Raw genomic sequence first — 57671 nt, 5'->3', positions numbered from 1 at the left:
ATACCCATCTCAAAGATGAAGCCTGCAGCGAGATCATCTGCGGCGCCTACACCGACGGTTGCAGCAAGGCCAAGGTGAAAGAGTATGACAGCCAGTCGCTCCAGCTACAGCTGGGTCAGTCGCCGCAGCTTAAGTTACTGGATATTCGCGAGCCCCACGAATACGCCCTGCAGCATGAGCTGGGCACCCTGGGTGAGCAGACAATCAACGTGCCTATGACCAGGCTGGTGCAGTTCGTGCAGGAACATAAGCAGGAGAGTGACGCCGAGTGGGTACTGGTCTGTCGCAGCGGCAGCCGCTCGCTGGTGGCGGCCCAAGCACTTCACAGACTCGGCTTTAACAAGATAGCCCACCTCAAAGGCGGCTACGCGCTGAGCGACAGTTAAGGTTTGCTATTACCGCTTAGCTGACCGATACAAAAAAACCGCATCAAATGATGCGGTTTTTTATTGGCTTACACTAGACCACTAGAAGTAGTAGCCGAAGTTGATGTTAAAGCGCTTGTTGGTACCGCCATCGCCCACCATAGAGCCGCCGATGAAGGGCTGGTTCTCGGCCACCACGAAGTCGAAATAGGTATAGAGGCCACCTGCGGTGACCGCCACCCCAGTCACATTCATGAAGGTATCTTTCTGCCCGCCAGGCTTGTCGGTAACAAGCGAGTAGTCGTTATAGAAGGTCAGATTTGACACAGGCCCCCAGGCCACCGGCAGGCTATAGGCTATGTCGGCCACATAACTGGTCGCCTCGGCGGGGATCGAGTCATAGAAGGCATAGGCGGCAACCACCATGCGCTCCACATCCATGCCATCGACATCATATTTGTAGTCGGTGAGCTGCAACTTGAGGTTCCAGCGATCGTAATTGACCACGCCGTGCAGCGCCGCCGCGACCTGGTCGCCATCCGTGCCGTTCTCGATCTCCAGCTGACCCAACTGGCCCGATACACCCAGCTCCAGACTCACCTCATCAAACACGAAATTATGACTGTAGCGGGCATTGAAGGTGTTCTTCTCACCGGCGGCATAGCCAGCCGTAGGCGCATCATAGATCCCCTCACCAGGCAGACGAACGCCGACCACGTCATAAGCGTATCTGTGGGTGCGGTCCGACACGTAGCCGTCCAGGCCACCCTGCTCGTCATTCTTGTAGAAGGCCAGATCCAGTCGGTTAGCGTCACTCTTATAGGTGTAGTTCAGACCCAAGTCGTAGTCGTCTTCCAGGCCTAGATAGAAGTTTGAGCTAAAGAAGTAGTTGTTCGAGGCGTATGTCAGGATACCGAAAGGCACCTGGGTTACCCCTATCTTACCCTGCTGCTCATCGTCGAAGTTGTAACCCACCCAGGCGTGATGGATCACATTCATATACTCGAACCAACGGTACTGGGCAGAGAAGATAACGTCATCCAGATTACCGTTCACATCGATACGAAATAGGTCGAAGTCGAAGTCGCCACCGCGATCGGCGTTGGCATCGGAATAGTCCTCATAGGAATACTGGAAACGGGCCGCGCCGCCAAACTTGATCGACTTGTCCATCTCCTTTGCTTCGGGTGCCTGCTCCTTTTCGGCCTCCAGCTGCTCGATGCGCGCCTTGAGCGCCTTAAGCTCCTCATCTACCGTGGTGGCACCTGCGTTAGCGCTCAGGGCCAGCGCAATACAACTGGCTGCAAGTGTATAGCGAATCATCATTCATCCTCTTTGATTGACTTAATTTTATGCTTTCACACTGCCATCTGCCTTATAGATAGCAAGGGACTTGTGCCACTAGCGGTTAATCACGCCTAAACTTGAACAACCCCAATAAAAATCGAGTTGTAATAATTTAAACTCAAACAATAAAAACCATCAACGCTGCCATAACCAACATAAAGATAGAATTAAATCCGACAAAACAGGGCAAAAGTGAAAACTTATCTGCGAAAATGTAACACAAATCGCCCATTAATTACATATAAGAACAAATACCAACACCCTAAGTCGGTGAAACTTAGCCTCACAAATAGTAACAGCTCAAATCAACACAAGAGTAATTAGGCAAACAATGACTAATATGAAGATCAGTTTAAACGACTGCATGACCCAGTTGGAAAGCCACAAATGAGGTTACAGAGAAAACAAACAAGAAAACGTCAGATAATTAGAGAGAAGAAATACAGCTTCGACATTCGATAGCTCTGAAGACTAGCTATCGCAACGGACAGCTTGTCGTCGATAGCAGGCAGATTTCTTTAGGAAATTTGTGAGCGCCTGACCAAGAACTAAAGTGAAATGAAACAGATTTTAAATCGACTAGACAGGAGGAGAACTGCTGAGCCCCCTGAACCTATGGGGTATAAAGCGTGCGCTGACAGAAGCACAGCTTCTGTCAGCTTCAGATTAAATCGAAGTGAAAAACTTTAGCACCTTACGACTCTTCTGGCAGGCCGACATGCATATGGCCACTCTTATAATCTATGGTTAACACGAAATGTTTAAGCACGTCGTAACCCACTAGACCTTTAATATTCTTGCCTCTGATGTGAGAGAAGCTGGTACTCGCCTGGCCAGATATTTGCTCAACCTCTCCCTCACCGGGTACGCTTACCATTACATTTTCCAGCGTGAAGGGGCCAAACTCCACCTCGGGCATGCGAAAGTTATCTGTACTCGCCATGCCATTAACCCCAACACCCATACCGGATTCCTTGCCAAACTTGTCTAACCAATCATTTTCCGTGGCCATCAGTCGCTTTAGAAACAAGCCGCCGCTGTTGCCAGTGTCTAAGATAAGCCAGGCTTTCTTCTCGCCGTTCAGGCCGACCTGCACAACTGGCTGACCCGTACCACGATCCATCTCCATGCGAATATTTTCCAGCTTTGCCAGATCCACCGAATCTCGCTCAAATAACCTCATTCTCTGGTTAGGATAATCAATCTGAAAGATAAATTTCTCAAGCAGTCCAGCCCCGAGTAGCAGCTGTACCTCATGATGACCGATCCTCAGGCCCGCCAGCTGATCGAGCTCGATATCGGCGCCAAACAAGTTAGCGTTAACATTGTTAAACAGCTGACGCGTCTCGGTACCATAAACCCCTTTGATATTGATTTTGCCTCCCTTGGCAAACTCAAAACCATGGCGATTGATAAAACTCAAATTGATGGCATTGACCTGGGAGCCACTATCTAAGATGGCGCGCCCCTCTATGCCATTAATGGTCACAGGAAGGTTTATGTGGCCGTCGATAATCTTGAAATCGACCCAGTTAGTGACCGCAAGAGACGGGAAAGCGCTCAATAGAGCAAGTAGAGGGAGCAATAATTTACGGGTGATGGCAAACATCTATCATCCTTAATTTGACGAGAATTCCTTGGCGGTCAATCTAAAGTGGGAGCCCAAAATTGTCAATAAAATGTAACAAAACCTCTGCTACAGGAGATAGGAGATAATAGGAAAAAGCGCGGCGTCCTGCCGCGCGTGCTCGCTAAAGGGCACTCCTTGTTTTCGCCTCTCCCTACAGGTTAGGAATAAGGAGAGACAGAAAAGAAGGTTTCTTGTGCCCTAGAGCGTCACCAAGGAGACGCAACTGCGATGGCAAACTGAAAACATCGCGGCCTCCGGCCATCCCTGGCCCCATCGAATCACTTGGTCTTGGTGCAACAAACTAGTCTAGGGCTTCTAACTCCTTGCTCCCCTTAAGCACCTTGGCCTCATAGAGCCAGCAATACAGGGTCGGCAACACCAGCAACGTCAGCGCGGTAGAGCTAAACAGGCCGCCTATGATCACCACCGCCAGCGGCTTTTGGATCTCGCTGCCCACACCGCTAGACAGGAGTATTGGGATCAACCCCAGCGCCGAGGTCAGCGCCGTCATCAGCACGGGGCGAAGGCGTCCCACTGTGCCTTCATACACGCTGGTGTAGAGGGCTTCTCCCGACGCGCGCCTCTGGTTGATCGAGTCCACCAGCACCACGCCGTTAAGCACCGCTACCCCAAACAGGGTGATGAAGCCGATGGAGCTAGGCACAGACAGATAGGTGCCGCTGACATAGAGGGCCACCACACCTCCGATCAGCGCCAGCGGCACGTTGGCCATGATCAGCCCCACCTGCTTGATGGAGCCAAAGGAGAAGTAGAGCAGCAGGGCGATCAAGGCGATGGAGATGGGCACCACCAACATCAGCTTCTGCTGAGCCCGCTGCTGGTTCTCATACTGACCACCAACCACGACCGTATAGCCCGGCGGCAGATCCGCCTGGGGTACCATGGCGTAGATATCCTTGACCACAGAGCCCATGTCGCGTCCCGACACGTTGGCCTGCACCACCACCCGGCGCTGCACATCGTCACGACGAATATTGGGCGGCGCCATCTCGACCACTACGTCGGCCACCTCACCCAGGCGCACGGTGGCACCATTTACGCCACTGAGCAGCAGATCCTCCAGCGCATCGGGCGCGCTGCGATATTGGCTGGCCAGACGCACATTAATGTCGTATCTGGCGTTACCGTCGATCACCTGCCCAGCGCTGACACCACCAATGCCCTGGCTTACCAGGCTCATCACCTCATCGACGCTAATACCATAGCGAGCCAGTAGATCGCGCTTGGGACGCACCACCAGCTGGGCCTCGCCAGACACCTGTTCCAGGGAGACGTCGACCGCCCCCTCGATACCCGACACCAGCTCGCTGAGTTCCTGCCCCTTGCTGGAGAGCACCTCGAGATCCGGGCCAAACAACTTGATCGCCAGCTGGGCCTTCACCCCTGAAAGCAGCTCATCGACGCGGGTGGCGATGGGCTGAGAGAAGGTAAACAGCAGGCCGGGGAAGACGCTCAGCTTCTCTTCCATCTTGCGCTGTAGCTCGAGACGGCTCTCGGCGTGTTCCCACTGCTCGATCGGCTTGAGGCCGATATAGATCTCTATGTTGCTCACAGGCTCAGGGTCGCCCCCCAGTTCCGGGGCGCCGATACGGCTCAGGGCATAGTCGACCTCGGGGAAGGTCATCAACATGGCCTCGAGTTTAGGCGCCACATCCAGCGAGGTAGTCAAACTGGCCGTTGGGGCCAGGGTCACCCTTAGGTTGATGGTGCCCTCCTCGAGCTCGGGCACAAACTCTGTACCTAACCTTGGCAGCAGCGCCATGCTAATAGCAAACAGGGTCACAGCCGTCAGCAGCACCAACTTGGGCCTGCCCATGGTGGCACTAAGCAGGTGACGATACAGGGCCTCAACCGGCTTGAGCACCGGGCTCTCCCTCAGTGTCACGCCACGCTTAAATAGATAGACGGCAAGGGCCGGCACGCCGATCAGGGCCACAAACAGCGCCGCCACCATGGCCAGGATGATGCTCATCGCCATGGGCTGAAACAGCTTGCCCTCTACCCCTTCCAGGGCAAAAAGCGGCGCAAACACCACTATGATGATGGCGGTGGCGAAGAAGATGGGACTACACACCTCCTTGGCGGCCAGCATCACCCTCAGGGCGATGCCGCTGCGCTCTCCTTCCTCCCGACCATCTTCCTCGCCGTGGTAGGGGTCACACTCACCCGAGGCTCGCGCCTTGGCTTGATCGAAATGGCGCCTGTCTGGCTGGGTCAGGTGCTTGAAGATGTTCTCCACCATCACCACTGAGCCATCCACCAGCATGCCGATGGCCACCGCCAGCCCGCCGAGGGACATCAGGTTGGCCGACATGCCAAAGTAGGCCATCACCATCAAGGCCAGGCCGATGGAGACGGGGATAGAGAGCAGCACCAACAAAGTCGCGCGCAGGTTCACCAGGAAGAGCGCCAGGATAACCACGATAAACACGAAAGCCATCAAGAGGGCATCGCGCACCGTCTCTACCGCCTTGTTCACCAGATCCGCCTGATCGTAGAACACCTCGAAGGAGACGCCCTTGGGCAGGGCCTGTTCTATCATGGCGGTGCGGGCCGAGATATCGTCAATGGTCGCCTTGGTGTTGGCCCCCATACGCTTGAGCACCACGCCGGCAACCACTTCCCCCAGCGCCTGCGGCGTTCCGGCATCGTCGCGGCGGGTCATGGTCACCGCGCCCACACGGATCTCGGCGCCAAAGTCCACCTTGGCTATGTCGGCCACCCGCACCGGCGTGCCGCCTGCCTCGGTGAGCGGGATCTGGGCGATGGCCTCCAGGCCCGCCTCGCCTGCGGGTAGCAGGCCGTAGCCACGCACCACCAGCTGCTCCTGTCCCTGGTCCATAAACCAACCACCGGCGTTGCGGTTATTGCTCTCCAGCGCCTGGGTCACCTGGGCCATGGAGAGGCCATAGCTGCGCAGCTTGTTGGGCTCTATCTGCACCTGATACTGACGCACCTCGCCCCCGAAGGAGAGCACGTCGGTCACGCCGCCTACCGGCATCATGATGAGTTTCACCAGATAGTCGTTGAGGCTCCTTAGCTCGGCGGCATCTATACCGGACTCAGGCGTGGCTCGCAAAATGTACTGATAGATCTGTCCCAAGCCTGAGGTGTTGGGGCCTATCTCGGGCACACCCACCCCGTCAGGGATCATCTCCCTGGCGGCCTGCAGCTGCTCAAACACCTGTTGGCGGGCAAAGTAGATATCTGTGCCCTCGGCAAACACTACTGTCACTATGGAGAGGCCGGTGCGCGACAAGGAGCGCACCTCGGTCACCGATGGCAGGGCGTACATAGCCGATTCCACCGGGTAGCTGATCAGCTTTTCCACCTCCTCGGCCGCCAGCCCCTCGGCGGCGGTGTTGACCGTCACCTGCACATTGGTGACATCGGGAAAGGCATCGAGATTGAGCTTAGGTAACATGGCGACACTGGCTACCACACCACACAGCAGCGCCAGGGCCACCAGAAGCCGATTGCGTATCGCGCTATCGATAAGTTTCTGAAGCATAAGGGCTACCTCTTAGTGGTTGTGAATATCGAAGCCTGACTTGGCCTGCTCTGACGCCAGGAAGAAGGCGCCCGAGACCACCACCCGCATCTTGGGGCTCAGCCCCTGCACCAGGTTCATGCCACGTTGGCGCTCACTCACCTCGACCTCGACGGCCTCGAAGCCATCCCCCTCTTCGACAAACACCTGCCAGTCGCCGTCACCGCCGCGGGTCAGCGCCGCATCGGGCAAGATCACCCCATCCTGGCTGTTGTCGGCCAGATAGATCTCGGCAAACTGACCCGCGTGCAGCACATGGCCTGGGTTGGCGAAGGCCACCAGGATCTGCTCGGTGCGGGTGACGGCGTCGATCTCATGGGAGCGGCCAATCACTTCGGCCTCCAGGCTAAAGTCGCCCACTTTCACCAGCGCCTTGCTGCCCACCTTGATCTGTTGAGACTGGCTCGGCGTCACCTGAGCTTCGACCCAGAGGTGAGACTCGTCGGTGAGCTGCATCAGGGCGGTACCACCGCTGAACACCTGGCCTTTCATGGCCACATCCTGCTGTACCCGGCCGTCGAGCGGCGCCAGCAGCTGATAACTGCCGATCGTCTCTGGATCCGACTCCAGCGCCTTGATCTGCGCCGGCGTCATCTTGAGGGCGCCGAGTATGGCGCGCTTGAGTTCGGCATCCACCTGCGCCTGCAGACGGCGGCTGGCACTCACCGCGCTCTGGCTCATGCGTTTAACACGGCCCCACTCGGCCGCGGCATTGATGTAATCCGCCTGGGCCTGAGCCACGGCTGCGCCCCCCAGAGTCAACAGGGGCTGGCCCTTGGTGACCTCCTGTCCCGGCACCACATGACGCGCCAACACCCGCACATCCAGCTGGGGCGCCAGGGTCACGGTGCGCTCCCTGTCCACCACCAGGGTGGCAGTTGCGACTGCGGCCAGACTGAAGCCCTGACTGCTTACCTGCTCCACACGGATCCCCGCCAGCTGACGCTGCTCTTCGCTGAGCACTAGCTCGCCGCCATGAGCTTCTTCGTCGCCATGACTTTGTTCTTTCATCAGCTCTTGAGACATTTGCCCCTTAGCAGTCTCCGCAGCGTGATCATGCCCCTCGGCGCCGAGAGCAACCCCGCCTACGGCCGTCATGCTCATCAAGACGCCAAAGCCCATGGCCCGCATCAGTGGGCTTAGCTGTAGAAAATGTGTTCTATTTAATTGATTATTCATACTTCTCACCTAAATTCTTTATCCGTTTTGCTAAAATCCGCTCGCTAAAGCGTGCTCGCTAGCTTTAGCGCCTTAGCGCGACTAAACGCCTTCGCGGCCGAGTTGACGCTGCAGATAGTTCTCGAGCTGACCGCTCTGCCCCATCCAGTCGAGCCAGCTGCGGTAGAGGGCGCTCTCGAGGGAGAGACCCGCCAGATAGCTGTTAGCCAGCTGCCTCTGCCCCTGCAGGTAGTCGCTGGTGCTGATGTCGCCCGCACGCCATTGCTGTGACAGGGCATCCTGCACACCGGCGCCAGAGGTGAGCACCAACTCACGCCACTCGCGGTAACGCTGCTGCAGCCTGGGCAGGCTTAGGTGAAAGAGTTTGGCGGCCTGAGTGAGGCTACGCTCACGGGCCAGATAGTCTTGCTCGGCGATGGCGACCTGGGTTCCTGCCGCGGCCTTGGCCTCGCGATAATCGTTGCGGATCTGAATCGGGATCGACAGCCCCACTCCCAGCTTGTTCTCCTCGCCTTCACGCTCGGCGCTCAGGCTGATACTGGGGTCGGCGCTGGTGTCTGCCGCCACCTGCTGGCTGGCCAGCTTGGCCATCATCACCTGCTGGTAGGCGCCGGCCAGCGCGGGCAGATCTGGGCCGACCTCCTGACTGGTGTCGACACTGAGGGCGCCGATAAACTCGGCGAAGGGCAACTCCAGCTCGCCAAAGCGGCTGAGCACGCTGGCATCGGCGGCCAGTGAGGCCTGCTCGGCACTGGCGTGATCCGCGGCCTTACTGGCGAGATCCAGCTGCATCAACTGCAGCTCGGCTTGTGACAGGGCCCCCGCCTCCAGCTGTTGCTTGGCGATGGCGACCTGCTGTTTAGCGCTCTCTAGCAAACGTCCCTGAAAGGCGAGTAATTTCGCCTGCTGCGCCTGCTCCACCAGCGCCATCAGGAGTTCGCCATAGAGCTGGCTGCGGGCCAGACGATTGTCGGCCAGCAAGATCTCGGCCTCGAGCTGGGCAACACGTGTCGCCACTCCGCGCTTGTCGCCCCAGTCCAGGGTCTGACTCACCTCCAGGGTATAGGTATCTTCGCTGGCATTTTGGTAACTCACCCCCAGCTCAGGGTTATAGACGGGCCTGTCGGCGGCCTCCACCAACAACTGGGCCTGACGCACCTTGGCTTGCTGCGCCTGGATCTCTGGCAGTTGATTCACCTTACTCATCAAGGGAGCGAGCCAGCCCTGAAAACCTGTCTGCTCTATCTGTGCCAGCAAGGGGGCCGGCGCAATTTCTCCCGCTTCTGAGTAAAGGGTTTCGGCGAACAGGGGCGTGCCCCATATGGCGCCCAGTAATGCGGTGGCGATTAAGTTCTTTCTCATCGCAATTCCTAATCTTAAGGATCAGGCTTCTCTGCGGCCTGCCAAGGCAGGCTTAACCTTAGCCAGGCAGGCCATGCACAGCATCGACCCGCGGCAAGATAATTCACCACGGCCCAAGGCTGACAATTAACAGAAAACGCCCGATAAAAAACGGTAACCCAACAGCGCCCGCGCCATGCACAGGGCCTGAAAAGGCATTATTTTCAGAAGATTAAGAAAGTAAGATAGGTGGGCGATAAGCCGCTTGTTGCTCTGGTGGCAGGTAGTGCAATCTGGCGCTCGCAGGTTCATCGCTCACGGGCACAGAAGGGGTCAGGGCCAGCTGAGACACTAAGGTCACGTGACCGCCATGACACTGGCAGTCGAGGCATAGATCGAAGGTTTGAGTCTCTGTCTTGCTGATCTGGTGTTGATGTGGCGTCTCTAGCTCGGGCTCATCGAAGGCGCATTGGCAATCGACACACTGAGCTAGGCTCACCACTTCGGCAGTAAACTGCAGATGGGGATGGGTTTCGCTCTCCTCTTCATGGCTGCCAAGATGCAACTGATGCGCGCCAAGATTCGCCCCTGCAAACTGCAGTGCGACCACGGCGATCATCATCAAGGCAATCTTGTGAACCAGTTGTCGAAAGAAGAGGCTCAAGCAAACTCCAAAGGAGAAAAAGCGTAAAAAGGTCGAGTAATCAGACTCAAGGGGTGGCAAATAGTTCCACGGCTATCGCTAAATTAACAGGAGATTCCTCCCGTCATGCCAGCCAGATCACACTTGCCACCCGCTACGCCATTACTTGAATACGCAGTGCTTGGTGTAGTCGGCGGCTTCGTTGGCCGTCCAGTCACCCTTAGGCTTATCTTCCATCTGCTTACACCACTTTTCGCTACCTACCTCGGGAGCACAGCCAGAAAGTGACGCCATCAGAGCCAGGGCCAGTGCAGCAGACGTCAGAGAGAGTGAAGATTTTAACATGAGGATATTCCTTTAAGAGGTCAGATAATGTTGTTCCCAGTCACCGAGCCTAAGACTCGCGCACCAGTGGACAACTCAACTTAGCGGTGATCCACTCGATAGCCTGGGGCTTATCCTCGAGAGCATACCACGCCACCTCCCCTTGCATAAAGGGGCCCATGAGACGCACGGCGTTACCAAACCAATCGGGCCCGCCCACCAACACCAAGGCATCGAACCTGGGCAGTTGCAGTTCACCCACGCCCGAGAGTGACTGGCTCTCCCAGCCTTCCAGCAGCACGTCGGCCTCGATATAGAGACACACCTTGCCCGAGGCCTGCTGATATTCCTCAATGATGGGGACTATCTTGTTACAATAGTCCTGGGTCGACAATCGCCCGCTGGCAAATAAACTGATCACCCCATTGGTGATATCGGCGATTTGACATAACATACTCACACTCCGAGAAGGCGCCTAATTTGGCGACCATTTTGCATCATTTTGACTAGCCAATGATACAGGTCTAGATCAAATAAGCCGAACATGCCGACAAGCGAGCCCCCAGTTGATAAAGATCTCTCAGCGCGTCCAAATAGCCGATAACGAACTGGAATGGCAATTCATCCGCTCCAGCGGCGCCGGTGGCCAGCACCTCAACAAGGTCTCCACCGCGGCTCAGCTGATCTTCGACATTCGCCAATCCTCGCTGCCGGAGTTTTACCAGCAACGCCTGCTCGCCATGGCCGACCACCGCATCACCAAGAGCGGCAAGATCATCATCAAGTGTCAGGCCAGCCGCAGCCAGGATGCCAACCGTCAGACGGCATTGGAGCAGTTTATCGCCCTGGTGGCCAGCGTCGGCCACACCGCCAAGAAACGGGTCGCGACTAAACCTACCAAGACCAGCCAGCGCAGGCGGGTCGATAGCAAGAAACAGCGCGGCGCCACCAAGGCCCTCAGGCAGAAGCAGTTCTAATCCGTCCTCAATCTTTGCCTCATCTTGATTTTTGCTAACGAGACGCCAAAATCGCCGATAAGTGTGCTAAGTTGCAGGTATCTGACTTAAAAGACTGAATCCATAAGGTGTTGTGCATGAGTAAAGCGGTGAAAATTCTCCTGGTAAACGGCCCCAACCTCAACCTGCTGGGTCGACGCGAGCCCGGCCACTATGGTCATCACACCCTGGCGCAGATCGTCGAGCAGCTTAAGCTACTCGCTGCCGAGCATGGCGCCAGCCTGGATCATATTCAGTCCAACGCCGAACATGAGCTGATCGACGCCATACATCAGAGCGACGCCGACTTCATCATCATTAATCCGGCGGCCTTCACCCACACTAGCGTGGCCCTGAGAGACGCCCTGCTCGGCGTCGCCATCCCCTTCATCGAGGTGCACCTCTCTAACGTGCACGCCAGAGAGGCCTTCAGGCATCACTCCTACTTCTCAGACAAGGCGGTCGGCGTCATCTGCGGCCTGGGAGAACAAGGCTATCGCTACGCGCTGGACTCGGCCATCGCCCGCGTCAGAGCCGCTCAGGAGAAGTAGCCTGCCATGGATATTCGCAAGATAAAGAAACTGATCGAGCTGGTGCAGGCATCGGACATCACAGAGCTGGAGATCAAGGAGGGCGAGGAGTCGATTCGCCTCTGCCGCCAACCAGCCGTGCCCAGCGAGCAAAAGGCTGGCGTCACTCAAGCTAGCTCCTCCGGCGCAGGAGAACCGTCCGAGCAGGAAGATTATGATGAGGAGACGCTGCTGCGCTCCCCCATGGTGGGCACCTTCTATCTCGCCCCCGCGGTCGATGCCGCGCCGCTGGTCAAGTTGGGTCAGCGGGTCGAACAGGGCGAGCCTGTCTGCATCATAGAGGCGATGAAGATGATGAACCAAATTCAGGCACCTCACGCTGGCGTGGTGACTGCGATACTCTGCCAGAGCGGCGATGGCGTCGAGTTCGATCAGCCTCTAATGGTAATCGAATAATGATGATCAAATAGAGGCAGATCTAAATTCCAGGAGGCTAAGGTGACAGCTTTGATGCGTCGATTCGACAAGGTCCTGGTCGCCAATCGCGGCGAAATTGCCCTGCGCATCATACGCGCCTGTCGCCAGCTGGGCATAAAGACGGTCGCCGTCTACTCCAGAGCCGACAAAGATAGCGGCCACCAGAGGCTCGCCGACCAGCAGATCTGCATCGGCCCCGCCCCCGCCAAAGAGAGCTATCTCAACATCGCCGCCATCTTAAGCGCCGCCGATCTCGCCAGGGTCGATGCTATCCATCCGGGTTACGGCTTCCTGGCCGAAAACGCCGACTTCGCCCAGCAGGTAGTAGATAGCGGCTTTCACTTCATCGGCCCCAAGGCCGACACCATACGCCTGATGGGCGACAAAGTGAGCGCCATCGCCGCCATGAAGGCCGCAGGCGTGCCGACCGTGCCCGGCTCAGACGGCCTACTGGGCGATAATGAGGCCCAGAGCCTAGAGGTCGCGGCCCAAATCGGTTACCCGCTTATCATCAAGGCCACCGCAGGAGGTGGCGGTAAGGGGATGCGGGTCGTCGAGAATGAGGCCCAGCTGCTTGGGGCCATCGCACTCACCCGCCAGGAGGCCGAAGCCGCCTTCGGCAACGGCGGCGTCTACCTGGAGAAATATCTCACCCGGCCACGTCATATCGAGGTGCAGGTGCTCTGCGACCATCAGGGCCATTGCATCTCACTCGGCGAGCGTGACTGCTCGCTGCAAAGAGCGCAGCAGAAGGTGATTGAATCCGCTCCGGCGCCAGGGTTATCGCCCGAGCAGCGCCAACAGATAAGTGAGAGCTGCATCAAGGCCTGTCAGGCCATCGGCTATCGCGGCGCCGGTACCCTGGAGTTTCTCTATCAAGATGGCGAGTTCTACTTCATGGAGATGAATACCCGCATTCAGGTGGAGCACACCATCACAGAGATAGTCACCGGGGTAGACCTGTTAGTGCAGCAGCTCAGAGTTGCCCAGGGCGAGCCCCAGGCCTTAAAAGAATCGTTAATTCAGCCTCAGGGCCACGCCATCGAGTGCCGCATCAACGCCGAAGACCCCGCCAGCTTCGCCCCCTCTCCCGGGAGAATAGACAGGCTCGTGGTGCCTGGCGGCCTGGGGGTGCGCTGGGAATCTCACCTGTCCCCCGGCGCCAGTGTGCCGCCCTATTATGACGCCATGATCGCCAAGCTGATCACCTGGGGCGACGACAGAGCCCAGGCGATTGCCCGCATGCGCACCGCACTGGATGAGCTGGTGATCACTGGCGTTAAGACCAATGTGCCCCTACTCAGGGCGCTGCTGGTCGATCCTAAGGTGCAGCAGGGAGAGACCTCGATTCACTATCTGGAAGAGACCTTCTTGCCTGGACGATAAATGTCTGGAAGCTAAGTGCCTGGAAGATGAGTGCCCAGGCTTCAATGCCGACGCTAATGCCAACAACCGCTAATGCCAACAACCTAAGCTACCAGATATTTTTCGATATCCACCTCGTCTATCTGCTCCGGCGCCAGATAACGCTCGGCGTACTCCAGATAGATGCCGCTGGTGAGAAACAGCTTAAACACCTCACCATCCACGTGGCTGTCCAGCACCATCTTATGCAAAATATCGATGGCGACGCTCAGCGGCTTGGCCTTCTTGTAGGGCCTGTCGGCGGCGGTGAGCGCCTCGAAGATATCCGCCAGCACCAGGATGCGCTCGGGTATCGACAGCTGCTCGCCGGTAAGCTTTCTCGGGTAGCCGGTCCCCTTCAGCGTCTCGTGATGGGTGGAGGCATAACGGGGCACACGGGCCAGCTCTGGCGGGAATGGCAGGTTCTCCAGCATCTTGATGGTGCTGGTAATGTGCTGATTGATCTTGAATCTGTCTTCGTCGGTCAGGGTGCCGCGAGAGATGCTGAGGTTATAGATCTCGCCCTGATTGTAGAGCGCTTCGGGTACCGTCATCTTGATGCCAAACTTAGGGTCGAACAGCTCGGGGCGGTGACGGGCGATCACATGCTGGGGCTTATCGGCCAGCAGCTGCTCTGTCACCGGCAGACTGACCTCGGCGGAAAATTCAGGGTAATTCAGCTCCTCCACCGGCGACAGGCCGAGACGATCGTCGAAGTGGCGCTGCCAGGTGATTTTAGCCAGGGCCTTCAACCTGTCGATATCGGCCTGCTCCATAAACTCGCCGCCCACGTTGGCCCCGGCGATAAAGGCGAAATCCTCCGTCAGCTGCTCGCGGCGCCGCTCAAGCTCAGCTCTATGCTCGGACTCATGTTCTGGATCTGCCTGGCACTGCTCGAGACAATGGATCTCGGCATCGCGCCACAGCACCTCGAAGCGCATGCGCACCTCATGGATGCGGTTGTAGATCAACTCCAGCTTGCTGCCCTTATCCACGATATGCTCAGGCGTGGTGATCTTGCCGCAGTCGTGGAGCCAGGCGGCGATGCGAAACTCCCTGTGCTCATCGGCGTTCTTGAAGCGAAATTCCTTGAAGGCGGGCAGATCCGACTTGGCCGCATACTCGGCCAGCATCAGCCCCAGCTCGGGCACCCGGTTACAGTGACCTGCGGTGTAGGGAGATTTGTCATCGATCGCCTGAGCGATCAACTTGATGAAGGCGTCCATCAGTGCCTTGTGATCCTGCTCGTGCTGGCGAATCGACTCGGACATATCCACCAGGGAGATCGCCAGCTCATCGATCTCCTTGATATAGGAGTCCACCTTGGTCACCTCGTCATAGCGGCGGAACTTCACCTTGAGGTTTTCCAGCGCCAACAGTTTTATCGGTGAGATGATGGGGGAGGCAAACACCCAGGAAAACGGCAACGCCAGCAGCAAGCAGAGGCCTGTGATGGCAATCGACTTCTTCACCTTATCCAAGCTAGAGGCCAGCAGCATCTCCTGGGGCACCAGAATGGCAAAAAACTCCTGCTCGGCGGCGTGACTTCCGAGCGGCGAAACATAGACAAAACTGGGCTCGCCATTGAGCGTGATGGCGACAAGCTGCTTCTGCCGGCCGGGGTCGGCAGCGATATCGAGCAGCGCCTTGTAGGGCACAGTGCCCTGCACATTGGCTGGGGCCACCTGCTGCCCCTCGGCAAACCATTTGTTACGTAGTGCCCGCACCTGCCCTGGGCTGATCTGGGCGATCGCCCTGTCGATCAGTGCGATGACGTCGGCGTTCTCCGGGTGCATCACTATGCTCAGCCCGGCGTGAATGTCGATGGGGGCGTAATCCAGATCCTCGTGAAACTGTAGATCGTCGATAAAGTACTGCTGCGCCGTGTAGTGCAGCACTATGCTGTTATCAATGGCCGCAAACACCCGCCCCTCTTTCACCGCCTGCAGTATGCCCCGGGTCGATGACACCTCGACCACCTCGATCTCGGGAAAATACTGTCTGATGATGGGGATGATCGACCAGCCCTTGGGAATGGCCACCCGCCTGCCCGCCAGCTGGGCCACATGCTTTATCGGCGCCTGATCCGGCCCTGTCACGGCGGCGAAGGGCATGCTCAGAAAGGGCTGACTAAAGACCCCAAGCGATTGATTGGCCTCGCTGTTCAGCACAGAGTGCAGCAGGTTGATCTCCCGCGCCTTGAACTTGTCGACAAATTCCGGCCAGGTGAAGCCATTGTTATAGTTGATGGTTAGCCCCGTCATCTCGGCCACTAGATTAAGCACGTCTATGCTGTAGCCCATGGGGCGGCCGGCCACGGCAAAGTCGATCGGCGGCCAATCGGTCTCGTTAGAGGCGATAAGCGCCGGGGTATTGGCCACCAGCGCCTGCTCCTCTGGGGTCAAGGCCAGCGGCTTAGCCATGGGAATCTCCCCCTGAGTCGCCTGCAGACGATTGGAAGCTACCAGGGCGCCACTGGCGCGGTAGACATAGACCTCGCGCCCATCTTGAGCATCTCCCCTACCCAGCTGCGCCAGATAGTCATCCAGGCTCGACAGGGCCACATCCACCGCCAACACGGCATCGCTACCCGGCAGGCGGATCGAATAGGTGATCCCCGGCGCCTGCAGGTTCTGAAACAGGTAGGGCTCTGTCTTAAACACCTTGTCAGGGCGGGCGTCGATAAACCAGGGGCGGATGCTGGCGTCGTAATCCGTGGGCTCCATTCGGCTGGCGCGCTGATTAAAGTCGGCGTCTAAGTAATGAAAGGCGCGGATACGCCCCTGACCCTTACCTTGAATGCTGATGATCACCCAGCGATCTTCCAAGGAAGCCTTGAGCTGCCGTCGCACTATAGGATGGGCATCGAGATTCACCAGCTCGAACAGATCCCCATCAGGGCTGCCGAGATAGATGGCGTAGATAAACCTGGCCGAGCGCATCGCCTGGCTAAACACCTGCTTGGCCTCTTGGCTCAGCCCCATGGGCGTGTACAGGCCCTCGAAGTTAGCCACCAGCTTAGTGGTGTTGATCGCCTGGTTGTCGAGCTGATTCAGGTAACTGCCTGTGCTGTCGGCGCTCTGATTGTAGAGCTTGAGGCTGGCCTCGGTGGCCAGACGCTGGCTGAAATAATACTGCAGGCCGATGGCCACCACGGCGGTGAACAGGGTGGCGATGATAAAGGTGCCCACCACGGTAACGCGTATGGTAAGCCGCTTGGGTTTGGCTAAGGTGAGGCCCAGCATGCGGTGTCCTTTTCCCATGAGTATCCGACCCAATGAGTATAGTCAGAGATCCGCATGCCCCACGCTTAAAGTGAATTAACTCCCTAAAAAATCACAGATTAGGGGCTTTTCTTGCGCCAGGACTCGGGCAACTCCACCTGCTGCCACAGCTCCTGACACAGCTGCTCTCCCTGATGCCAGTTGCCCTGCTTTATCCAAGTCACTAAGGCATCGCCCACTTGAGGATAGTCGATAGGCTCTGGCTTGGAAGCCCGCAGCCAACGCTTAACCGCCGCGGGGTCGAGCCACTTCATGCTCTCGGCCGCCCCCAGCAGTTCCAGCGCCGCCACATTTGACAGCTGCTCGAACTGACCGTGTAGCGGCTTCACCAGCAGCTTCTTACCCAGGGTTAGCGCCTCACTCGCCAGCTCGAAACCGGCGCTGGCGATCACCCCACCGCACTGGGCCAACCTGGCCTTGAAGCCCTCGCGGTTAAAGCCAGACCAGATCACGTTGTCGGCGCACGCCGCAGGCGCGCCGGAGCCGTGAAAGACGTAGAAGCGATACTCGCTAAAGTCTTTGAGCAGCTGATGGATATCCTCAGGCGACTCGAACGGCAGATAGACCAGAATATCGTGGGAGTTATAGGCCACCGCCTCGCTCACCTCCACGAAGGGTGGCAGCAGGGGGAAGCCGAAGTGGTGCCAGTGGCAGCCAAGCGCCCTATCGACCGGGGCAAAGTAGTTAAGCAACATCTGATTAAACCAACCATTGCCCACCTTAGGCACATCATATTGCAGCGCCGCCTGATGGCTCACCCCGATAGAAGGCACCCCCTGAATGCGCGCCGCCCAGGCAGAGACGGGCTCGAAGTCGTTAAGCACCAGGTCGTAACCGCTGAGATCCAGGCCGCGCACATCCTTCACCAGGGCGCTCACCGAGTTCTGCAGCGCCGTCTTGGCGATGCTGACGCAGCCATTTTGGGTCGCGAAGGTTAATCCGGCCTGGGTGCGATACTCGCCGAAACACTGCATGTCGAAGTAGCGCTGACTGTCACGTCCCGAGAAGAAGAAATCGACATCGACCTGCTGATTTTTAAAGGCTTTTGCCATGACTCTGGCACGACTAAGATGGCCATTCCCTGTGCCTTGCACGCCGTAAAGAATACGCATGTTTGTGCTGACTCCTGCTAGTGATTTATTGACCGACGAGAGGTAATGCCAGGTAGCAACTCGTCACGCCCAGAAGGGCACCAGCCAGAATATCCAGCGGGTAATGCACGCCCAAGATGATACGCGAAACACCGATAGCCGTGGCCCAAGCGAAGGCGAGCCAGGCGAAAGTGGGATAACACCAGGCGATGGCACTGGCCATCACGAATGCCGCAGCCGTGTGGCCCGATGGCAGGCTGAACTTGTCTGACGGCTCGAAGGTCAGCATCAGACCGTTGCCGCCGGGCAGCGACTGATGGCAGGGGCGCGTGCGCCGAATGCTGTTCTTCAGCACCAGATAGAGGGGCAACTCTATGATGAAGGCGGTGAGCGCCGCATTGAACAGTGTCTCACCGCGCCCATCGAGCAGCTGTAGGAGCACACACAGATAGAGGTAATATGGTCCGTCGCCCGTGGCCGAGATGACTCTGGCCTTAGGATTTAGACGGTAAGCCACGCCATAGGCGTTGATCGCGGCAAAGGCCTGACGATCTAGCTTAGCTAAGGTCTGAAACATAAAAGGCTCCGGATCATGATGATATGATCAGGAGCCTAAAAACTCGCTATGACGCCTAGGTGACATCTAGCCTAAATATTTATGACAGCAAAGCTCGGCAGACACTAGGCCTCGGCGGTTTTACCCACCTGAGTCTTGGCACGGAACAGCTTCACTAGGTGATAGACGTTGATACAGGCAACAAAGGCATTCATGCCGGCAACCGGCCAGGCCGAGATGTAGATCCCGTAGATCACAAACAGTGCACAACCGGTAAAGTTAAGACATCTTAGCCAAACTATATCTTTCATCATCAAAGAGATAGCCACCATTACTGAGGCGGAATAGCCAATTAGTTCAATTGTGTTTGAAGCTTCCATAAGGCACCTTCTTAAGGCCCTCTGCCATCCATAAGCTAACTGGGGGATCCGTGCCCCTAAAGCAAGTTAAAGTTAAGTTAATCGTTACTGCCTACATGCTAACAAATTTAGCCCCAGCTTGTAATTAAAATACGTTATTTAATGACCTTGGTCATGTTTTTTGCACAATAAGAAAGCAATGTAAGAAAGATTACAACAAGTTAGCCAAACGCCGCTATTATCGCCAATAGCGTGAGTTATAACGCTTTTCTTTTTAAGAATCCCTTATATACTGGCTGGTAACAATATATTGCTGATTTATCCCAGTAAAATGCCTCTCTACAGGAGTATGACTTATGGAATACAACACCTCAGAACTTTGTGACACTTACATTGATGTGGTCGATGTTGTTGAACCCATGTTCAGTAATTACGGTGGTTGTAGCTCTTTCGGCGGTTCAATTAGCACCATTAAATGCTTCGAAGACAATGGATTAATCGCTGAAGTGCTGCAACAGGATGGTGAAGGCAAAGTACTGCTGGTCGATGGTGGCGGATCTCTGCGCCGCGCCTTGATCGACGCGAGCATCGCCGAGATCGCCGTGGCAAATAACTGGGAAGGCATTATCGTTTATGGTTCGGTGCGCGATGTCGACGCACTGGAAGATCTGGACATAGGCATCCAGGCCCTGGCCTCTATCCCTGTGGGCGCAGACGGCCACGGCGTGGGCGAACTGGAGATCCCGGTTAACTTCGGCGGCGTCACCTTCCTGCCAGCCGACCATATCTACGCTGACAACACAGGCATCATCCTGTCACCCGAGCCACTAGATATCGATTAAGCAGATGCCCGAAATGGCATGATGATTTTGGCTTGGCTGTTTAGGCTAGATAAGTTAGCCCTAGCCTGAAAGCAAAAAGGACGACCATGAGTCGTCCTTTTTTGTGGCCTATCGATGGCCCCTTGTCTCTGCAGCCACTTCTGCTAGTTATTGTTTCAACCGGGCTAGCTGCTTAAGGGCATGTTGATTGTGCGGCAAAAACTCGAGTACTTTTTCGTAATGAGCTATCGCTTCAAGCTTATTGCCAAGCGCAGCATAGGTTTCAGCTAGGCTATCATAGGCATTGGCATAGTCGGGAAACAGATGAACATTGAGCTTAAATATCTCTAATGCCTTTGCTAGGTCATTTTTAGCCACATAGCGATAGCCCAAAAGGTTGACTTCTTGCACATCAAACTGTGCACTTGCTTTCATTTTATCTGCTAAAGCAATGGCTTGGTTAAAGCCCTGTGTTTTCATTCCTTGGAAAAGTGTGAATAAGTCTTTTGACAATCCCCAACCATTTTCAGCTTTCATCTCAGGGTAATAAAAGCCTGCAATTTCATCGATGAAGAATATAGGTAAGCTACCTAACTTATTGGTTAATACAATGATGGTTAAGTTATCTTCAGGATAAATCACCATTGAAGTGGCATCGCCACCACTGGCACTCACTGCCGGATGCTGTTCTCGTCCAATCGTCTGCCAGCCAAGGGCATAGCCATTTTCTAAATTACTAAAGCCTGCGGTTTGACCATTATTTAAACGAGTAGGTGTCCACAACTCTTTAAGGAGCTCCTTATCGAGCAATTTTTGTTGTTGCAGCGCTATCGCGTAATTAGCAAGCTCGGTCGCGGTTGCACTCATACCCGCCGCGGTTCTAAAGAAGGGGTCGTAAGTAATTTGTACTGTCTGAAACTTTCCCTGATTATCAGCAAAATAGGGACGAGCCTGATTGGGAACTATGGATTCAGTATGGGCAAAACCTGCCGCCAAGGTGATAGGCATATCTAGCTTAGCTAACTGATTTTGCTGAATATAGTTGGCAAACGGCTGGCCCGATAACTTATCAATAATTTTACCCAACAAGATATAACCTGTTTGGTTATATTCAAAACGGGTATTGATTTCATAACGCATAGGTAAGGTAAGTACTTCCTGCCACGCCGGTTCGGGTTGACCATTGGCAATTAAATCAACCCAATGACCATTTAATATCTTGGGTAGACCAGAGGTATGGCTTAGCACCTGGCGGATAGTTAGTGGTTGCCACGCTTTAGGCAAATCATCTAAATGCTTTGAAAGCGGATCGTTGACCGATAACTTGTTCTCTGCGGCAAGTTGCATAATAGCAACACCGGTAAAGGCTTTCGTCATCGAATAAATGGGAAAAGGGGTATGGTTTTTTACTGTGACGTGATCTTGCAAGTTTGACAGACCATAGCTGGCTTTTTTTATCAGCTTATTGTCTTTGACGACTGCCAGCTGTAATCCGGGAATATTGGCTGTGCGCATTTTCTCCAACAGAAAATCGTCTATTTCATCGGCTTTTACCTGTGAGAGTCCACCGATCAGTAATAGTGTGCTTAATGAGACAACATGTAAGCGGAGACGAATGTTTTTCCTAAACATCAGAACAGGATTTCCTTAATTGTAATCGTTGAGATAAAACACCCTTTATAGCGCTTGATAAGTAGCAAAAGTATAAGGTGCAGGGTATGACACCCGAAGTGAGTTATCTAAATTAGCTTCGAGTGATAGTGCGCATAGTCTACCGATATTTACCCTAATGACAATTACTTAGGTATTGCACTGTCACCCGAGCCGTTAGACATAGATCAAGCTGACGCCGAAATCGGCTGAGAGATTTAAGCTTGGAAATTTCGCTCGACGTACGGCTTCGCCGCGAAACTCTTGGGTATAGGCCTTGGTTCTTTTCTTTGTCGTCATGAGACACCTCTTTCTGACTATAGAAGGTGTCTACTTTTTTTGGGTAAGTCCTTACAGATAACGCCCGCAAAGTTTTCGAACAATTTAAGGCAATTCTTATCCGCCAGGTTTTACAGGCTGTTAACCATTCCTACCGCCCAATCTCCCCAAGCCTGTGTTTTAAAACCAGTATTCATTGCTACGGTGAGAACCAAAAATAACCCAAATGATAATAGTGTACTAATGTAAATACGACTTTTAATCTTCCAGTCATATGCCATAAGGGTCACGTAGATTAAAAACATCAACACAAACATTGAATAACCCGGTAATGCCAATAAATGGGTAAATCGATTAAGACCCTCTGGCATCAGTTGGATAGCTGCGGCAACCATAAATCGTTTATGGTGGGCTGGATTGCTAATATTTAGAATGCCCAAAATATAGAGAGCTAAGAAAATTAGCCATTGGAGCAAAGTTCCACCTAAAAAGCCTCCCGCTCGAATTCTAGCTTGGGCATCTTCAGGATTAAATATGCCAAAATCTGTTAGGCGTTGATAGAATTCAAGCGCCATCATTGGGCCAGTAATCAATATTGCAATTACTAGAAGAAGACTGAGTTTCCCTAAGTTTTTGTGAGCGGAATAACGACCTGCACCAGATAATTGTATCTGATTTAATAGTAATAAATACCATGCCACACTGAATGCACCATGTAACCCGGTCACTAGAGAAATTCGACCTAGGACGTCAGGGTTGGAAATCCAATTAGACGCGAAGCCACCGAACAGTAAGAAAGTGATGAAAAGTGAGAAAAACCAAAAAAATCTCGTCTCACGACGATAAGCGTTAGGTATAACAACGTTCACTATGTTTAATGCCTTGTCCATGGTATTCCAATTTTTCCTAATCTAGAACATTCTCAATCGGCGTAATAAGTCCTTAGCCCCAATTAACTAAGCAGGAGCGCAAGCCAAGCTTTTTTCGTCCTATTGAGTAAATTGTTATGTGCTTACCACTCGAACACCTTCGGATTCTAGACGCACGGTTAATAGCCTTTTTGCTAAAGGGTGCAACTTAGCTTGATCTATAGATTTTAATCTGCGTTTTCCCAAGCGTTTATCAAGCATTGCAAGGGACTGAATTAAAGGGTCTTCAGAAGATATTGACTCATCAATAGTAAGATCGTGCACGAAACTCCAGCAGGCCTCATAAGCATCTTGCCTTGATAGTTCACCGTATTCCATTTCTCCGTAAGACTTTTTCTGGTTCGCAGAGACATGCTCTGGAATTGGTGAGTCAGTAACCCACCGTCCATCCTTAAGATAGTAATTACCAGCGGCACGATTCCAGAATGCTCTTGTACAGAAATTAGCGATAATTTCCTTATCAAGGGTTAGCCAAGCGTGACCACAAGTACAATTACCATATCTTGTGCTGAAAATAGCAACTCTCCCGCTAAGGGATTGAGAAAACTTGTCTTCTACCAGCGATTTCAACTTACTCCATTTCACTGATAACCCCCTTTAAGCACATAAAACTTTAATAATTGGCTGGTGCAATGCGCCAGTCCCAAGGAGCCAGCCTTGGCTGGCAAAGTAAACTTGAACAACTTGTTATATAGCATTTGCCGCCAAGTATACATTTATAGAGCTCAATACAGATTCAATATCGGTTGGCTCAAAGCGCTCTAAAAACACTTGTTCCCCCAAGTTTTCTATAGCAATTGCAGCTTGATAACAAGCCGAAGGATTAGACTTTTGCGCGGATTTCATAACTGAAAAATATAGGTTTTTATACTGATTCGCATAGGTCTTTCCCAGCACAAACAAAGCGGTTGAGAGCAGTTGAGCATCTGATTCAATTTTATTTTCGATATATTCAGCGATTAATCTGGAGATTTCATCAATATCCATATGTACGATAGGAGAACCAATTAGCCTAGATTGAATAAAATCATCATCAACTCCTCGATGTTTATCGAAGATACATAGAGAATCAAGAAGATAATCGTTATCTATTTTCACGCTTTATAATACCTCACACACAGGATTGGTAAAGTTGACTTGTTATGCTTAGCTTTTTGATTGAGCATGTTTAATTCTTTCCTTTGCAGCTTCAAGCGCGCCTTCTGGCCATACATCAACTTGGCTGTCATCTTTCATATATTCGTCAGTGAATATTTGGCTGAACCACACCGGATCACATTCACCTGAATCCGATTTAAAATGCTCACGATTCCGATACCATAAATCAAGTATGGCGACATCGATATTGCTTGATAAGTGAAGTATTTCCTCAATTACTGAATGCCATTCTGACGCCTGAGTGTTAAATATTTTTTGAATATTCATACTCTGAATAGAATCAGATTTCTCTTTGGGTAGATACCCTATGACATCTTGGATGTATGCCTCTAAAAACAGGTATATCGGGTTTTCACCATATCTAGGATGATCTTGGATACTCACAGTTTCTCCTTGTGCGCTAGCTGTGGCATAAAGAATGACCACCAAAAATATTGCTCTAGTCATATGAAGTCTAACGCCTAGTTAATGGGCAAAATTGTGTTGGCTAAAATGTGAAGTGGAGCGAAACTAAGCCAATGTAATTTTATCTACTATTAAACAGCTTGCTATGAGCCATTCAGCATCGGTTCTAGATTAAAGTGCAAAATAGTCTCGCACTGGTTCCAGGCCCAGTAATCATCACCGTAATGTATAGTTACTGAAGACTCTCTCAACAGCTCTTGTGAAATACAAAAGCCATTAACTGACTCAGTGCCTCCCTCATCAATTTCCACACAGATTGTTTCTACATCTTCTGCTAAAGAAAATTTTGAGGCCAATAAAAATAACAAAATCAGATACTTTTTACCCATATTTTGCCTCATAATATTTTATTAGCGCACCTGCGCATTTACCCCATCAGACCGGTAAAAACACTCTTAACTAACCAGCTGTATTCCAAAGAACTTATCAGCTTTCAATTCAAGACACCATCCTGAAAAACGCGGACGAACACGGACTTAAAATCACCCAAAACTCACATAATTTAAATACGACTGAATGCTTGTCTACTATGCCGCCAAATCGAAGAAGCGTTAGATACCGAGTGCAGATACACTAGTGAGCTTCCGTGACAGGGCCAAAAATGTTCCCTACATTTTTTGGCATTCCCTAACATCCACGTAGGTCAGATGCCGTCGACGAGCCTCCACGGATGACTCTCTTTGTAATAAAGAATCGGCATGTAGCAGATATATCTACACATATGCCCACCGCAGGTGTTAAGTTGCCATGAAGGTGCGATCTTCAAACTCCCTTCCAACAAGCATTCAGCTAAACGCTACAGTTGGAAAAAACGAGAAAGCTAGCCCATCCAATTAAAGCCAAATCGAAGAGACGTTAGATACCCAGTGTAAACACGATTTTGGCCCTCGGCGGCAGGGAAGCCGCCGCGGAGCGTATAGGGACATATTCACAGCGAGCCAAAATAGTGTTTGCACGTAAGCCCACCGCAGGTGATTGATTGCCATGAAGGTACGCCCCTCAAACAACCATCCGACACCTATGCCGCAACGGGCCTAACATTCGAATCCCATCACCAGTTGCTCAAACTGAATCCCCCAAAATCTAATCCAAAAAACTGAAATTTGTGCAGCCCACAAAAAAATCAAACTTTTCTAAATTTTATCCATTAAAATTACCCCACCTTTGCATCAACAACAAAAAACAGAACCCATAATGCAAACCCTAATTCCATTTACCGCCGAGCGTTGCCAGGGCTTTGTCGCCAAGCGCGAGGGCGAAACCAAGATAGGCCAGACAATTCATTGTTATGAGGGCAAGACACCGCTCGGCGAGCAGCTGGCAAAGGCCAAGGCCGACGGGGTGCGCTTCGTCATCTTAGGCATAGGCGAAGATATCGGCCCCAGGGCCAACCTGGGACGCGGCGGCGCCGTCGATGGCTTCGAGGCCGCCATGGCGCAGTTTTGTAACTTCCAGTCGAATCAGTTTCTCGACGGCGGCCACTGCCTGGTGCTGGGGCAGATCGCCACAGACGATCTACAGCTGCCGGAGGGCCGCAGCGCGCAGGCCCTGAGGGACAATGTCGACAAGCTAGATGAGCGGGTAATCGAGATAGTCGGCGAGATCATGGCGGCCGGCCTAGAGCCGATTGTGATCGGCGGCGGGCATAACAACGCCTATGGCCTCTTGATGGCCACCAAGCAGGCGACAGGAAAAATGGTAGCGGCGGTTAACTTAGACCCCCACTCAGACTTTCGCCCGCGAGAGGGCCGCCACAGCGGCAATGGTTTCAGCTATGCCGCCGCCAGCGGCGCCTTGGGACACTATCATGTGCTGGGGCTACATGAGCTGAAAAACAGTCAGCAGACCCTGGAGCAGCTAACGGCCTTCGGCGGCAAGTGGCACACGCTACAGGCTATCTGGGTCAGACGCGAGACAAGCCTGGAGCAGGCGCTCAAGACGATAGTCGAGGACCTCAACGCCAGCGATCTGCCGGTGGCGCTGGAACTGGATCTCGACGCCATCACTAACATGCCCAGCAGCGCCTCGACCGCGGCGGGGATCCCCCTACTCGACGCCCTCTATTATGTGAATCAGGTGGCCAGCAAGACGCCAGCCGCTTACCTGCATCTGGCCGAGGCGGCGCCAAGCTGTCACGTGGCGGGTGTCGAGGCCGGTCGCCGGGAGACGGGCCAGAGCATCGGCGAGCTGATCTACGCCTATATCCAGGGACGACTGGCACAACATCCCCTGGGGTAAGTCACTCTGCGCATTTGGCATATTGCTAATATTGTGCTGTAATGCGCTCCTCGTTTTTGAAACTCTGGTTGAAACTCTGCGCTATCACGCATTTTTCAATTAATTGTGCACGGATTATTTACATCGATCACAGAGTGATAGACCAATGATTCAGCAAACTGAGTCAATCACTTACACTCGCGGTTAACAGCAGCAATAAACAGGAAGCCAGTAATGTCAGAGGGCAGCTCAAACAGTACCCACTTTGGATATAAGACGGTCGATGCTGAGAAGAAAGCAGACCTAGTGGCCGACGTCTTTCACTCGGTCGCCGCCAAATACGACATCATGAACGATGTCATGTCCTTTGGTATTCACCGTCTGTGGAAGCGTTTTACCATAGAGAGTGCGGGTGCGCGTCCGGGCATGAAGGTACTGGATCTCGCCGGTGGCACAGGCGACCTAACCGCCAAGTTTTCCCATATCGTGGGTAACACGGGTCAGGTGACCCTGGCCGACATCAACGATTCCATGCTGAAAGTGGGCCGCGAGAAGCTGCGTAACCGTGGCGTTGTGGGTAACGTCAACTATGTGCAGGCAAACGCCGAGGCGCTGCCTTTCCCAGACAACCACTTCGATATCATCACCATCGCCTTCGGCCTGCGTAACGTGACCGACAAGGATGCGGCGATCCGCTCTATGCTGCGCGTGCTTAAGCCAGGCGGCAAGCTGCTGATCCTCGAGTTCTCTAAGCCACAGCACGACCTGATGCGTAAAGTCTACGATCTCTACAGCTTCAAGATACTGCCTAAGATGGGCGATATCATCACTCAGGATGCCGGCAGCTATGAGTATCTGGCCGAGTCTATCCGCATGCATCCGGATCAGGAAACCCTTAAAGGAATGATGGTAGATGCCGGATTCGAGCAGGTGGAATACACCAATATGACAGACGGTATCGTCGCCCTGCACAAGGGTTACAAGTTCTAATATTGGTTCGAATAGCGATCTTTATATCGAAAGAGGCCCCGCAAAGTCGGGGCCTTTTTGTTGTCGCCTTTTTGTTGTCGCCTACTTTGGCCGCCTCGCCGCAATCTCACTGAATAAATGACATTTTTACCTAGCCCTTTTGTCGCCAGTTTAGTGTAGAATAGCGTCACCTTTGCGCCGTCATCAGTTGATGATGAGCCCAGCAGCCAACGATTCTCAGGTCTTAGGTAACGCATGAAACGTGAAATTGCATTGCTGATCTGTGCGGCCCTCGAAACCGCACTCAAAAAAGTGACTCAGCAGTCTCCCGGCGCCTACGCCAAACTCCACAACCTGCAGGGGCGAGTACTCTGCCTCGAACTCAGCCAACTGGGCTGGCCCATCTACCTGTTGTTTGCCAAAGAGATTCAGGTCTTTAGCCAGTATGATGGCGAGGTGACCACCAAGGTGTATGCCGATCTGACCACCTTCTATAAGCTCACCGAAGGCGCCAACCTTACCGAGCTGATCAAGCAAGACAAGCTGACCCTTGAAGGGGATCTCAACCTGCTACAGAGCTTTAGCCACTTCATGCAGCAGGTGGAGTTCGATTTCGCCGAGCCTCTGTCGAGTTACATAGGCGATGCGCCGACTCACCTACTCACCGAGGGCGCCAAGCAGCTGAAACAACAGCTGAGTCAGGTACTGAGCAAGAGCTGGGATCATATGGGCCAGCTGGCCACAGAAGAATATCGCCTGAGCCCTCACAAGATAGAACTTGTTCATTTTAGTGATAGAATCGAGCAACTTGAGGCCGATACCAACGCCTTAAGCCAACGGATTGAGCGACTCATAAACAAGGCAAACAGCAACAGATGACAATCAAAAGCATGCGGCGCGCATACCAAGTCGTAAAGACGGTGCTTCAATATGGTCTGGATGATCTTATCCCCGCTAAGCTCAAACCCTGGTATTTCAGGCTGCTACGCTGGAGCTTCTTCTGGTTAACCAACCAACATAAAGACAAGGTGGGCGGCGAGCGTCTCAAGCTGGCGATGCAGGAGCTGGGCCCCGTCTACATCAAGTTCGGCCAGATGCTGTCGACCCGTCGGGATCTGCTCAGCGACGAGTGGGCCGAAGAGCTGGCCATGTTGCAGGACAGGGTGCCGCCCTTCGATTCCGCCATCGCCCGCGCCCAGATAGAGGCCGAACTCGGGGCGCCCATAGAGACCTATTTCGATAACTTCGACGACACCCCGCTGGCCTCTGCGTCCATCTCCCAGGTACATACCGCCACCCTCAAGTCTAACGGCGAAGAGGTGGTGCTCAAGGTGCTCAGACCCAATGTTGAAGAGAAAGTCCACGCCGACCTGCTACTGATGACCCAGAGTGCCCAGGTGCTGGAAACTCTGCTTGGCCACGGCAACCGTCTGCGCCCCGCCGAGGTGGTAGAAGATTATCGCACCACAATCGAAGGTGAACTCAACCTCAAGCTCGAGGCCCTCAACGCCATCAAGCTCAGAAACAACTTCGTCGACTCGGGCGCCCTCTACATCCCTAAGATGTATGAAGAATTTTGCTTTACCCGCCTCATCGTCATGGAGCGCATCTATGGCGTACCCGTATCCGACAGGGCGGCGCTGGAAGCCCAGGGCACTAACCTTAAGCTGCTGGCAGAGCGCGGCGTCGAGCTCTTCTTCACCCAAGTATTTCGCGACAACTTCTTCCATGCCGACATGCATCCCGGCAACATCTTTGTCAGTACCGAGCATCCGGAAGATCCCTTCTACATAGGGCTGGACTGCGGCATCATGGGCACCCTCACCGAGCAGGATAAGCGCTACCTGGCGGAGAACTTCCTCGCCTTCTTCAACCGCGACTATACCCGTATCGCCCAGCTCTATATCGAGTCGGGCTGGGTGGCGGCCGACACAGATCTAGTCGCCTTCGAGCAGGCGATCAAGGTGGTGTGCGAGCCCATGTTTAACAAGCCTTTAGATGAGATCTCCTTCGGCCATGTGCTGCTGGAGCTGTTTCGCACCGCACGCCGTTTCGACATGGTGGTGCAGCCACAATTGGTGCTGCTCGAGAAGACCCTGCTCTATATCGAAGGCCTGGGACGTCAGCTCTATCCTCAGCTGGATCTCTGGCAGACGGCCAAGCCTTTCCTGGAAAGCTGGATGGCGGAGCAGATGGGGCCTCTGGGCATGGCGAAGAAGATCAAGAAGCAGTTCCCCTACTGGACAGATAAGCTGCCTGAGCTGCCTGAACTTGTCTATGACAACCTGAAGATGGGTAAAAACTTCGTCAACAGTCAGAATCAGCTGCTGGATCGCTACCTGAAGCAGCAACAAAAAGCCCATAAAAGCAACTACCTTTTAATCACATCAGCAGTTTTAGTGATCTGTGGCAGTATTTTATTTTCCCAAAACGCTACACTATGGGCCTCTTATGCTTGTATCGGCATCGGCGCAACCTTGTGGTTACTCGGATGGCGATCTAGACCAAAGAATCGCAAATTTTAGCTAGCACTAAATAACCAAAGGGTCATAATAGGACCAGTATTACATCAAGAGGAAAGTTACATGGGTGGCATCAGTATTTGGCAACTTCTTATCATTGCTTTAATCGTTGTTTTGCTTTTCGGAACTAAGAAATTGCGCTCTCTAGGTGGTGACCTCGGCGGTGCTGTTAAAGGCTTCAAGAATGCTATGTCTTCTGAAGATGAGAAGAAGGCTATCGAAGACACCAGCGCAGAAAAAACAGCTCAGACTGAAGAGAAAAAGACTGAGTCCAAGGATAAAGAACAGGCGTAATTCCTTATGTTCGACGGTATCGGCTTTATGGAGCTGCTGTTGATTGGTGTTTTGGGGCTGGTCGTACTCGGCCCCGAAAGACTACCGGTCGCGGTGCGCTCAATTACAGGCTGGATTCGTGCCATGAAGCGCATGGCTAACTCGGTAAAAGACGAGCTGGAGCAAGAGCTTAAAATTGAGCAGCTGCACGCAGATCTTAAGAAGGCAGAAAGCCAGGGGCTAAAGAACCTCTCCCCCGAGTTACAGGATTCAATCGATCAATTAAAAGAAGCAGCCCAATCTGTTAATCGTCCCTATAAGGTAGAAGATATTGCCACTGGCAGCGAACCCGCCAGCAGCGAGGCGAAACCTGCAGAGACCACGACAGCCAAGGCCAGCAATTCAACCGAAAAATCTGACGGGTAGTTCATGTCGCAACAGCAGCCGTTAATCAGCCACTTGCTTGAGTTACGCAACAAGTTGCTCAAAGCCATTGGCAGTGTCCTCCTGGTCTTTATCTGCTTAGTCTATTGGGCAAATGATATCTATCACTACATGGCCACGCCGCTTATGCAGGCGCTACCCGAGTCCAGTAGTATGATTGCGACCGATGTGGCCGCGCCCTTTTTTGCTCCCTTTAAACTAACGCTGATCCTGGCGTTTTTTATCGCCATTCCCTATGTCTTGTACCAGATCTGGTCCTTTATCGCGCCAGGCCTCTACAAGCATGAGAAGCGTCTGATGGTGCCGCTACTGGCCAGTAGTACCATACTCTTCTACCTGGGTATCGCCTTCACCTACTACATAGTATTTCCCGTGGTGTTTGGCTTCTTCACCAGCGTGGCCCCCGAAGGGGTGCAGGTGGCGACCGATATCAGCAGCTACCTGAGCTTCGTGCTCAAGCTGTTCTTCGCCTTCGGTCTGGCGTTCGAGATCCCTATCGCGGTGATCTTGCTCTGTTGGGCGGGGGTTACTACCGTTGAAGATCTCAGGGCGAAACGTCCCTATATTATTGTCGGCGCCTTCGTGGTCGGCATGCTGTTAACGCCGCCAGATATCATCTCGCAAACCATGTTGGCCGTGCCTATGCTGATATTGTTTGAGGGGGGATTGATTGCCGCGCGTTTCTACAGTAAAAAGGACTCTGACGAAGACGAGCTCTCCGAGCAAGACAACGCTGAGTAATAAAACTGAATCTTGCTGCAAGCTATCCGGCAACGGATAGCTTGTCGTTATTTATTACCCCATCATCAGCCTGTCTCGCCGTGAGCCCTCCATAATAAAAAGGAACTCTATATGCGCTTAAGTTTTGCGGCACCGACCAGCTGGATAGCCCTCTCCACTCTTCTCTTCTCACTCAACGCCTCTGCCGGTATCGAGCAGCAACTCAGCCAATGTGCGGCAAAACAGGACAAGCTAGACAGACTGATCTGCTACGACAACCTTGCAGCCAAGGTCGGTAATAAATCTCAGGCCAGCAGCCATATGGCACCTGTCTCTAAACCCGCACCGACACCTCAACCTAAGCCAGCACCACAGTCAGCAGCCGTAGTTGCCAGCACACCCGCTTCGGCAGAAGCCAGTTTCGGTAAGGTCTACAAGGAAGAGAAAGCCGACGTCGAAAAGATTGTCATGACGGTCAAGTCGGTGAAGAAGAATCCCCGTGGCATCCTGACCATCAGCTTCGACAATGGCCAGGTCTGGAAACAGAATGACACCAATCGCTTCAAGGTTAAGGCGGGTGAAACCGTATTTATCGAGAAGGGCGCCCTAGGCTCTTTCCTGTTGGGTAAAGATGACACTAACGCCACCATCAGGGTCAAGCGCATCGACTAATGCCCAGCTACATAGACATAGCTGTCAACCTGGTTGGCAGCCCGTTAGAACAAGAATGTGACACGCTAATCAGTGATGCGGCGGCCCATGGGGTTTCGCCGCTCATTGTTATTGGCTCCAGCCTAGACGAGAGTCAGCAGGCGATCGCCTGCATCGCCCGTTATCCAAACGCCCTCTACACCACGGCGGGCGTGCACCCGCACCATGCCAGCGAGTGGGACGCCACTAGCCGTGATCGACTCATACAGCTGGCTAGGCAGCCAGGCGTTGTGGCCATCGGCGAATGTGGCCTGGACTATAACCGTGATTTCTCGCCCCGACCGAAACAGCGCGAGGCCTTCGAGGCCCAGCTGGCCCTGGCCGTCGAGCTGGAGATGCCTGTGCTGATGCATGAGCGCGATGCCCATGAGGACTTTGCCGCCATACTGCAGCGCTATCGCCCGCATCTGAAGGGTGCTCTACTGCACTGCTTTACCGGCAACCGCGCCAGCCTGGAGCGCTACATAGAGTTAGATTTGCACTTAGGGATCACCGGCTGGGTGTGCGACGAGCGCCGTGGCCAAGAGCTGGCCGAGTTGGTGGTCGACATTCCCGCCGAGCGCATCATGATAGAAACCGACAGTCCCTATCTGCTGCCTCGCAGCATGCGACCCAAGCCTAAGTCGAGCAAGAACAAGCCACAATACCTGCCCTACATCAGCCGGGTCATCGCCCAGCTCAGGGGCGTGTCTGAAGAGGCCTTTGCCCGTCAGGCCTATCACAACAGCTGCGCCTTCTTCGGCCTAGAAGCGGACTATGAGCCCCTTTAAGCTATTGCTCCTGCTGATCACCCTGAGCTTCCCCGGCTTTAGCCAAGGGGAGTCGCTGCTGGCGGTCAATAAAAACCAGTCTATCGAGCTCGCCTCCTGGCTCTATTATGTGCAAGATGATTCGCTGACCAGCCTGGAGCAGGTCAGCAAGCTAAGCTCCAGCCACTGGCAACGACTGACCCCGGAATTTAACCAGCACCTGGGGGTAGAGCCTTTCTGGGTCAAGATAAGCCTCTACAACGCCACTGATACCCAGATGCGGCGCTACCTTAAGCTGGGCAACCCGCACCTGAATAGGGTCAGCCTGTACCACCTACAGAGAGGTAAGCCGACAGTTCACCTGGAGATGGGCGACAGCTATCCGTTCAGCCAGCGTCCCATCATCAACAACGATTTCCTCTATCGTTTCGAACTGGCGCCCGAGGTGGTACACAGCTTCTATATTCGGGTCGATACCGAGGGCAGTGCCAACCTGCCCATCTCCCTGCTGTCGCCGGACCATATCGTCAAGGCCACGGAGACACAGTCCCTCTATCAGGGATTCCAGCTGGGCGCCCTGATGGCAATTGGCCTGTTTAGCCTGTTTATCGCACTCACCTCGCGCTCCTACAGCTACAGCTATTACTCTGGCTATGTCTTGTCGGTGACCCTCTTGGTGGCCACCCTGCATGGCCTGTCGTTCCGTTATCTCTGGCCCAACTGGCCCGTGTTGCAGGCGGTGATGATCCCCATACTGATCCCGATCGCCCTCACCTTCGTGCTGATGTTTTCCGAGAAGGTGCTGCAGCTCAAGTATCACAACCTCAAGATGTTGAGGCTCTGTCGTTACAGCGCCGCTACCGGGCTGTTTCTCACCTTGGTCACGCCGTTTTTAAGCTACTCTGTGGCCCTGAAGGTCAACATAGTCGCCGTGCTGATCACCACCAGCATGCTGATGCTGATCGCCCTGCTGCTGAGCCTACGAGGCCATAAGCTGGCCAGGCTCTACACCCTGGCCTGGTCTGGGATGCTAATAGGCTCCTTCGTTACCGCCATGATGTATCTGGGGGTCATCTACCTGCCTATCATGCATCAGACACCGATAATGGTCGGCCTGAGCTTCGAAATCGTCTTTATGGCGGCGGTATTGGCGATTCGCTACAACGACGAGCGTAAGGCCAAGCTCAAGATCCAGCAGGAAGCCTTGCTGCAGGCCCAGCGGATCCGTCAGGCCCGGGAGGAGGCGCTACAGATCGAGGCCGACAGCAACGAACGCCTGGAGCAGATGGTGCAGGAGCGCACGTTAGAGCTCGAGATCGCACTTCGAGAATTAAATGAGGCCAACCAGAAACTTACCGAACAAAACACGGTCGATAGTCTCACAGGCGTGAAAAACCGCGCCGCCTTCGAGAAACGCCTGCAGGCCGAAGGCCGCCTGAGTCGTCGTCAGCAGACACCGCTGGCGATCCTCATGATAGATATCGACCGCTTCAAGGCGATCAACGACACCTATGGCCACCTGGCCGGGGATCAGGCGCTCAAGACCATAGCCCAGGCGCTAAAGGAAAAATTAAGACGCCCAAGTGATCTGGTATCACGTTTCGGTGGTGAAGAGTTTGCTATGATACTGCCTAATACCTCCTGTGACGGGGCGCTACAGGTGGCGGAGCTGATGCGCAGCACCGTCTGTGAGTTGCCACTGGCATGGGGAGAGCAGGCTATTCCGCTCACCATCAGTATCGGGATCTGCGCCGAAGTGATCGTCGATGATCAGCACACTCAGCTGCTGGTCGACCAGGCAGACAAGGCACTCTATCGTGCCAAGCATGAGGGCCGAAATCGCGTATGCGTCTATTCGCCCGAACTCGAAGAATAAAGTAACCGACTTAGTGGCTATGCCCCATCCACGGATGAGCTGTGAAGTGTGTAGCCCAATAAAGCAAACAACCCTAAATTAGGAGTCGAATGTGAACATCATTACCAGTGCTTTCCCTCAGCGCAGAATGCGCCGCATGCGTAAACACGATTTTAGTCGCCGTCTGATGGCCGAAAACCAGCTGTCGGTAAACGACTTGATCTACCCTATGTTCGTGCTCGAAGGTAATAACCGTACTGAACAGGTCGCTTCAATGCCTGGCATTGAGCGCTACTCAATCGATCTATTGCTCAAGGAAGCGGAAGAACTCGTTAAGCTGGGGATCCCTCTGGTGGCCCTGTTCCCTGTGACCCCAGCCGAGAAGAAGACCCTGATGGCCGAAGAGGCCTACAACGCCGATGCCCTGGCGCAGCGCGCGGTTCGCGCCCTGAAAGAAGCCTTCCCACAACTTGGGGTGATGACAGACGTGGCGCTGGATCCCTTCACCACCCATGGTCAAGACGGCATCATTGACGAAGACGGCTATATCCTGAACGATATCACCACAGAGATCTTGGTGAAGCAGGCCCTGTCTCACGCCGAGGCCGGTGCCGATATCGTGGCACCATCGGACATGATGGATGGCCGTATCGGCGCGATTCGTCAGGCACTGGAAGCAGCGGGTCACGTGAACACCCAGATCATGGCGTATTCGGCCAAGTACTCCTCTAACTACTATGGTCCCTTCCGTGATGCGGTCGGCTCTGCCGGCAACCTCAAGGGCGGCAACAAACACAGCTACCAGATGGATCCGGCCAACAGCGACGAAGCCCTGCACGAGGTCGCCCTGGATATTCAGGAAGGCGCCGACATGGTGATGGTTAAGCCTGGCATGCCATACCTGGATATCGTGAACCGCGTCAAGACAGAGCTGGCCGTACCGACCTTCGCCTATCAGGTGAGCGGTGAGTATGCCATGCACATGGCGGCCATCGAGAATGGCTGGTTGGCCGAGAAGGCGATCGTGATGGAGTCACTGCTGTGCTTCAAGCGCGCCGGTGCCGATGGCATCCTGACCTACTTCGCCAAGCGCGCCGCACAGTGGCTGAAAGAAGCCGATAATAAGTAAGGTTATCTTTTAAACAAAAAGCCAGTGACGCGAGTCGCTGGCTTTTTTGTCTCTATGCGCGAATTGAATGATGACAGTTAACGGCTGGCGGCCAGCGCCATACCTTCATCGTCAAACAGCTGCTCCACCTTAACGATACAGGGCGCCTTGAGAGTATAGCGATTGCTGCGATAGGTGTAGTGATACTCGCTCCAGTAGATGGAGAGCCGCAGGTGGGCGTCGGGGTGAAACTGATTCTGAGTATACAGGGCGCGGTAGCAGCGGGCACTGGGGAGATAGCCTGAGTGATACAGCTTAATGGCACGCTCATCCAGGCTGATCTCGCGGTAATCTATGCCATGTTTGGCCACGTTAGAAAACTGATAGTCGCCGTAGTGAAAGTTGCCCTCGACCACCTCAAGCTTGGCGCCTCTTACCAGCAGGTCGCTGAGCTGACTCACCTGAAGACGGCTCTGCGCGCAAAGGGTTACTAGGCCGCCACTGACTATCAACACCAGGGCCCAGCGCCAGAGTCCCAGGGGCCACCAATGTCCAATCAGCAGACTCAGTAGCAAGATCCCCAGGCCGACACCCAGCAAGACCAGCTCATAGAGCTGCCACTCACCCACCTCAAACACCAGATTCGAATATGACATCATCCCTTGCCTCACCTCAACGCTGCGCCCATTGAGCTTTCCTGTAGCCTGAGCTATTGCGTTAAGTAAGTGTAGAAGGCGATAGCCTTCTTGGCTCGTCAGACAAGATGCTATAGGGAGATGATGTCAGTTTGGTGAATAGGCTAACTTGTAGGAGACAAGCATTAAAAAAGCCATGGCGCCGCTCCTATAAGCAGTGTCATGGCTTTGTTTTTCATCCTAATGGTATTAGATGAGGTAATCGGCGCCCAGGGTCACGAAGAGCACCATGCCGGCCCAGTTGTTATTTAAGAAGGCCTGCAGGCAGGGGGCGCGCTCGCGGTCGAAGATCAACTTCTGCTGGTAGAGGCCAAAGCCGATGAAGGTGAGGATCCCCAGGGCGAAGACCAGGCCGCGATCGGCGCTGAGCCCCGCCATGATGAAACAGCCCAGGGCGGCCAGCTGAAACAGGCCGATGATCTGCCGGTCGAAGCGGCCAAAGAGGATAGCCGTCGACTTGATGCCCACCTTAAGATCATCATCTCTGTCCACCATGGCATACATGGTGTCATAGGCCACCGTCCAGCACCAATTGGCGGCAAACAGCCACCAGGCTTCTACCGGCACTGTGCCTAGCTGAGCCGCATAGGCCATGGGGATCGACCAGCTCCACACCACGCCGAGGAACATCTGCGGCATGTTGGTGAAACGTTTGGTAAAGGGGTAGATGATGGTCAATATGATACCGACGAAGGAGAGTTGTACCACCAGCGGGTTGAGCATCAGCACCAGGGCGAAGGCCAGCAGGCCCATCACCACAAACAGGATAAGCGCCTCTTTGACCGTCACCTCGCCGCTGGCCAGGGGGCGGCTCTTGGTGCGCTCCACATGGGAGTCCAACTTGCGGTCGGCATAGTCGTTGATGATGCAGCCACAGGCGCGCATCACCACCACACCGATAACGAAGATGATCAACACCTTAAGATCCGGCATGCCTCCGGCCGCCAGCACCAGTGCCATCAAACATGGCCACAGCAGCAGGAAGGTACCTATGGGTCTATCCATCCGCGCCAGACGCAAATAGGCGTCCAATTTATCCCTTAAGCTCATTTTTAGGCTCTCCTAACGACTGCTTTGGCCTTTGATTTTGTGGGCAAGCTCATCAATATCCTTTGGCATTATGACTGACACCCTAAGAGTTTCAAGCGCTTTATCAACGCATCCCTACAAGGTCTCCAAACGGGCATAGGCCACCACCAGCCACTTGCTGCCCACGTCGAGAAAATCCACCTGGACTCTGGCCTGGGCGCCGCTGCCCTCGAAGTTAGTCACCTTGCCTTCGCCAAACTTGGGATGATTTACCCGCTGGCCGATATTGAAGCCAGAATCATTGAAGGCTGAACCGTTAAAGGCGGGCTGGGCCTGACCGAATCTGTTGCTGCTCGCCGGCGCCGACACGCTGGTCCGCATGCGGATCTCCTGCACATAGTCGCCAGGGATCTCCTTGATGAAACGTGACGGACGGGCATAGTTTTCCCGGCCATAGATACGGCGCGACTCGGCATAGGTGATATAAAGCTGCTTCATGGCGCGGGTCATGCCCACGTAACAGAGGCGGCGCTCCTCATCTAGCCTGTCGCCCTCATCCATCGCCATCTGGCTGGGGAAGATCCCCTCCTCGACGCCTGCCATGAACACCATGGGGAACTCCAGGCCCTTGGCCGAGTGCAGCGTCATCAGCTGCACCGCATCGGTGAAGGCATCGGCCTGGCCCTCGCCCGCCTCGAGTGCGGCATGGGAGAGGAAGGCGTTTAGCTCGCCCATGTCTTCGAGATCTTCCGGCATCACAAAGGTGCGCGCCGCGGTGACCAGCTCCTCTAAGTTTTCCACCCTGGCGCGGGCCTTCTCGCCCTTCTCCGACTCATACATGGCCTTGAGGCCGGAGGCCTGGATAACATGGTCCGTCATGCGATGCAGCGACTGCTCCGCCGTCTCCTGCTGCAGGGTGACGATAAGATCCATGAAGCCACGTACCGAGTTGGCGGCGCGGCCGGAGAGCACCTTCTCATCGAGCAGGCGCAGACAGGTCTGCCACAGGGTCAGCTCCTGCTGGCGCGCCGTGCTACGCAGGATCTCCAGGGTACGGTCGCCTATGCCACGGGTCGGCGTGTTGATGATACGCTCGAAGGCGGCGTCGTCGTTCTTGTTGCTGATCAGCCGCAGATACCCCATGGCATCCTTGATCTCCTGACGCTCGAAGAAGCGCAGGCCGCCATAGATGCGATAGGCCATCCCCTTGTGCAGCAAGGCCTCTTCCAACACCCGCGACTGGGCGTTGGAGCGATAGAGGATGGCGCAGTCGCTGAGGTTACCGCCCATATCCTGCCAGTCCGTGATGCGACCCACGATAAAGCGGGCCTCATCCATCTCATTGAAGGCGCAATAGAGGCCAATCTTCTCGCCATCCTTGTCTTCGGTCCACAGCTTCTTGCCCAGTCGATCCGGGTTGTTGGCGATCAGCTCGTTGGAGGCGTTAAGTATGTTACCGCTGGAGCGATAGTTCTGCTCCAGGCGTATGGTCTGGGCGGCGGGGAAGTCCTGCAGGAAGCGGTGCAAGTTCTCCACCTGGGCGCCGCGCCAGCCATAGATAGACTGGTCGTCGTCACCGACGATCATCACATTGGCCGTGCTGCCCGCGAGCACGCGGATCCAGGCATACTGGATGGCGTTGGTGTCCTGAAACTCGTCCACCAGGATGTTCTTAAAGCGCTCCTGATAGTGCTCCAGAATATGGGGCTTGTTGAGCCAGAGCTCATGGGCCCTTAGCAAGATCTCGGCAAAGTCCACCAGGCCGGCGCGATCACATGACTCCTGATACACCTGATAGATCTTCAGCAGATTCTGCTCAATGGGGAAGCCACCGGCATCGATATGCTTGGGTCTCAGCCCCTGATCTTTCTTGCCATTGATATAGCCCTGGGCCTGACGGGGCGGATATTGCTTCTCGTCCAGATTAAGGCTCTTGAGGATCCGCTTGATCAACCTGAGCTGGTCGTCCGAGTCGAGGATCTGGAAACTCTGGGGCAAGTTGGCGTCTTGATAATGAGTGCGCAGCAGGCGATGTGCCAGGCCATGGAAGGTACCTATCCACATGCGGCCCATGTTGCTGCCGCTCACCTTCTCCACACGCTCGCGCATCTCAGCCGCGGCCTTATTGGTAAAGGTCACCGCCAGAATAGAATAGGGACTCTGCTGCTCTACCTGCATCAGCCAGGCGATGCGGTGGGTCAGTACCCGGGTCTTACCACTGCCCGCGCCCGCCAACACCAACATGCTAGATTGTGGTGCGCCGACGGCCTCGCGCTGTTTGTCGTTTAAGCCGTCGAGTAAAGAAGATACGTCCATTCTTGCCTCCAAAAAATCAGGCGGCAAGTATAACAGGAGGCGTTGCGCGATCCTACCGTCGACCGAAACGCCATAAGTCATCCACGCCTAACCCTAGTCAATAAAAAAGCCCAGGCAAGGGCCTGGGCTTTTGAGGTTCGTTAGGGCGCCAAGTGAGGATTAGTCCTTGCTCTCTTCCAGCCCTATGCTGTCCATCCAGTGATCGAAGTCCATCATATTACCCGGCAGCACTATCTTATTGGCGCTGTTGGTCAGGCCATCGAACTGCTTAAGGTACTGGGCACCAAGCTGCATGCGCACCACGTTCTTTCCGCCTGGCGCCGACACCACCTGGGCCATGCGCTCGATAGACTCGGCGGTCGCCTTGGCGATGGTAAGGATCTCCTCGGCCTTACCCTCGGCCTCGTTGATACGCTTCTGCATCTCACCCTCGGAGCGGTTGATCATCTCCGCCTTGACCCCTTCGGAGCGATTGATCTTGCTCTGCTTGTCACCCTCGCTCTTGGCCAGCAGGGCGCGGCGTTCACGCTCGGCGTTCACCTGCATCTCCATGGCGTTCTTCACCGTCTCGGGTGGTGCTATGTTCTTGATCTCATATCTGTGTACCCGGATCCCCCAGGTAGCCCCGGCCTGATCCAGCACCTCCACTACCTTGGCGCTGATCACGTCACGCTCCTCGAAGGTGCGGTCGAGATCCAAAGTACCAATCACAGAGCGGGTAGTGGTCTGCGCCAGTTGAATCGCCGCGTAACGGTAATCGGTCACCCCATAGCTGGCCTTCACGGGATCCACCACAGAGATATAGATTACCCCATCCACCTCGACGTTCACCTCGTCGCTGGAGAAACACTCCTGAGGCGGTACATCGATAGTTTCCTCTTTCAGGTCATGTACATAAGCCACCTTGTCGATGAAAGGCACCAGGGCATGGAAACCGGCATCTAAGGTGGTGTGATACTTACCCAGACGCTCGACGATATAGGCCGACTTGGTAGGCACCAGGCGAATCGACTGAAACAGCTTGATGATGAAGATGGCAAAGATCAGTCCCCAAATGCCCAGTACGATTAAATCTGTGTTGATATCTGCGATCATGCGCGACCTCCTTTTACCTGACCCACACTCTGAGTCACCTGCTCCATGCCCTCAAAGAATCCTTCCAGCTTGGCCATCTCGGCCGGCACCACTGAAATATCGGCTTCGTTTAGTATCTTACCCAGCTGGGTGATGAACTGCTCCTTGAGCTGCATGTTCATCGCCTCGTTACCGCCCTCAAGTGCCAAGGCCTCTGAGACCATGGTCATGGCTTCGGCCTTGGCGCGGGCGACGATGGCGATCTCTTGGGCCGTACCCTTGGCCTCGTTGATCCGTTTCTGCTTCTCACCTTCCGAGAGGTTAATAGCCTCCTGACGCTCCCCCTCGGAGAGATTGATCATCGCCGCCTTCTCGGCGTTGGCCAAAGTGATCTCGGCGCGCTTGCTACGCTCGGCCTCCATCTGCTTCTCCAGGGTGTGGATCACCTTGTGAGACGGGGTAATGTTCTTGATCTCGTACCTGAGCACCTTGATCCCCCAAGGGTCAGACGCTTTATCGATCTCACGCACGATAGACTCGTTGAGGCTGTCGCGCTCGGAGAAGGTCTCGCTCAGACTCAGCTTACCTATCTCGGAGCGCATTGTGGTCTGTGCCAGATTCACCGCGGCGCGGCGATAGTCTTCGATGCCATAACTGGCCAGCTTGCCGTCCATCACCTTGAGGTAGACCAGGCCGTCGACCTCCAGCTGAGTGTTATCCTTCGAAATACAGCTCTGTGGCGGCACATCCAGCACCTGCTCACGGGTGTCGTGGCGATAGGCTACGCGGTCGAAGAAGGGAATTAAAAAGTGAAAACCTGGCTGTAACACCACCCTAAACTTACCCAGACGCTCGATAACGTGTACCTCGCGCATGGGAACGATCAACAATAGGTTATAAAGAATAAAGAAAACGAAGAGTATAAAAATGGTAAATTCAAACATAGATTCCATCCTGTAAAGTAGCAGCCAGGCTATGCCTGCTCTGTCAAAGGTTCAACGACCAGGGCAATATTCTCGCGGCAGATCACTCTGACGCGCGCGCCGATGGGGATCTCGCTGCCATCACCCAGTGCTGGCCATTCGCTTCCCTGAAACTCGACGCGTCCCTGCTGCTGTGCCGGGCCGATCACCGCCTTGACGACGGCAACTTGATTATAAAGGTCAAACTCCTCATCGGTATTATCCACATGGGAATCACCACCCACCAAGCGCTGTGTCACCTGACGAAAAGCCAGTAACAAGACGATAGCGGCGATGAACCAGAGCGTCAGGGCCTGCACAAAGCCTTCGACCCAACCTAGGGTCAATGCGCCCGCCACCACCAAACAGGCGGCGCCCAGGAAAATAACGATACCGCCAGGCAGAATGATCTCGGCTAACATCAAGACTAAACCGACGGCAATCCAGATAAAGATAGGATTAGAAAACTCCATATTTCCCCCCTGAAATGAGAGTATCCCTGCCAAGACTATATCAGCTCTTTTCTTGCAATGCGACATATTATGTCATGATACAAATGTGACACAGGCAACAAACATTTAATTTACCTAGGTAAAAGACATTGTTTTGGAATTGGGCACAATGGCGAAATCCCGTATACTTGCGGCGCATAAATAATAGGGCGTGAAAATAAGCCGAAAAGGCACCTTGAGAGTGCCGTGATTGTTTTCAATTCAGCCCCAAATAGCAGTATCAAAAGCTGCCCCAAAAATAATGATAAAGGTAAAAAGATGATGAACAGGAAATGGCTTCTCCTCGCGCTAGTCGCCGCCCAGCCCGCGCTGGCCGATGATATGATTCAATGGTGGGATTTCAGTGCCACCGCCCTCTATGGCGACAACTATGATCTGGCGCCCTCGGAGCGACAAACCACTATTACCCTAGAAACCGCCGGCGGCTGGAAGTATGGCGACTGGTTCGCCTTCCAGGACTTCATCTACTTCAATGGCAATAACGGCGGCAAAGACAGCACCACCTATGGAGAGATCTCGCCCCGCTTCAGCGCCAGCAAGATCTTAGGCAAGCCTGTGGGCGTAGGCGCCATCACAGACGTGTCGCTGGCACTCACCTACGAAGAGGGCGAAGGCCCGGTGAAGAGCTTCCTCTATGGTGTGGGTCTCGACTTCAAGATCCCTTATTTCAGCTACTTCCAGCTAAACACCTATCGTCGCGATGCTATCAGCACAGGCAATCTGAGTGACGGCTGGCAGTTGACCCCAGTCTTTCGTATGGACTTCCCGGTAGGCCACTCGAACATCGTCTTCGACGGCTTTATCGACTGGGTATTCTCGGCCGACAACACTGGCTATGAAGAGAACTTCCACTTCAACCCTCAGGTTAAGTACGACCTGGGCGCGGCCATCTTCGGCGCCCACAAGAAAGATAAGCTGTTCGTCGGTATCGAATACGATTACTGGAAGAACAAGTATGGTGTTAAGGGCATAGATCAGAACACCTACTCGGTGATCGCCAAGTATCACTTCTAAGTTTTTAAGTATGCTTTGCTCATAAAAAAGGCGCCATCAGGCGCCTTTTTTAATCTAGCGAGTTAAGCAGCTAGGCTTAAGCCAACAGCTTCTTCGCCGCCGCTACCACGATAGACACGGCACTGGTCTCGGTCTGCTTCATGGTCGCCTCATCAGGGATCTCCTGCTGAGTACGGTTAACAATTACACCGGCCACACACGCCGCGCGCCAACCTTGAGTCGCACACATGGTGAACAGAGTCGATGACTCCATCTCATAGTTGAGTACGCCCATGTCCTGCCACTCTTTCATCGAACCGGCAAAACGACGAGTCACACGACCCGTCACGGTATCGTAACGCTCTTGACCTGGGTAGAAGGTGTCTGACGAAGCTGTGATACCGATATGAGGCTCAAGACCCGCTTCACGGCTCGCCGCCACCATGGCGGTAGTACATTCGAAGTTCGCCACGGCTGGGAACTCCATAGGTGCAAAGTGCAGACTCGCACCATCTAGACGCACTGACGCCTGAGTCACGATCACATCACCCACGTTAACCTGTGGCTGAATAGCACCCGTGGTGCCGACGCGCAGGAAGGTATCGATACCCAGCTGTGCCAGCTCTTCCACGGCGATAGAGGTCGATGGACCACCGATACCGGTAGAGCAGATCACCAGCGGCTTACCATCGATATAGGCAAGGTAGCTGGTGTATTCGCGGTGACTGGCCAGAAATGTTGGATTGTCCATCAACTCGGCAATACGTTTCACACGCTCTGGGTCGCCCGGAACGATAGCAAGTGTTGCACCATCTAACATCTCTTTCGTCAGGCCTAAATGAAATACATCTGACATTGTGAAAACCCCTTTCAATTTTGATTATAAAATTCTTATTAAATGGACTTTAACCTAGTATGAAAGCCATTAAGGTTAACCTGATCACACTTTCCCCGCCAGTAGTTAGATAATTTGTTGTAATGAATTTACCAAAGCATTTTCGCTAGCAGCACTGAAAATATAGCAAGTCCCACCTAGGCTGCCAGCCACCCGGCAAAATTTATCACTTGCCCAGAGCCGTCGCCGAAAACCTGGTTTTACACCCAAATAAGAATGATAAAATAAGCTTGTATGACAACAGGTTAATTAAGCTGTAGTAAAGCCACGAAAACGAAGTCCCAGGCGGTGAAGTCGATCACAAAACCAGCAAACAGATCGCGCTAGGCTGAAACCATAGCAAAGGGAAATTAACCACTTTTGCTATGACCTCTCACCCATTTTGACCAAGAAGGACGGCCAATATGTTTCCAGAATACAGAGACCTGATCAGCGAACTAAAATCAAAAGACGCGCATTTTCTTAAGATGTTTAACAAACACAACGAACTCGACGACGAGATTAAAGAGCTAGAGCAACATGCGGCCAGCGATTTCACCCCAGAGGTCAAGGTACTCAAACAGCAGAAACTGCATATCAAAGAGGAGCTGCATCAGATCCTTAAGGCACACGACAAATAGTGCGGACATCAGACATTAAAAAGGGCGCCCAGGCGCCCTTTTCTTATCTCTTAGAAATTCTATCTACTACAGATAGTAATCCTTAAGCGGCGGGAAGCCGTTGAAGCAGACCGCCGAGTAGGTGGTGGTATAGGCGCCGGCCGTTAGCCAGTACATGCGATCGCCTATAGCCAGATCCAGCGGCAGGCCGTAGCTGTAGTGCTCATACATGATGTCGGCACTGTCACAGGTCGGGCCGGCGATCACGCAGCGATCCAACTCACCCTGACGCTCGGTATAGATGGGGAATTTGATCGCTTCATCCATGGTCTCAATCAGGCCAGAGAACTTACCCACGTCGGTAAATACCCAGCGCTCCAATGCCGTCTGCGACTTCTTGCTGATCAGCACCACCTCAGACACCAGCACACCGGCATTAGAGAGTAGCGAGCGGCCAGGTTCCAGGATGATCTGCGGCAGCTGATCGCCAAAGTCCTCCTTGAGAAAGTGGGTGATCTGCTCGGCGTAGGTGCCCAGCTCGTTGGTCTTGTCCAGATAGTTCGCCGGGAAACCGCCGCCCAAGTTGATCATCTTCAGTTCGATGCCATGCTCTTCACGCAGACGCTCGAAGATGCTCTTCACCTTGGCGATGGCCGAGTCCCAGGCGCCTATGTCGCGCTGCTGTGAGCCCACATGAAATGAGATGCCATAGGGCTCGAGCCCCAGCGTCTTGGCCAGCACCAGCAGCTCGAAGGCCATTTCATTCTGGCAGCCGAACTTACGCGACAGGGGCCAGTCAGCCGTGTGAGTGCCTTCGGTCAGGATGCGCACATAGACGCGAGAACCGGGTGCCTCCTCGGCAATCATTCGCAGATCGGCTTCGGAATCAGAGGCGTACATGCGCACGCCACGCTCATAGAAGGCGCGCACATCTTTACGCTTCTTGATGGTATTGCCATAGCTGACTCTGTCAGGCGTCACGCCGATGTCGCTCACCATATCCAGCTCATAGATAGAAGCGATATCGAAATTGGCGCCACGGTCACGCAGCAGGGTCAATACCTCCTTGGCCGGGTTAGCCTTGACGGCATAGTAGATACTGGCATAAGGGAAGTTATGCACCATGTCATCATATTGTTTTGCAATGATTTTAGTGTCAATCACCACGAAAGGTGTCGGTTTATCCTGAGCAAACGCCTTGATACGCTCAAAGGTAGCTTGGTCATAATACTCATTAACATCAATCGCTTGAAATTGGCTCATCTCGCCAGTATCTCCGTAGCAGAATAAAAATAATTTAGCGTGATTCGGTTAAAAATCGCTGCGAAGTAAACGCTATTTTTTCGTCGAGATCAACGAATTTTTATGCTTAATAAATAAATTTTTATTCCAAAACGAACAACCTGATTTTCAACGGGATGAAAGCCAAGCTAAGCTATTAATTTTTAAATTAAATTCTGCTAACCATCGGCTAGCACTTTTCGCGCTATTTCACCGCTTCGAGCAGGGCCTTGGCGGAATCGACACTCACCACCTTGACGACCTTGAGCCCCTCCAGGGTGATCACTGTCGCCGTCTCCTTATCACCAGGCAGCAGATGGGTCGCCTCACCCTCCTGATCCAGGCCGATGGCGAAGTTGAGATCTTGCATCTTGGGGATGGCCACGAACTTGGCGATAAGTGATGGCATACCGCTGATGTCAGCAACATAACGCCAGTTACCCGGCATGGGCCCCTCTAAGGACTCAAGTGCCTCCTGGATGATCTCGCCCCCCTTCATGCCGCGGCTAAAGAGTAAAACCTGGGTATTGCTGTTGAGCTCCCACACGGCTTGATGTTGATCCGCCAGGGTGATTGCCTCGATACGATCGCCTGTGGTCAGGCTGCTGGCCAGGCTGGCGGCCGAAAACAGCACGCCCACAGCCAAGAATAGCGCTTTCATAATGCCTCTTTTACTAAGGATTAGGTTACTTAGGGGTGAACTAGACTATATCTTATACTGGCCGCCATGCCCTCGGATGCGTGCCAATTGCTTGATATGCTTCACGCTAATGAGTGTCATGGGACATGAATGAGATATTGGTTATCAAGCCATTGAATATTAAGTAACATACCCAGGTTGGATTCTATGCCCGCGCGATAGTGGTTCGCGGCAAATTTTAGGACGAATGTGATGAACGAAAATGGTCTGGAGCAGGAGCTGGCGCAACTGCAAAATGTCTACAACCTGTTGACCGAGTTTCTGGTGAAATACAGCTTCCAGCTGGTCGGTGCGATGCTTATCTTCCTCTTGGGGCTCTGGGTCGCCAACAAGATCTCCAACCTGGTGGCCAAGCAGTTTGAGAAGCATGAGATAGACATCACCCTGAGCAACTTCGTCTCCAATCTGGTACGCATTCTCATCATAGTCATGGTAGGGGTTATCGCCCTGGGCAAGCTCGGGATCAGCATCACGCCTATGGTCGCGGCTATCGGTGCGGCCTCTCTGGGCGCCGGCCTGGCGCTACAGGGGATGCTCTCTAACTACGCGGCGGGCGTCACCATAATCGTTACCCGCCCCTTCGTTGTGGGCAACACCATAGAGATCCAGGGGGTCAGCGGCGTGGTCAAGAGCATCCACCTGGGACTGACCCTGCTCACCAACGAGGAAGGCGAGGTGATCAGCATCCCCAACAAACATATCGTCGGCGAGATCCTGCACAACTCCTTCAGCGACAAGCTGGTCGAGATACGCTTCAACATCAGCTACGCCAGCGATGCCAACCAGGTGCTGGCCATCGCCCAACAAGTGCTGGATGCCAACGAAGAGGTGAATCAGGAGCGCGCCCCTCAGATAGGGATCAACGGCTTTAACAGTATTGGCTTAGAGATAGGCCTGCGTTACTGGGTGCCCACCAATCGCTACTACCAGAACAAGTATCAGGTCAACCTGGAGCTGATCAACGCGCTGCGCCAGGCTGGCATAGAGATCCCCTGCCCGGTGCGCGAAATTCATATCGAGCGCTAAAGTCATATCGAGCGATAAAGTCATATCGAGCGCTAGCACCAAAGATAAGGCGGCGTCGCCCTAGAGGCCTCGCTGCCACTCCTGGCGCAGGGGCACCAATCCCTGAATCGCCTGCTCGACCTGGGTCAACAGGCTCTGCTTGTCACGACCCAGTATCCCCTTGAGCACCAGATAGTTAGAGGCGTGATCTGACCTGAATATGGTCTTCTCCAGTTCGAGTTCACCCAGCAGCAGCTGCATCTCGCTCAGCAGGCCATGCTGATCCGGCAGTCTAAAATCACCGTCGAACCCGGCGTCCATGCGCGCCTTGCCGAGGGGTAGCGTCACCACCAGGGTCGACAGATAGTCCGGCTGCGCCTCATTCATCAGGCGCGCCGAGTTGAGCGCGTGTTGCCTCCGCAGCTCCACGCCCCCCAGACCATTGAGTATCATCACTGAGGACTTGATGCCGGCCGCGCGTATGCGCTGCAAGGCCAGCAAGGAGGAGTCGAAGGTCTCGCCCTTCTCGATACGAGCCAGCACCTCGTCGTCCCCACTCTCACAGCCCACATACAGCAGGCTTAGCCCCAGCTCTCTGAGCCGGGCGAGCTGCGCATCCGTCTTATTATTGAGATTGCGCGGCAGACAGTAGCTGCTGATGCGGGTCACCTGGGGCAGATGCTCACGGATCAACAGACAAATAGCCTCCAGACGATTAAAGGGCAGGCTCATGGCATCGCCATCGGCGAGGAATACCCGTGAGATCGGCAGGTTTCGCTGGGCGACCCGTTGAATATCCTCTGCAATTTTATCTATTTTTTGTGCACGAAATTGCTTCTGCGGCGCGGTATACATGTCGCAGAAGTGGCAGCGATTCCAGCTACAACCATTGGTTACCTGGAGTATGAGGGACTTCCACTCGGAAGGCGGCCGAAATAACGGCTCGATATAATTAATCATTTTATGCCTGTCTCAAAATGTGACCAAGATGTGAGCATTTTCATAATTTTTCGCTTTCGGGCCCACTTCTCGCCCCATAAATTGATCTCGTTCAATTAATGTTCAATTAAAGTCAGTAAAATGACTGACGTTAATCTAATTAAGATTAATCTTTTAAAACTGGCTGGCGGTGCCAGCATAGAAAGAAATATTGGCTACATCGGCCGACAAACGTGTAGATAATAACATGCAAATAGCACAGCAACTGCAAGACAGGCGAGGGAACGTCCTGCATCATGATGAGCATTGGAGCTCGATGAGTGCGGAACAAAAGATGGCCCTCTATAGCCTGCATCGATACGGGTATCGGCTGTTGTTTGTTCGCCATTTGCCTTCGGGTCCACTGGCGATCATCGCCCAACAGAGCCAGCTGTCGACCATAGACAGATATGGCGAAGTTGAACATGATCCTAAGATCCAACTCAGGGATTAGTTACCGACTCGGTGACTGACGAGCCTAACGGCTTAATTGCCCGAACATAGAGGAGCACGCACTGTGCTCCTCTATTTGCACGTCTCTATGACCCTTTCGTTAGTCCCTTTCTTTAGACCCTTAGTGTGCCCACAGCTCTGCATCAGGCATCCAGCAACATGTCGAGATGGGGAATACCATCTTCCAGATAGACCTCAGACACGGGTCGAAAACCCACTCCTTGATAGAAACCCTTTAGATATTCCTGGGCGCCGATCTGAACGCCCTGGGCAGGCCAGTTCTGTCTGGCGATGGCGATCGCCTCAAGCATCAATGGCTTGGCGACGCCCGCACCGCGAGCCGATGGCGCGACGATGACCCGGCCGATACTGGCCTGGGGGTAACTCACCCCAGGGGCTAAGATCCTCGCATAGGCGACTATCCGTCCCTGCTCATCCAGACCTAACAGATGACGGGTCTCGGCCAGGGTGTCTTTGCCATCCAGCTCGGGATAGGCACAGGCCTGCTCCACCACAAACACATCGACCCTTAACTTCAACAGCTCGTAGAGCCGCTCAAGGCTCAGCTCGGCAAACGCCACACTCTCCCAACGCACAGCTATCCCCTCATTTGTTAATCCCGGCGCCTATCGCCGTTTTTTCAATTACTTCTGCCTAGCCGTTACAGATTAACCGCTTCGGCGTCCATCCCTGCCACGTAAGCGTCTGTTCGGTATACGCCTGCTCTGTAAGCACCTGACCAGTGCCCCAAAAGAGGTGACAGGCTGTGACGCTCACCGCAAATTTCGGCGAGACTTGACCTTGGTCAAATACATGCATTATAAATACACCTAATATTCACATGCCAAATTTACCCCATTCTAAACTAGGAAGCATTCGATTGACGCCGCCTACATTTAGATGACCAAAGTCGTCTGTCATCAGATATTGCGACAACAATTGTTCTTAAAAATAAAGAACTTATTCTAATGGAGTTCATATGAAAAAGATTGCCCTCATCGCTTTTGCAAGCCTAATGTCTCTGACGGCCCACGCCGGTGATATCGAAGCCGGTAAAGCCAAATCTATGCTTTGTGCCGCCTGCCACGGTGCCGACGGTATCTCTCTGGCGCCCATCTACCCTAACCTCAAAGGCCAGAAGGCTCAATACATTGAGAAACAACTGAAAGCCTTCAAGGAAGGTACACGTCAAGATCCTGTGATGACGCCTATGGCCATGCCACTGACCGACGAAGATATTGCCAACCTGGCCGCCTACTTCGAGAGCCTCAAGTAAGCCTTCTCGTCCTCACAAGATAGCACTCTCCCAACAGGTCGCGCCCCGTCGCTCAGGTGACGCGGCCTGTCTTTTCCCTGTCTTTTCCCTGATTATCCCCCCTTCTAAAGCCAGTCGCCGGTGCCCAATTTCTGGGTGATCGCCACCCCAAATCGCCTTGTTTCAATGTGTGTCAAATTAACAAAATCGCGATTTATTTGATCTCAGTCACGTCATAACCATAAAGATGCATTTAGGATGCACCATAAATAACACTAGGTTGACACACCCTGGGACTGACTGTAGGAGCGTTCGAGTGGCAAGATTGATGCACCATGCGAGGCAAGCAAAATGGATTTTATTGACCCTGTTGGCACTCATGCTGGCTGCGCCCAGCTATGCCCTGTTTGTCAGCCCGCCCAAAGATCCCCTGCCCATTCTGCATGAGCTGTTCCCGGAGGCGACACGCATCTCAGACAAGCAGGGCGAGCCAGCCCTGTGGACCATCTACAAAGATCAGCAGATCCTGGGCTATGGCTTCGAGACCAATGATATCGCCCGCATCCCCGCCTACTCGGGCGAGCCGGTCAATATCCTGGTGGCCATCGACCCAGAGGGTAAATACCTGGGTGCCAAGGTGCTCGAGCACCACGAACCCATCATCCTGGCGGGGATCCCAGAGAGCAAGCTGTGGAAGTTTGCCGAGCAATATACCGGGCTGTCGGTCAAAGACAGGCTCAAGGTGGGCGGCAACGAGAAGGAGGGCATAGTCGCCATCGACGGCCTCTCGGGCGCGACGGTGACCGTCATGGTGATGAACGTCGCCATCACCAAGGCCGCCACCCAGGCCGCCATCGCGCTCGGTATCATCGAGCAGCAGGCCGACCAGATCCAGCCTATCTCCACCATCAAACAGGAACTCTTCTCTCCGGCCAACTGGACCGAGCTGACCGGCGATGGCTCGATTCGCAAACTCTACCTGACCCGCGGCACCGTCGACGACGCCTTCGAGGGCACCGCCGCCGAGGAGGTCGACAAGGCCAGCGACGATGAGAAGCAGGAGATGTTTGCCGAGATCTACTACACCCTGGCGGACATCCCTACCATAGGCAAGAACCTCTTCGGCGAGGCCGACTATCAGTGGCTGATGCAGACGCTGCAGCCCGGCGAGCACCTGGTGGCCGTCATGGGCAATGGCTACTCCTTCAAGGGCTCTGGCTATGTGCGTGGCGGCATCTTCGATCGCATCCAGGTACACCAGAAGGATAACGCCATCTCCTTCAGGGATCTGGACCACAACCGCATCAGCGATCTCTACATTCAGGGTGCCCCCAAGTTCAACGAGATGTCAGTGTTTCGCATCGCCCAGCATCACGAGTTCGACCCAGGTAGCAGCTGGCAGTTCGAGCTACTGGTGCGCCGCCAGACCGGCCCCATCGACAGCATCTTCACCAGCTTCAAGGGGCAGTACGATCCGCTGGACAAGTATGTCGACACTCCGGCGGCCATAGTACCCGAGCCGGAGCTCACCATGGTGCAGCAGATCTGGCACGACAGACAGCTGGAGGTGGTACTGCTGCTGATCCTCATGGGTGTCTTGCTGCTGATCCTCTTCTTCCAGGATATTCTGGTGCGTCACCCTAGCTTCATGCACCGCCTGCGTCACGGCTTCCTGGTGGTTACCGTGGTGGTGATCGGCTGGAGCTGGGGCGGACAGCTCTCTGTGGTTAACGTGTTTACCTTCTTGCACGCCCTGATGAAGGATTTCTCCTGGGATCTCTTCCTACTCGATCCCATCATCTTCATCCTCTGGTGCGCCGCCGCGGTGACCATGCTGCTGTGGGGGCGCGCCGTCTACTGCGGCTGGCTCTGCCCCTTCGGCGCCCTGCAGGAGTTGGTCAATGTCATGGGCCGCTACTTCAAGCTGCCGCAGGTTGAGCTGCCCTTCGCCGTACATGAGCGCCTGTGGGCCATCAAGTACCTGATCCTGTTGGCACTCTTTGGCCTGTCGCTGGACTCGCTAGCCATGGCGGAGCAATTTGCCGAAATAGAACCCTTCAAGACCACCTTCTTGCTCAAGTTCGATCGCCAGTGGCCCTTCGTTCTCTGGGCGCTGCTGATGATCTTCTCCAGCCTGTTTAATCGCAAGACCTTCTGCCGCTATCTCTGCCCGCTGGGCGCGGCCTTGTCGGTGAGCAACAGCGTGCGCCTGTTCGACTGGCTCAAGCGCCGCCCCGAGTGTGGCACCCCCTGTAAGACCTGTGCCAAGGAATGCGAGATCCAGGCCATTCATCCCAACGGGGTGATCAACATGCGCGAGTGCCACTATTGCCTCGACTGCCAGGTGACCTATTTCAACGAAGAGAAGTGCCCACCGCTGAAAAAACTGGCGCGCAAACGTCAGCAATACAAAGACCAAGAGATCCCAACGGTCACCGCCGTATAGGACGAATCAACACATATAAGTGCAGGTAACATAACTAAGATGGAGATGGACTATGCAAGATAACAATAACAAACCAGCCAACCAGTTGGAGAACGCTGGTCGACGCGAGTTTATGGGCAAGACGGCCCTGCTGGGGGCGGGTGCAGTAGCCGCCCCCATGAGCGCCGCCATGTTCGCCTCGATGGCCAAGGCCCAGGCGGCCGAGGCCAGTAACAGCCCTGTGGTTCATCCGGGCGAGCTGGACGAATACTATGGTTTCTGGAGCGGTGGACACTCTGGCGAAGTCCGTATCATGGGCCTGCCCTCGATGCGCGAGCTGATGCGTATCCCGGTATTCAACATCGACAGCGCCACCGGCTGGGGCATCACCAACGAGAGTAAGGCGGTCAAGGGCGAAAGCGCCCACCTGATGGCGGGCGACGCCCACCACCCGCACATGAGCATGCAGGACGGCCGCTACGACGGTAAGTATCTCTTCATCAACGACAAGGCCAACACCCGCGTGGCCCGTATCCGTTGTGACGTGATGAAGACTGATAAGATGATCACCATCCCCAATGCCCAGGCCATCCACGGTCTGCGGGTACAGAAGGTGCCATACACTAAATATGTCATCTGTAACGGCGAGTTCGAGGTCCCGCTGAACAACAATGGTAAGGAGACGCTGGAAGATGTCAGCACCTACCGCTCCCTGTTCAACGTCATCGATGCCGAGAAGATGGAAGTCGCCTTCCAAGTGATGGTAGACGGTAACCTGGATAACACAGACGCCGACTACGACGGCAAGTACTTCGCCTCTACCTGCTACAACTCAGAGATGGGGATGAACCTCAGCGAGATGATCACCGCCGAGCGCGACCATGTGGTGATCTTCAACCTGGCCCGCTGTGAAGCTGCGGTCAAGGCCGGTAAGTTCAAGACCTACAATGGCAACAAGATCCCCGTACTGGATGGTCGCAAGGGCTCAGATCTCACCCGTTACATTCCCGTGCCTAAGTCGCCACACGGTCTGAACACCTCGCCGAGCGGCAAGTACTTCGTCGCCAACGGCAAGCTGTCACCGACCGTCTCTATCATCTCTATCGAGAAGCTGGACGACCTGTTCGACGACAAGATTAAGCCAAGAGACGCCATCGTCGGTGAGCCTGAGCTGGGCCTTGGTCCGCTACACACGGCGTTTGACAACAAGGGCTACGCCTACACCACCCTCTTCCTCGACAGCCAGATCGCCAAGTGGAACGTAGAAGAGGCGATTCAGGCCTATCAGGGCAAGAAGGTCAACTACCTGCGCCAGAAGCTGGACGTACACTATCAACCGGGCCACAACCACACCTCTCAGGGCGAAACCCGCGACGCCGATGGCAAGTGGCTGGTGTCTCTGTGTAAGTTCTCCAAGGACAGATTCCTGCCCGTTGGCCCGCTGCGCCCAGAGAACGATCAGTTGATCGACATCTCAGGCGATGAGATGAAGCTGGTGCACGATGGTCCAACCTTCGCCGAGCCTCACGACTGCATCATAGTGCACCGTAGCAAGCTCAAGCCGAAGAAGCTGTGGACCCGTGACGATCCGCTGTTTGCCGATACCGTGGCCATGGCCGAAAAAGATGGCGTGCGCCTGATGATGGACAACAAGGTGATCCGCGACGGTAACAAGGTTCGCGTCTACATGACCTCGGTCGCGCCCAACTACGGCATGAGCGAGTTTAAGGTCAAGCTGGGCGACGAAGTCACGGTAGTGGTCACCAACCTGGATCAGGTGGAAGACGTGACCCATGGCTTCTGTATGACCAACCATGGCGTACAGATGGAGATTGGCCCACAGGCCACGGCATCTGTCACCTTCATCGCCGACAAGCCAGGGGTACAGTGGTACTACTGCAACTGGTTCTGTCACGCCCTGCACATGGAGATGCGTGGCCGCATGTTGGTAGAAGCCTAAGTGAAATACAGGCGTCTGATGCCCCCGCGTCAGGCGTCTGCCTTAACCAAGGGTTAGCGTATACAAAGCGATAAGAACCAAAACGACAGACACCAGAGGTGTAACTGACCTTGAACCACAAGCCAAACAGATCCACCACCAACCCCGGTTTCACCTCCATGGCATTGAGGCTTAGGCTAGCTCATGGTCTGGGCCGCTGCGGCCTACAGATTGTGCAGTTCTGTGGCTTGATTGCACCAAGCCTACTCTCTTTCAGCCTGCTCTCTTTCAGCCCTCTTAGCCAGGCCGCCTATATCGAGGTGAGTCCAGAGCAAGACCTTCAGCAGGTGCTAGATAGCGCCCAGGCGGGAGACGATATTCAGCTGCAGCCGGGTCGCTATCTTGGCAACTTCATCATCAAACAAGGGGTACGCCTTACTGGCGCCGACGACTATACCAGCATCATAGACGCCCAAGGCAAGGGCAATGCCCTGCTGCTGCAAAGCTCCAAGGTCACCATAGAGAGACTCAAGATAGTTAACTGGGGCGACGATCTCACCGCCCAGGATGCCGGCATCTATTCCGATCAGAGCGCCAGCGAACTCATCATCAGAGAGAACCGCCTACAGGGCGACGGCTTCGGTATCTGGCTGCAAAAAGGCAAGGAGATCAAGGTTCACCATAACCGCATTCAGGGCAACCCGGGGCTGCGCTCCGCCGACAGAGGCAACGGCATTCAGCTCTCCATAGTGCAGAACGTCGAGGTCAGCGACAACGAGGTCAGCCAGACCCGCGACGGCATCTACATCATCTCCAGCCAACACAACACAATTAAAAACAACACCATGCATAACCTACGCTACGGGATCCACTACATGTATTCCCACAGCAATCGCGTGCAGGACAACCTGGCCTACGACACCCGCGCCGGTTATGCCCTGATGAGTTCACGTCAGCTCACCGTGAGCGGCAACGAGAGCCGCGACAGCCAGGACTACGGCTTCCTAATGAACTTCATCACCTACTCGGAGATCAGCCATAACCGCATCTACCGGGTCTGGACCAAGCCAGAAAACAAGGTACTGGGCCGCGAGGGCAAGGGGCTATTTGTGTATAACTCGGCCTACAACAGCATTAATCACAACCTGATCGACACCGCCGAGATCGGCATCCACCTCACCGCAGGCTCGGAGCACACCAAAGTATTTGGCAACAGCTTCATCAACAACCCGGTGCAGGTCAAATATGTGGCCAACCGTCAGGCCGAATGGAGCCAGGACGGCAGAGGCAACTTCTGGAGCAACTACCTGGGCTGGGATCTCGACAACGACGGCTTCGGCGATCGCCCCTTCGAACCCAACGACGGCATCGACAAGCTGATCTGGCAATATCCTGAGGCCAAGATGCTACTGGACAGCCCGGCGGTGCTTATCCTGCGCTGGATTCAGACCCAGTTTCCCGTGCTCAAACCCGTGGGCGTCAAAGACAGTTTTCCACTCATGCAGGCGCCACCTCTGGCTGGCCAGCAGGCAGTAATCAATGAGGCAGAGTGACACAATGCAAGCATCTTCTCCTTCAAGGCCCATCGTCTCCCTGAGCGGCGTCGCCAAGCGCTACGCCAAGGTAACGGCCCTCGAGCGTATCGACTTCGAACTCTTTCCCGGCGAAGTCATGGGGCTGTTCGGCCATAATGGCGCGGGCAAGACCACCATAATGAAGCTGATCCTGGGGATCATCCCGGCCTCGGACGGTCAGGTAAAGGTATTCGGCCAGGATCCTCTCTCCAAACAGGCCTTCGAGGCGCGCAAGCAGGTCGGCTACCTGCCGGAGAATGTCAGCTTCTACGATCAGCTTACCGGCCGTGAGGTGCTGCGCTACTTCGCCCGTCTAAAGTCTGTACCCAAACAGGCGATCGAACAGCTGCTGGACCAGGTAGGCCTGACCCACGCCATGGACCGTCAGGTGAAGACCTACTCCAAGGGGATGCGTCAACGTCTGGGACTGGCCCAGGCCTTCCTCGGCAGCCCCAAGCTGTTGCTGCTGGATGAACCGACCGTGGGGCTGGATCCCATCGCTACCCAGGAGTTTTATGCCAGCGTCGATAAGCTCAAGAGCGAGGGGGCCAGCATCATACTCTGCTCCCATGTGCTGCCGGGCGTCGAGCAGCATATCGACCGCGCGCTGATCATCTCAGGCGGCCGCCTGCTGGCTAAGGGTAGCCTGAGCGAGCTCAGACAACAGGCAAAACTCCCCGTCGCCATCAAGACCCAGGGACTCAACGGCGCCCTGAAACAGGATGCCCGCTTCACTCCCTATCTCATCGCCCCGGATCAGCTGCTGGTGCCCGAGCAGGAGAAGCTCGCCATCATACGTCAGCTTGTAGAACTGGATCAGCTGGGAGATATTCGTGTCGAACCGGCGGATCTGGAACGTGTCTACCAGCACTACCTGGGTCAGCGCCCAAATATGGCGCACAAAGGGGGCAAAGAAATCGGAATAAGCCATCAAGGAGGGCAGATACAATGAATGCCATTCTCGCCGTCGCCATCAAGGAGTTTCAGGACGGGCTGCGTAATCGCTGGCTGATCTCAATC

The 57671-nt window shown here is 54.3% G+C and carries 57 protein-coding genes (2 of these 57 cut by a window edge); 27 read left to right on the top strand and 30 right to left on the bottom strand.

The features are described 5' to 3' along the window. Positions 1–386, top strand: the end of a protein-coding gene (locus tag AYI87_RS12885) for an aminotransferase class V-fold PLP-dependent enzyme (protein ID WP_144202628.1). The gene continues 1894 nt to the left of window position 1, outside the view; 386 of the gene's 2280 nt are visible here — the last part of the coding sequence; its start codon lies beyond the left edge, outside the window; the stop codon is at positions 384–386. Positions 387–467: 81 nt separating this feature from the next. Here the strand turns inward: AYI87_RS12885 and AYI87_RS12880 are convergent, their stop codons facing one another. The 8 genes from AYI87_RS12880 to AYI87_RS12845 form a co-directional block, all read right to left on the bottom strand. Further along, a complete protein-coding gene (locus AYI87_RS12880) occupies positions 468–1688 on the bottom strand; it encodes a carbohydrate porin (protein ID WP_144202795.1) in 1221 nt (406 codons plus the stop codon). A gap of 718 nt (positions 1689–2406) precedes the next feature. Then, positions 2407–3321, bottom strand: coding sequence for a pepsin/retropepsin-like aspartic protease family protein (locus AYI87_RS12875; protein ID WP_144202626.1), 915 nt, complete (start codon positions 3319–3321; stop codon positions 2407–2409). A gap of 322 nt (positions 3322–3643) precedes the next feature. After that, positions 3644–6874: an efflux RND transporter permease subunit gene (locus AYI87_RS12870; RefSeq protein ID WP_144202624.1), complete on the bottom strand. Its 3231-nt coding sequence runs from the start codon at positions 6872–6874 to the stop codon at positions 3644–3646. 12 nt (positions 6875–6886) lie between these two features. Next, positions 6887–8092 (bottom strand): efflux RND transporter periplasmic adaptor subunit, encoded by a 1206-nt coding sequence (locus tag AYI87_RS12865; RefSeq protein ID WP_144202622.1) that lies wholly within the window; start codon positions 8090–8092, stop codon positions 6887–6889. 81 nt (positions 8093–8173) lie between these two features. Further along, positions 8174–9454, bottom strand: a complete 1281-nt coding sequence (locus AYI87_RS12860) for a TolC family protein (protein WP_144202621.1) — start codon at positions 9452–9454, stop codon at positions 8174–8176. Positions 9455–9665: 211 nt separating this feature from the next. Further along, entirely contained in the window at positions 9666–10097 is a 432-nt protein-coding gene (locus AYI87_RS12855) for a hypothetical protein (protein ID WP_144202619.1), read from the bottom strand. A 141-nt stretch (positions 10098–10238) separates the two neighbouring features. After that, positions 10239–10421, bottom strand: a complete 183-nt coding sequence (locus tag AYI87_RS12850; protein ID WP_011867156.1) for a DUF3012 domain-containing protein — start codon at positions 10419–10421, stop codon at positions 10239–10241. Between the two features lie 49 nt (positions 10422–10470). After that, positions 10471–10854 (bottom strand): STAS/SEC14 domain-containing protein, encoded by a 384-nt coding sequence (locus AYI87_RS12845; RefSeq protein WP_011867157.1) that lies wholly within the window; start codon positions 10852–10854, stop codon positions 10471–10473. A 112-nt stretch (positions 10855–10966) separates the two neighbouring features. Between AYI87_RS12845 and arfB the strand changes: the two genes are divergently transcribed. The 4 genes from arfB (at position 10967) to accC (ending at position 13788) form a co-directional block, all read left to right on the top strand. Continuing rightward, the gene (arfB, locus tag AYI87_RS12840; RefSeq protein ID WP_144202617.1) at positions 10967–11377 is read left to right on the top strand and encodes an alternative ribosome rescue aminoacyl-tRNA hydrolase ArfB; all 411 of its coding nucleotides are present in this window, start codon (positions 10967–10969) and stop codon (positions 11375–11377) included. A gap of 116 nt (positions 11378–11493) precedes the next feature. After that, positions 11494–11946, top strand: a complete 453-nt coding sequence (gene aroQ / locus AYI87_RS12835) for a type II 3-dehydroquinate dehydratase (protein WP_144202615.1) — start codon at positions 11494–11496, stop codon at positions 11944–11946. Between the two features lie 6 nt (positions 11947–11952). Continuing rightward, entirely contained in the window at positions 11953–12381 is a 429-nt protein-coding gene (gene accB / locus AYI87_RS12830; RefSeq protein ID WP_144202613.1) for an acetyl-CoA carboxylase biotin carboxyl carrier protein, read from the top strand. Between the two features lie 54 nt (positions 12382–12435). Beyond that, positions 12436–13788 carry an acetyl-CoA carboxylase biotin carboxylase subunit gene (gene accC / locus AYI87_RS12825; RefSeq protein WP_144202793.1) on the top strand — a complete coding sequence of 451 codons (1353 nt, stop codon included), beginning with the start codon at positions 12436–12438 and terminating at the stop codon, positions 13786–13788. An 83-nt stretch (positions 13789–13871) separates the two neighbouring features. Here the strand turns inward: accC and AYI87_RS12820 are convergent, their stop codons facing one another. From AYI87_RS12820 to AYI87_RS12805, 4 genes are all read right to left on the bottom strand, one after another. Continuing rightward, a complete protein-coding gene (locus AYI87_RS12820; protein ID WP_144202611.1) occupies positions 13872–17069 on the bottom strand; it encodes an HD domain-containing phosphohydrolase in 3198 nt (1065 codons plus the stop codon). An 80-nt stretch (positions 17070–17149) separates the two neighbouring features. After that, positions 17150–18202 carry an MJ1255/VC2487 family glycosyltransferase gene (locus AYI87_RS12815; protein ID WP_144202609.1) on the bottom strand — a complete coding sequence of 351 codons (1053 nt, stop codon included), beginning with the start codon at positions 18200–18202 and terminating at the stop codon, positions 17150–17152. 25 nt (positions 18203–18227) lie between these two features. Continuing rightward, on the bottom strand, positions 18228–18758 hold the full coding sequence (locus tag AYI87_RS12810) for a phosphatase PAP2 family protein (RefSeq protein WP_144202607.1): 531 nt from the start codon (positions 18756–18758) through the stop codon (positions 18228–18230). Positions 18759–18862: 104 nt separating this feature from the next. Further along, positions 18863–19117, bottom strand: a complete 255-nt coding sequence (locus AYI87_RS12805; RefSeq protein WP_011867165.1) for a YgjV family protein — start codon at positions 19115–19117, stop codon at positions 18863–18865. Between the two features lie 335 nt (positions 19118–19452). On the opposite strand from AYI87_RS12805, the gene rraA reads away from it, so the two are divergent. After that, a complete protein-coding gene (rraA, locus tag AYI87_RS12800) occupies positions 19453–19938 on the top strand; it encodes a ribonuclease E activity regulator RraA (protein WP_033539480.1) in 486 nt (161 codons plus the stop codon). 147 nt (positions 19939–20085) lie between these two features. On the opposite strand, the gene AYI87_RS12795 is transcribed toward rraA, so the two are convergent. The 7 genes from AYI87_RS12795 to AYI87_RS12770 all read right to left on the bottom strand — a co-directional run bounded on the left by AYI87_RS12795 (position 20086) and on the right by AYI87_RS12770 (position 24727). Further along, positions 20086–21549, bottom strand: a complete 1464-nt coding sequence (locus AYI87_RS12795) for a serine hydrolase domain-containing protein (RefSeq protein ID WP_144202605.1) — start codon at positions 21547–21549, stop codon at positions 20086–20088. A 195-nt stretch (positions 21550–21744) separates the two neighbouring features. Next, entirely contained in the window at positions 21745–21867 is a 123-nt protein-coding gene (locus tag AYI87_RS21445) for a hypothetical protein (RefSeq protein WP_260865136.1), read from the bottom strand. A 110-nt stretch (positions 21868–21977) separates the two neighbouring features. Next, positions 21978–22736, bottom strand: coding sequence for a hypothetical protein (locus AYI87_RS12790; protein WP_144202603.1), 759 nt, complete (start codon positions 22734–22736; stop codon positions 21978–21980). 114 nt (positions 22737–22850) lie between these two features. Continuing rightward, the gene (locus tag AYI87_RS12785; protein WP_144202601.1) at positions 22851–23360 is read right to left on the bottom strand and encodes a hypothetical protein; all 510 of its coding nucleotides are present in this window, start codon (positions 23358–23360) and stop codon (positions 22851–22853) included. 102 nt (positions 23361–23462) lie between these two features. After that, complete coding sequence (locus tag AYI87_RS12780; protein ID WP_144202599.1) at positions 23463–23873, bottom strand: hypothetical protein; 411 nt, start codon at positions 23871–23873, stop codon at positions 23463–23465. Positions 23874–23921: 48 nt separating this feature from the next. Beyond that, positions 23922–24317: a hypothetical protein gene (locus AYI87_RS12775; RefSeq protein WP_144202597.1), complete on the bottom strand. Its 396-nt coding sequence runs from the start codon at positions 24315–24317 to the stop codon at positions 23922–23924. A 164-nt stretch (positions 24318–24481) separates the two neighbouring features. Beyond that, a complete protein-coding gene (locus AYI87_RS12770; protein WP_144202595.1) occupies positions 24482–24727 on the bottom strand; it encodes a hypothetical protein in 246 nt (81 codons plus the stop codon). 865 nt (positions 24728–25592) lie between these two features. Here AYI87_RS12770 and AYI87_RS12765 point away from each other — a divergent pair. The 11 genes from AYI87_RS12765 (at position 25593) to hemB (ending at position 35987) form a co-directional block, all read left to right on the top strand. Beyond that, positions 25593–26636: a formimidoylglutamase gene (locus AYI87_RS12765; RefSeq protein WP_144202593.1), complete on the top strand. Its 1044-nt coding sequence runs from the start codon at positions 25593–25595 to the stop codon at positions 26634–26636. A 213-nt stretch (positions 26637–26849) separates the two neighbouring features. Further along, positions 26850–27605 (top strand): bifunctional demethylmenaquinone methyltransferase/2-methoxy-6-polyprenyl-1,4-benzoquinol methylase UbiE, encoded by a 756-nt coding sequence (gene ubiE / locus AYI87_RS12760; RefSeq protein WP_011867169.1) that lies wholly within the window; start codon positions 26850–26852, stop codon positions 27603–27605. A gap of 234 nt (positions 27606–27839) precedes the next feature. Beyond that, a complete protein-coding gene (locus AYI87_RS12755) occupies positions 27840–28463 on the top strand; it encodes an SCP2 domain-containing protein (protein WP_144202591.1) in 624 nt (207 codons plus the stop codon). After that, positions 28460–30109, top strand: coding sequence for a ubiquinone biosynthesis regulatory protein kinase UbiB (gene ubiB / locus AYI87_RS12750; RefSeq protein WP_144202589.1), 1650 nt, complete (start codon positions 28460–28462; stop codon positions 30107–30109). Before AYI87_RS12755 ends, ubiB begins: the two co-directional genes overlap by 4 nt. A 60-nt stretch (positions 30110–30169) precedes the next feature. Next, entirely contained in the window at positions 30170–30400 is a 231-nt protein-coding gene (gene tatA / locus AYI87_RS12745) for a Sec-independent protein translocase subunit TatA (protein ID WP_011867172.1), read from the top strand. 6 nt (positions 30401–30406) lie between these two features. Continuing rightward, the gene (gene tatB, locus AYI87_RS12740) at positions 30407–30805 is read left to right on the top strand and encodes a Sec-independent protein translocase protein TatB (RefSeq protein WP_011867173.1); all 399 of its coding nucleotides are present in this window, start codon (positions 30407–30409) and stop codon (positions 30803–30805) included. A 3-nt stretch (positions 30806–30808) separates the two neighbouring features. After that, complete coding sequence (gene tatC / locus AYI87_RS12735) at positions 30809–31564, top strand: twin-arginine translocase subunit TatC (RefSeq protein WP_011867174.1); 756 nt, start codon at positions 30809–30811, stop codon at positions 31562–31564. 111 nt (positions 31565–31675) lie between these two features. Beyond that, positions 31676–32215, top strand: a complete 540-nt coding sequence (locus tag AYI87_RS12730) for a hypothetical protein (RefSeq protein WP_144202587.1) — start codon at positions 31676–31678, stop codon at positions 32213–32215. Continuing rightward, positions 32215–33024 carry a TatD family hydrolase gene (locus tag AYI87_RS12725; protein WP_144202585.1) on the top strand — a complete coding sequence of 270 codons (810 nt, stop codon included), beginning with the start codon at positions 32215–32217 and terminating at the stop codon, positions 33022–33024. Before AYI87_RS12730 ends, AYI87_RS12725 begins: the two co-directional genes overlap by 1 nt. Further along, positions 33011–34879: a diguanylate cyclase gene (locus tag AYI87_RS12720; protein ID WP_144202583.1), complete on the top strand. Its 1869-nt coding sequence runs from the start codon at positions 33011–33013 to the stop codon at positions 34877–34879. The genes AYI87_RS12725 and AYI87_RS12720 overlap by 14 nt, the downstream gene beginning before the upstream one ends. 91 nt (positions 34880–34970) lie before the next feature. Further along, positions 34971–35987: a porphobilinogen synthase gene (hemB, locus tag AYI87_RS12715; protein ID WP_011867178.1), complete on the top strand. Its 1017-nt coding sequence runs from the start codon at positions 34971–34973 to the stop codon at positions 35985–35987. Between the two features lie 77 nt (positions 35988–36064). Here hemB and AYI87_RS12710 read toward each other — a convergent pair whose 3' ends face one another. The 6 genes from AYI87_RS12710 to AYI87_RS12685 all read right to left on the bottom strand — a co-directional run bounded on the left by AYI87_RS12710 (position 36065) and on the right by AYI87_RS12685 (position 42515). Beyond that, positions 36065–36625 (bottom strand): hypothetical protein, encoded by a 561-nt coding sequence (locus tag AYI87_RS12710; protein ID WP_144202581.1) that lies wholly within the window; start codon positions 36623–36625, stop codon positions 36065–36067. A gap of 225 nt (positions 36626–36850) precedes the next feature. Beyond that, positions 36851–37711, bottom strand: a complete 861-nt coding sequence (ubiA, locus tag AYI87_RS12705) for a 4-hydroxybenzoate octaprenyltransferase (protein WP_144202579.1) — start codon at positions 37709–37711, stop codon at positions 36851–36853. Between the two features lie 114 nt (positions 37712–37825). Then, positions 37826–40006 (bottom strand): DNA helicase II, encoded by a 2181-nt coding sequence (gene uvrD, locus AYI87_RS12700; protein WP_144202577.1) that lies wholly within the window; start codon positions 40004–40006, stop codon positions 37826–37828. 159 nt (positions 40007–40165) lie between these two features. Further along, positions 40166–41101 carry an SPFH domain-containing protein gene (locus tag AYI87_RS12695; RefSeq protein ID WP_144202575.1) on the bottom strand — a complete coding sequence of 312 codons (936 nt, stop codon included), beginning with the start codon at positions 41099–41101 and terminating at the stop codon, positions 40166–40168. Next, a complete protein-coding gene (locus AYI87_RS12690) occupies positions 41098–42024 on the bottom strand; it encodes an SPFH domain-containing protein (protein WP_144202573.1) in 927 nt (308 codons plus the stop codon). The genes AYI87_RS12695 and AYI87_RS12690 overlap by 4 nt, the downstream gene beginning before the upstream one ends. Positions 42025–42053: 29 nt before the next feature. Beyond that, positions 42054–42515: an NfeD family protein gene (locus tag AYI87_RS12685; RefSeq protein ID WP_144202571.1), complete on the bottom strand. Its 462-nt coding sequence runs from the start codon at positions 42513–42515 to the stop codon at positions 42054–42056. A gap of 300 nt (positions 42516–42815) precedes the next feature. On the opposite strand from AYI87_RS12685, the gene AYI87_RS12680 reads away from it, so the two are divergent. Continuing rightward, positions 42816–43568 (top strand): ion channel protein Tsx, encoded by a 753-nt coding sequence (locus AYI87_RS12680; protein WP_041407482.1) that lies wholly within the window; start codon positions 42816–42818, stop codon positions 43566–43568. Between the two features lie 76 nt (positions 43569–43644). Here the strand turns inward: AYI87_RS12680 and udp are convergent, their stop codons facing one another. Beyond that, a complete protein-coding gene (gene udp / locus AYI87_RS12675) occupies positions 43645–44403 on the bottom strand; it encodes a uridine phosphorylase (protein WP_011867186.1) in 759 nt (252 codons plus the stop codon). 443 nt (positions 44404–44846) lie between these two features. On the opposite strand from udp, the gene AYI87_RS12670 reads away from it, so the two are divergent. Further along, positions 44847–45062, top strand: a complete 216-nt coding sequence (locus AYI87_RS12670; RefSeq protein WP_011867187.1) for a YdcH family protein — start codon at positions 44847–44849, stop codon at positions 45060–45062. A gap of 66 nt (positions 45063–45128) precedes the next feature. Here AYI87_RS12670 and AYI87_RS12665 read toward each other — a convergent pair whose 3' ends face one another. Beyond that, positions 45129–46304: a type III PLP-dependent enzyme gene (locus AYI87_RS12665; RefSeq protein ID WP_011867188.1), complete on the bottom strand. Its 1176-nt coding sequence runs from the start codon at positions 46302–46304 to the stop codon at positions 45129–45131. A gap of 223 nt (positions 46305–46527) precedes the next feature. Then, positions 46528–46983: a hypothetical protein gene (locus tag AYI87_RS12660; protein WP_144202569.1), complete on the bottom strand. Its 456-nt coding sequence runs from the start codon at positions 46981–46983 to the stop codon at positions 46528–46530. 231 nt (positions 46984–47214) lie between these two features. Between AYI87_RS12660 and AYI87_RS12655 the strand changes: the two genes are divergently transcribed. Beyond that, on the top strand, positions 47215–48048 hold the full coding sequence (locus tag AYI87_RS12655) for a mechanosensitive ion channel family protein (RefSeq protein WP_144202567.1): 834 nt from the start codon (positions 47215–47217) through the stop codon (positions 48046–48048). A 60-nt stretch (positions 48049–48108) separates the two neighbouring features. Here AYI87_RS12655 and AYI87_RS12650 read toward each other — a convergent pair whose 3' ends face one another. Next, entirely contained in the window at positions 48109–48987 is an 879-nt protein-coding gene (locus AYI87_RS12650; RefSeq protein WP_144202565.1) for a radical SAM protein, read from the bottom strand. Positions 48988–49282: 295 nt separating this feature from the next. Between AYI87_RS12650 and AYI87_RS12645 the strand changes: the two genes are divergently transcribed. Then, positions 49283–49459, top strand: coding sequence for a hypothetical protein (locus AYI87_RS12645; RefSeq protein ID WP_258406130.1), 177 nt, complete (start codon positions 49283–49285; stop codon positions 49457–49459). A 142-nt stretch (positions 49460–49601) separates the two neighbouring features. On the opposite strand, the gene AYI87_RS12640 is transcribed toward AYI87_RS12645, so the two are convergent. Next, the gene (locus tag AYI87_RS12640) at positions 49602–50054 is read right to left on the bottom strand and encodes a GNAT family N-acetyltransferase (RefSeq protein WP_144202561.1); all 453 of its coding nucleotides are present in this window, start codon (positions 50052–50054) and stop codon (positions 49602–49604) included. Between the two features lie 383 nt (positions 50055–50437). Here AYI87_RS12640 and AYI87_RS12635 point away from each other — a divergent pair, with 383 nt between their 5' ends. The 6 genes from AYI87_RS12635 to AYI87_RS12610 form a co-directional block, all read left to right on the top strand. Further along, positions 50438–50734 carry a c-type cytochrome gene (locus tag AYI87_RS12635; protein ID WP_144202559.1) on the top strand — a complete coding sequence of 99 codons (297 nt, stop codon included), beginning with the start codon at positions 50438–50440 and terminating at the stop codon, positions 50732–50734. 358 nt (positions 50735–51092) lie between these two features. After that, a complete protein-coding gene (nosR, locus tag AYI87_RS12630; RefSeq protein ID WP_260865138.1) occupies positions 51093–53159 on the top strand; it encodes a transcriptional regulator NosR in 2067 nt (688 codons plus the stop codon). Between the two features lie 52 nt (positions 53160–53211). Further along, complete coding sequence (nosZ, locus tag AYI87_RS12625; RefSeq protein WP_144202555.1) at positions 53212–55098, top strand: TAT-dependent nitrous-oxide reductase; 1887 nt, start codon at positions 53212–53214, stop codon at positions 55096–55098. Positions 55099–55256: 158 nt separating this feature from the next. Then, positions 55257–56630 (top strand): nitrous oxide reductase family maturation protein NosD, encoded by a 1374-nt coding sequence (locus AYI87_RS12620; RefSeq protein ID WP_186300625.1) that lies wholly within the window; start codon positions 55257–55259, stop codon positions 56628–56630. 4 nt (positions 56631–56634) lie between these two features. Beyond that, the gene (locus tag AYI87_RS12615; RefSeq protein WP_144202553.1) at positions 56635–57603 is read left to right on the top strand and encodes an ABC transporter ATP-binding protein; all 969 of its coding nucleotides are present in this window, start codon (positions 56635–56637) and stop codon (positions 57601–57603) included. After that, positions 57600–57671, top strand: partial view of an ABC transporter permease gene (locus AYI87_RS12610; RefSeq protein WP_144202551.1) — the 5' end (the start) only. 747 nt of this gene lie beyond the right edge of the window; the window shows 72 of its 819 coding nt (coding positions 1–72); the start codon lies at positions 57600–57602; its stop codon lies off the right edge, out of view. Before AYI87_RS12615 ends, AYI87_RS12610 begins: the two co-directional genes overlap by 4 nt.

Origin of the sequence: Shewanella sp. KCT (genome assembly GCF_007636505.1) — a bacterium.
Classification (GTDB): Bacteria; Pseudomonadota; Gammaproteobacteria; order Enterobacterales; family Shewanellaceae; genus Shewanella; species Shewanella halotolerans.
Note: the sequence above shows the minus strand (reverse complement) of the source record. Positions and strands in the feature narration are given on the sequence as shown.

Excerpts from the sequence above, each read along its gene's own strand:
- AYI87_RS12880 (WP_144202795.1), bottom strand. The coding sequence starts at position 1,688 with ATGATTCGCTATACACTTGCAGCCAGTTGTATTGCGCTGGCCCTGAGC.
- AYI87_RS12815 (WP_144202609.1), bottom strand. The coding sequence starts at position 18,202 with ATGCGTATTCTTTACGGCGTGCAAGGCACAGGGAATGGCCATCTTAGT.
- AYI87_RS12730 (WP_144202587.1), top strand. The coding sequence starts at position 31,676 with ATGCGCTTAAGTTTTGCGGCACCGACCAGCTGGATAGCCCTCTCCACT.
- accC (WP_144202793.1), top strand. The coding sequence starts at position 12,436 with ATGCGTCGATTCGACAAGGTCCTGGTCGCCAATCGCGGCGAAATTGCC.
- AYI87_RS12665 (WP_011867188.1), bottom strand. The coding sequence starts at position 46,304 with ATGAGCCAATTTCAAGCGATTGATGTTAATGAGTATTATGACCAAGCT.
- tatA (WP_011867172.1), top strand. The coding sequence starts at position 30,170 with ATGGGTGGCATCAGTATTTGGCAACTTCTTATCATTGCTTTAATCGTT.
- AYI87_RS12810 (WP_144202607.1), bottom strand. The coding sequence starts at position 18,758 with ATGTTTCAGACCTTAGCTAAGCTAGATCGTCAGGCCTTTGCCGCGATC.
- udp (WP_011867186.1), bottom strand. The coding sequence starts at position 44,403 with ATGTCAGATGTATTTCATTTAGGCCTGACGAAAGAGATGTTAGATGGT.
- AYI87_RS12660 (WP_144202569.1), bottom strand. The coding sequence starts at position 46,983 with ATGAAAGCGCTATTCTTGGCTGTGGGCGTGCTGTTTTCGGCCGCCAGC.
- tatC (WP_011867174.1), top strand. The coding sequence starts at position 30,809 with ATGTCGCAACAGCAGCCGTTAATCAGCCACTTGCTTGAGTTACGCAAC.
- uvrD (WP_144202577.1), bottom strand. The coding sequence starts at position 40,006 with ATGGACGTATCTTCTTTACTCGACGGCTTAAACGACAAACAGCGCGAG.
- ubiB (WP_144202589.1), top strand. The coding sequence starts at position 28,460 with ATGACAATCAAAAGCATGCGGCGCGCATACCAAGTCGTAAAGACGGTG.
- aroQ (WP_144202615.1), top strand. The coding sequence starts at position 11,494 with ATGAGTAAAGCGGTGAAAATTCTCCTGGTAAACGGCCCCAACCTCAAC.
- AYI87_RS12765 (WP_144202593.1), top strand. The coding sequence starts at position 25,593 with ATGCAAACCCTAATTCCATTTACCGCCGAGCGTTGCCAGGGCTTTGTC.
- nosZ (WP_144202555.1), top strand. The coding sequence starts at position 53,212 with ATGCAAGATAACAATAACAAACCAGCCAACCAGTTGGAGAACGCTGGT.
- AYI87_RS12725 (WP_144202585.1), top strand. The coding sequence starts at position 32,215 with ATGCCCAGCTACATAGACATAGCTGTCAACCTGGTTGGCAGCCCGTTA.
- AYI87_RS12720 (WP_144202583.1), top strand. The coding sequence starts at position 33,011 with ATGAGCCCCTTTAAGCTATTGCTCCTGCTGATCACCCTGAGCTTCCCC.
- AYI87_RS12695 (WP_144202575.1), bottom strand. The coding sequence starts at position 41,101 with ATGATCGCAGATATCAACACAGATTTAATCGTACTGGGCATTTGGGGA.
- AYI87_RS12755 (WP_144202591.1), top strand. The coding sequence starts at position 27,840 with ATGAAACGTGAAATTGCATTGCTGATCTGTGCGGCCCTCGAAACCGCA.
- AYI87_RS12875 (WP_144202626.1), bottom strand. The coding sequence starts at position 3,321 with ATGTTTGCCATCACCCGTAAATTATTGCTCCCTCTACTTGCTCTATTG.
- AYI87_RS21445 (WP_260865136.1), bottom strand. The coding sequence starts at position 21,867 with ATGACGACAAAGAAAAGAACCAAGGCCTATACCCAAGAGTTTCGCGGC.
- rraA (WP_033539480.1), top strand. The coding sequence starts at position 19,453 with ATGGAATACAACACCTCAGAACTTTGTGACACTTACATTGATGTGGTC.
- AYI87_RS12770 (WP_144202595.1), bottom strand. The coding sequence starts at position 24,727 with ATGGGTAAAAAGTATCTGATTTTGTTATTTTTATTGGCCTCAAAATTT.
- ubiE (WP_011867169.1), top strand. The coding sequence starts at position 26,850 with ATGTCAGAGGGCAGCTCAAACAGTACCCACTTTGGATATAAGACGGTC.
- AYI87_RS12805 (WP_011867165.1), bottom strand. The coding sequence starts at position 19,117 with ATGGAAGCTTCAAACACAATTGAACTAATTGGCTATTCCGCCTCAGTA.
- AYI87_RS12690 (WP_144202573.1), bottom strand. The coding sequence starts at position 42,024 with ATGTTTGAATTTACCATTTTTATACTCTTCGTTTTCTTTATTCTTTAT.
- AYI87_RS12685 (WP_144202571.1), bottom strand. The coding sequence starts at position 42,515 with ATGGAGTTTTCTAATCCTATCTTTATCTGGATTGCCGTCGGTTTAGTC.
- AYI87_RS12820 (WP_144202611.1), bottom strand. The coding sequence starts at position 17,069 with ATGGGAAAAGGACACCGCATGCTGGGCCTCACCTTAGCCAAACCCAAG.
- AYI87_RS12870 (WP_144202624.1), bottom strand. The coding sequence starts at position 6,874 with ATGCTTCAGAAACTTATCGATAGCGCGATACGCAATCGGCTTCTGGTG.
- AYI87_RS12850 (WP_011867156.1), bottom strand. The coding sequence starts at position 10,421 with ATGTTAAAATCTTCACTCTCTCTGACGTCTGCTGCACTGGCCCTGGCT.
- AYI87_RS12650 (WP_144202565.1), bottom strand. The coding sequence starts at position 48,987 with ATGATTAATTATATCGAGCCGTTATTTCGGCCGCCTTCCGAGTGGAAG.
- ubiA (WP_144202579.1), bottom strand. The coding sequence starts at position 37,711 with ATGAGCTTAAGGGATAAATTGGACGCCTATTTGCGTCTGGCGCGGATG.
- AYI87_RS12645 (WP_258406130.1), top strand. The coding sequence starts at position 49,283 with ATGAGTGCGGAACAAAAGATGGCCCTCTATAGCCTGCATCGATACGGG.
- AYI87_RS12790 (WP_144202603.1), bottom strand. The coding sequence starts at position 22,736 with ATGGACAAGGCATTAAACATAGTGAACGTTGTTATACCTAACGCTTAT.
- AYI87_RS12635 (WP_144202559.1), top strand. The coding sequence starts at position 50,438 with ATGAAAAAGATTGCCCTCATCGCTTTTGCAAGCCTAATGTCTCTGACG.
- nosR (WP_260865138.1), top strand. The coding sequence starts at position 51,093 with ATGCTGGCTGCGCCCAGCTATGCCCTGTTTGTCAGCCCGCCCAAAGAT.
- AYI87_RS12710 (WP_144202581.1), bottom strand. The coding sequence starts at position 36,625 with ATGATGTCATATTCGAATCTGGTGTTTGAGGTGGGTGAGTGGCAGCTC.
- AYI87_RS12845 (WP_011867157.1), bottom strand. The coding sequence starts at position 10,854 with ATGTTATGTCAAATCGCCGATATCACCAATGGGGTGATCAGTTTATTT.
- AYI87_RS12620 (WP_186300625.1), top strand. The coding sequence starts at position 55,257 with ATGGCATTGAGGCTTAGGCTAGCTCATGGTCTGGGCCGCTGCGGCCTA.
- AYI87_RS12655 (WP_144202567.1), top strand. The coding sequence starts at position 47,215 with ATGAACGAAAATGGTCTGGAGCAGGAGCTGGCGCAACTGCAAAATGTC.
- AYI87_RS12795 (WP_144202605.1), bottom strand. The coding sequence starts at position 21,549 with ATGTTTAGGAAAAACATTCGTCTCCGCTTACATGTTGTCTCATTAAGC.
- AYI87_RS12680 (WP_041407482.1), top strand. The coding sequence starts at position 42,816 with ATGAACAGGAAATGGCTTCTCCTCGCGCTAGTCGCCGCCCAGCCCGCG.
- tatB (WP_011867173.1), top strand. The coding sequence starts at position 30,407 with ATGTTCGACGGTATCGGCTTTATGGAGCTGCTGTTGATTGGTGTTTTG.
- AYI87_RS12865 (WP_144202622.1), bottom strand. The coding sequence starts at position 8,092 with ATGAATAATCAATTAAATAGAACACATTTTCTACAGCTAAGCCCACTG.
- AYI87_RS12860 (WP_144202621.1), bottom strand. The coding sequence starts at position 9,454 with ATGAGAAAGAACTTAATCGCCACCGCATTACTGGGCGCCATATGGGGC.
- AYI87_RS12670 (WP_011867187.1), top strand. The coding sequence starts at position 44,847 with ATGTTTCCAGAATACAGAGACCTGATCAGCGAACTAAAATCAAAAGAC.
- AYI87_RS12615 (WP_144202553.1), top strand. The coding sequence starts at position 56,635 with ATGCAAGCATCTTCTCCTTCAAGGCCCATCGTCTCCCTGAGCGGCGTC.
- accB (WP_144202613.1), top strand. The coding sequence starts at position 11,953 with ATGGATATTCGCAAGATAAAGAAACTGATCGAGCTGGTGCAGGCATCG.